Genomic DNA, 57,671 nt, shown 5'->3' with positions numbered 1-57,671 from the left:
TTGAAGGCTCGCGGCGGTTTTGAGGTAGATATGCGTTGGAAAGACGGCCAGTTACAATCGGGTCGCATCCTTTCGCTTCAGGGAGAGCCCTGTAAAGTAAGGACCGCTCATCCCATTCAGGTGAAAGGCGTTTCTGCCAAACCACAACAGGAAAACGGCTATTACCTGCTAACATTCCCAACCCAGAAAGGGAAGAGTTATGAGATTAGTGGTTTGAAGTAGTTATCGTTTGAGAAGTTTGATTCTGCTTGAGAAATCTGGCTTTGTTTGAACATCGTTTGAATGAGTAAGGGGTTTGAAGGTTGGAGTAATCATCCAACCTTCAAACCCTTTCAAGCTTTCTATCCCTTACCAAAGTCTCTTACAAAGAGAACTTTTCAGAAGCTGTCTAAAATTTATAATCAAAGACCTTATTGCGAATCAGGGCTTCTGCAGGCTTGAGGGATAACGGCAGGTGGAACCTGCCTTAGGGTAGGAACGAGATGGAAACTCACACTAGGGGGTAGCAGGCTTATTTCTTCCCTCTATCATCTCGAACGAAGAGAGAGACCTTCTGAGTAATGGGACGGGGCGGGGTTAGTCAAGTTACCGCATAACTCAACCAGCTCGACAAAGGTCATAAGATCCTTCGCTCCGCTCTGAATGACAGACGATTATGATGAGTGTTAATGTCTGCTTCAGGCATGTAATGACCTTACATACTAACCGTGTCCCCGGATTTCATCCGGGGAGGCAACATTCGTAAGGCTCCCTTTCACTCTCAACCACAGATTACACCCTAAACTCTTCCTCTAATCGTCCCCAGAAGTAGATAGAGGCTTACTACTTTTATTGAAACCTTATTTTTCAAACCAGATCAAATAATAGTCAAACCAAATCAACCTGCTCAAACTGTTTTCAAACCTTTCAAACGCCAAAATCCACCCCTGCTGGCTATCTTTTTTTAGGTGTTTTTACGTCATTACAATCACCCCAGAAATTATTAGAAGTTGATGAGAATCTTTTCTTTAGGAACCGCCAGATTTAGTTTTGTCGTTATGGTAAATGGCAAAGAATGTTAGTACGTCATTTCTGAGCCTGCTGAAGTTTTGTTTCCCATGTTTTTAGTACAACTACTACCCTCGCATTGATTCTTTAAAAATTATGACGATTCATGTATTAAATCACACAGTTCGTAAACTGGCCGAGCTGTTTTTCCCAGATAAGCTCACTCATTCTTCAACCAAACATCTCATTGAATCGGCAAAAGCTTATCAGGCAGAATCGCTGGAGGCTTTCATCGCGGATTTAACAGAAAAGGCCTTCACCGTTGATCTGGCTTTAGTAAAGCACGAAAAAACCGAAGACGATTTCTGGAAATGGAAAGAAGAAAGTGAACATCCTTTTGTCTTTTTCGAGAAAACGGAGGATGGTTATCGACCCATCATTGCCGGAAAAGATCTAAAAAAGGGGAAGCCTTACCATTTTTCGATTGAAGAATCGGGCGAACAAACCATTACCGGAGAAGGGATTAACCCCGTCAAAAACAAACATGGTAAAGTAGTCTTTCTCACGGCGTTTCCTATGCACCCGCTCACGAAAGAAGGCGGTAATAACGAAGAGGCCGAACACGTCAACCCCTGGCGACGCACCTTACAGCTCTTCAAAAACGAACGTCGGGATATTTATTACCTCTATCTTTACGCCATTGTTTCGGGTTTAATCGCCCTGAGCTTACCCCTGGGAAGTCAGGCTATTGTAGGTCTGATTCAGGGAGGATTGGTCTTTTCTTCCGTATACCTGCTAGCCGCTCTGGTTATTGTAGGAACCTTAATCACAGGTATCTTACAGATCGTTCAGGTTTCGATTGTGGAGGTTCTTCAGCAACGCATTTTTGCCAAAGCTGCTTTTGAATACGTCTATCGCATTCCCCGCATTAAGATTGAGTCGCTGAGCAAGTATTATGCTCCCGAGTTGATGAACCGCTTTTTCGATATCCTCACGATTCAAAAAGCCCTGCCGAAAGTACTGATTGATATTACAGGAGCCGTCATCCAGATTTCCTTCGGTTTGTTACTGCTCTTTGCGTATCACCCGATGTTCATCGTCTTCGGAGTAATGACCATTATCCTGATCTTCTTTATCTTTCGGGTGAATGCCAGTAAAGGTCTGGAGACCAGCCTTAACGAATCCAAGTACAAGTATAAAGTAGCTCAATGGCTGGAAGACATCGCCCGAACGCTGAATAGCTTTAAAGTGGTGGGAAAAACCAATCTTCCTTTACAGAAAATGGACGATCTGGTGAGTCGCTATCTGCTGTATCGTGAGAAGCACTTCAAAATCCTGCTCCGCATTTTCTACTACATGGTCGCCTTTAAAACGCTGGTCATCGCGGCTCTGCTGATTTTGGGTATCTTCCTGGTCGTAGATCGTCAGATTACGTTAGGACAATTTGTGGCTTCTGACATCATTATCGTCCTGATTGTAAGCTCCGTAGAAAAGTTAATTACCAGTATTGACACGATTTTTGACTTGGTCACAGCAACGGAGAAAATGAGTGCAGTAACGGACTTACCACTAGAAAGAACCGGGGGTATTAACGTTCCCATTCGTGATCAGGAATTTTCGATGCAGACGCACAATCTTTCCTATCGTTACCCCGATGGTAAACGAGCTATTCTCCAGGGCCTCAACCTTTCCATCAAAGCGGGTGAACGCATTGCCGTCACTGGTAAAAACGGCGGTGGGAAAAATACGCTGCTCCGGGTTTTAAGCGGTATTCTGAATGATTACGAAGGCAGTATTTCGGTAAATGGGTTTTCGTTGCGGGACATTCAATTAAATGATTTCCGCAACGCCGTGGCCAAAAACGTTTCCCACGAAGAAATTTTCGACGGTACTATTCTGGAAAACATTACCATGGGCCGGACAAACATTACCATAGAGGATGTTCGCTGGGTTATTGAAAGTCTGAATTTAACGGAAAAAATCAGTCAGTTACCCAATGGTCTGGACACTCAGATGCTGTCTTCGGGACAACGTTTCTCGGAAAGTTTCAACGCTAAGATTACCGTAGCCCGTTGCATCGTGGAGCGGCCTAAGTTGTTGATCTTCTCTGATTTTTACGGATTACTGGATCGGGAAGAAAAAATACAGCTCATCAAGTTTGTGTGCGATCCTTCTCATCCCTGGACATTCATTACCATTTCCCACGACCCTGAAATTCTGTCGGCTTGCGACCGGGTTTTAATTCTGGAAAATGGCAAAATTGTTAGTGACGGACCTTATTGATTTCCTAGCTCCCGTGTAGTTTACAGACCTGTTTGACACAGAAACTACCCACAGTCAATTATTCTATAAAGATGCTGAATATATCTCCCAAGCGAGTCGATCCAGATATGTCTGAGATCGAAATCAATTCACTAAAAACGCTTTCGACCCACCGGACGGGCCGCAAACTGGCCCGCTGGATTATTGGGATTCTACTCATTCTGTTCATTGTTCTGTTTATGCCCTGGCAGCAGAACATTAACGGTACGGGTACAGTGACGGCCCTTACCCCGCAGGATCGGCCTCAGACGGTGCAGAACATTATTGCCGGAAGGATCGAAAGATGGCACGTCCGGGAAGGTCAGGTTGTCCAGAAAGGCGATACCATTCTGACGCTTTCCGAGGTTAAGGATGAATACTTCGACCCGAATCTGCCCGAGCGATTAACGGAACAGGTTGGAGCTAAAGAAACGGCAGTAGACGGTTACGAAAGTAAAATTGACGCGGTTGACAATCAGTTAAGTGCCCTGCGAAATGCCCTGCGACTAAGTTTGGACAAAGCTCGAAACAAAGTATTGCAAGCCCAGGCGAAAGTGCAATCAGACAGCGTAGACGTGTTAAATGAGCAGATTCAGTTCCGAATCGCCGAAGTTCGTTTTGAACGTTTCCAGCAAGGGTACGCTCAGGGGCTTTTCTCGAAAACAGAACTCGAAACCCGTGAATTAAGCTTTCAGGGCTCGCGGGCTAAATTAGTTGCGGCCCAAAATAAACTGGCGATTTCCCGTCAGGATTTGATTAACTCCCGCATCGAATTGAACTCGATTAATGCAGATTATCAGAAAGAAATAGCCAAATCGCTTTCTGACCGTAGTTCGGCAGTTTCTTCCCTGGGCGATGGCCGCAAGGAGCTTTCAGAGTTACGGAATAAAGTAGCGAATGTCGGGGTTCGTCGTAATCAGTACGTATTACGAGCTCCTCAAAATGGTATTGTGGTTAAAACTCTGAAAGCTGGGGTGGGCGAAACCATCAAAGAAGGCGAGCCGATTTGTACGCTGCAACCGCAGAACCCGCAAATGGCAGTAGAACTGTACGTAAAAGCCATGGACGTTCCGCTGATTCAGAAAAACCGGGAAGTGCGGATTCGTTTTGACGGCTGGCCCGCTCTGCAATTCTCGGGTTGGCCCTCGGTCAGCGTGGGTACGTTTGGTGGTCGCGTCGTGGTTATTGACCAGGTGAACTCTCCCAATGGTGAATACCGGATTCTGGTAACACCCAAGCTGGAAGAACGTCGGGATCACCCCTGGCCTAAGCAGTTACGTTTAGGCTCAGGTGTATACGGCTGGGTTATGCTGGATAGCGTTCCGGTATGGTATGAAATCTGGCGTCAGTTGAATGGCTTCCCACCTAGCCTGAAAGAAGAACCGAAAGGAGACTACGAAGGGAAGGGAGGTAAAAAATGATGAATTCAGGCTTCCGTTTTCGGTGTTCAGTGTTCAGTTACTGGAAGTTTTTCCGAAAGCTATTTTTTCTTTTGATCCTGATGGGAAGTTACAGTTTTGCTTCTGCTCAGGATTCGGTTCGGATTTTTACCTTTTCGGATTATGCGGATTTGATCGTTAAAAACCATCCCGTGATCAAACAATCCGAGCTGATTCCGGCGGATGCCCGTACGGAATTGATGCAGGCTCGGGGGATGTTCGATCCTAAACTGGCTTCGGATTTTAGTCGAAAAGAATATAAGGACCGGGAGTATTACAACCACTGGGAAAACTCGCTGAAGATCCCAACCTGGCCGGGTATTGACCTGAAGGCCGGTTTTGATCGAAATACGGGTCCGTACATTAACCCTCAGTATCGCACACCCGACGCGGGTTTAGTATACGCGGGTCTGAGCGTTCCGCTGGCCCAGGGGTTACTGATTGATGCCCGCCGTTCTACCCTTCGACAAGCCCGATTATTACAGGATATTGCCGAAGCTGATCGTCGGAAATTGGTTATCAAGATCATGTACGATGCCGCCAAAACTTACTGGGACTGGTACTTTGCGTATCAGCAATTTCGATTTACTTCGGAAGGGTTAGACCTGGCTCAGGTTCGGTTTACGGCGGTGAAGCAACGCGTAGAAATCGGTGATTTGGCTCCGATTGATTCCGTACAGGCTAAAATTACGGTTCAGGAACGGCAGGCATCCTATCAGGAGGCTCTCATGGAATTTCAGAACACGCGGCTGGGCATTTCCAATAACCTCTGGACAGCAAACGACGAACCCGCCGAGCTACCCGAGAACGCGATTCCGGGCGGTGTTACCTTACCCGAACCAACCGAAGAACAGTTGAATAACTTACTGACCCGGGCCAATCAACAACACCCGGAGCTAATTAAATTCAATTTCAAGTTACAGCAACTGGACATTGAGCGACGGTTTCGGCAGAACCAGTTACTACCTGTCGTTAATGTGAGTTATAACTTCATTCGTGAGCCAGTTAATATGGGTTCGTACGATGCGGGCTGGTGGATGACCAACAATTACAAAGTTGGAGCCGAAGTTAGTTTCCCACTGTTTCTGAGAAAAGAACGCGGGAAACTTCAGCAGGTTCGTATCAAGCAACAGGACCTTCGTTTTGATCAGCAACAAACCCAGCGAACCATTGCTACTACGGTACGTCAGGTCTTTAATCAGGCCCGATCCTATCAGCAACAGGCTGAATTTCAGCGATTGGCTACCGAAAATCAGGCGGTTTTGGTGCGAGCAGAACAGCAGAAATTTACTATTGGGGAGAGTACCCTATTCCTGGTAAACACGCAGGAAACGAAATTGATCGACATGCTAATCAAGACGGAATCGCTACGAACCAAATACGCCAAAGCCTGGGCTAACAGCCTGTATGCCGCCGGTAGTAACCCTCAATAAGCCCATTTTAGTAAAGTTCGAAGCTTAACATCTCCTTAAAACCGGATGGTTTTGAAACTAATTTGCTTATTTTTGGTATTTAATTTCGACGAACACTAAACAACCAAAGGTTTTAGTGTCTAATTTTATAACTAGAACTTATTCACTAAAAACGACCATCATTATGTTTGGAATGGGAGGACCCGAAGTTGCACTTATTGCTGTAGCCTTCGTACTGTTATTTGGAGCCAAGAAAATTCCTGAACTGGCTCGGGGACTAGGAAAAGGAATCCGCGAGTTCAAAGACGCTTCTCGCGAGATCAGAGAGAACATCGAAAATCCAGGGAAAGAGTAATTGCTCTCCTAACCATATAAAAGTCAGCTTCACGATTGGAGCTGACTTTTTTGGTTTTGGTGGATTGCAAATCCACCACAGACGGCTTTCGGATTATAAATCCGAAAGAGCACTTATAGTAACCCATGTAGAGATGCGACTTCATCGCGTCTGGCTGGGAAATGGTAATTTATCACCAGTGGTACAAATCGCCTCCTACCCAAATTGTTCCGAATATGAAATGCCAGACGTCACATCAAAACAGTTTAGGGGGCTAATGACTATTAACTAAAGCACCTGCAAAGCCTAGGACAGGAAAGCAAGTGCTACTCAGCAGGCTTGATACCCCCAGAATTTACAGATGTTTTTTGATAACATCTGTAATAAAAGCTTAATTCTCAAAATTTTTGATAGATAACATATCCTTTATTCACTTTCAATATATATGTCGTAAATATCATCTTCATAATTAAGCCCACTAATATTATGAGCTTCAAGGGCATCTATTAAACGATTTGATATGTATATTTTACTAGTTAAAAATTGAGTGACCCATAAATCCAACTGGTTATTAAAATTTTTATTAAGTATTAAATCATTAACTAATACCGCAGATCCAGTTTCATTGTATATACTAATATAATCTTCGTAATTTTTTATGTCACTTTTTTTGTAATTAGTAAATCCTTTTGAAATTAAATACTTAAAATTATAACTGCATTTCTGGAAATTAACAGTATGTTCTCCTGTTTCAAGATTAAAACATAGCCACTTATAGCCCGATATGATTTCTCCATTTTTATTGAGTGTTATATCAAAATAATTATGATCTGGTAAATTGAAATCATTTAAAATATTTATTACTCTTTCACTCACTATAAGTCCTCTTCTTAAGCCTGCGATATATAAAATATCTGTTTTTCTAGCACTATTGTACAATTGTATATTACGGAGTTGTTGTCCATATTCTTTCCAAGAGGCCCATTTTTTCCATATATCTAGTGGCCATCTGTCATTGTAAATAAATAAGTCTTTGTACAAAGGATGATTGCTATAAAATTCTTCATCTAGGAACCCTTGCCCAGCTCCGTGTTTTACACCTACAATTTTAGGATCAACCTCATTCCTAAGTGTTTTGTATGTATTCATAATTTTGTTTATTCGAAAGATTAATTCTTAAATCATTCCAATTATTAGGCTCTTAATCGTCACTTGAAACGCTGGATAAAAGCAATTTGTAACTGACGTTATTATAAGTGAATAATTTATATTGATTACAAAAAATAAACTAGAATAATCCACAAAGTACTAAAGATAGGGGTTTCTGGATCATGAAAATATTAACTCAGTAGAACTATATCCTAAAAATTCTGATCGTCTTTTGTCTCTTTCGGGTGAAATAGCTTCGTATCCTGTTATCCTATTAGCTTCCATCTTTTTTAAGAGCCTATCAGAAATATAGTTTTTAGACCCTAAAAATTGCATCCCGAATAGGTCTAATTCTTGGTCAAAGTTTTGATTAAAGACTAGTTTTGAAACGCCTACGGCACTACCGGTTTCATAAAACACATTCATGTATTCTTGATAAGTTTGAATATTAACCGCAAAATTTTCACCAAAGTTGCGTTTATGGTAACGCAAATCATATTCGCACTTAGCAAAGTCTACAGTTTGTTCGCCTATGTCCATGTCATAGACAAACCACCAATAGCCATCTACAATTTTTTCTTTTTGTATAAAGGTCGTTTGTAAGAATTTATGATTTTGTGGTAAATGGCTACTCTCTAAGATTTCACGTAGTTGATTATTAACAGCAAAACCTCGCATTGAAAAATCAATATAGTCCGTATGCTTTGCTTTCTTTTCCATGAACACCTTGTATAAAGGTTGAGCATATTTTGTAATTTCTGCCCAAGGTTTCCACCAGTCTTTTCCAGCTAATTCTGTTTCATGAAAAATAGATTTGTACCATTGGTTTCTTTCTAAAAAATCACCAACTTCAATATGTACTTGACCAGCCCCATCTGTAACTCCTACTATTTTAGGGTCTACAGTATTAGTTAAACGATAATATATCATTTAAAAATTATTTAATGTTATATATATACAATAGGGCATTAGTTATTAAAAGTTATAGAAACATTGCGTTCCAATAGCACCGCCTTATATTCAAGAAATAGATAGTCATCTACTAAAATATACCTACAGCTATCGTTATACAAATGTTCCTTATTGTTAGTTATGAACTAACGCTCTTTCGGATTTGTAATCAGAAAGCTATCTGTAAAGGATTTATAATCCAAGATAGAAATAGAGCTTCTAATCAACAATAACGTCAATTAAGCCTAGTTTCCGAGCATAATTTCGTGCAGAACTATACAAGTATTCGTCTGGATGCTCAACAATTCCAGCTCTTACAGGATTATCATGCAGCTAAGTTAGCTTTTGTTGGTAAAATTCAGGGGTAAGAATCTCTTTAGCTTCACTTCCATCCTGACAGAATTTATAAATTTTATTTTTAGGTTCATATTTTCCTGCATATTCAAAGCGATACAATAACCAGTTCCGACGACTCTCCCGTTCCAACTGTACTGCTTCTACTATCTTTTTAGAGGTATACTTCTTAAAATCTCGTAAGATGTCAGACATCGTTATTTCTCTATTTCTTGCAGAAGCCATTAGATGTAAATGATTTGTCATTAATACCCAGCCGTAAATTTCCAATCCTTTCGCTTGCTGACAGTACTTAAGAGCATTTACAATAATGTCCTTATAAACAGGTCTGGTAAATACATCTACCCAATCTACAACTGTCATCGTCATGAAATAGGTATATCCTTCGTGAATTCTGTTCTTTAAACCCATGGGTTGCTCCTTGTGATAAATTTAAATTTGAAAGAGCATCATTTGAGCGAATTTTAAAAACCGTTTGATAATCATTTGTATGTTATGGCTTGCAAATCCATAACAGCATGCGTCAGCTTCAATCGTGGAGCTGACTTTTTTGGTTTTGGTGGATTGTAAATCCACAACAGATGGCTTTCGGATTGTAAATCCGAAAGAGCATCTTAGTTGAATGGATAGTGGTCAAAAGCAGGTTTTCTCCATAGAACTTATGCAAAATAGCATTCGATGGTCGATGATGCTTTGCTACAAACCAACAGTAGTTGTGGATTGCAAATCCACAACAGATGGCTTTCGGATTATAAATCCGAAAGAGCATCTGGACGCGACTTCATCGCGTCTCAACGCAGAAGGGCTGGAATTATAGCGATCTGCCTTGAATTGGTAATCCAACATTATCTCACGCTAGCCAAACCTTTTTGGCCCATAACGCACCACAGTTTGCGGTATCTTCTATTTTTGTGCTTTCTATCTCTGTACGCATGAAATCCACGCTTAGCAAGTTACTCCCTCATTTACTCGCCGTTCTGGTTCTGTTTGTACTGGCTGCTCTCTATGCCTCGCCTAGTCTTCAGGGCAAAGTTCTGGGCATGCACGATATTCAGCAGGCTCAGGCCGGAGCTCAGGAACTCAACGAATTCCACAAAGCCACGGGCCGCTGGGCTCTCTGGACCAACTCCATGTTCAGCGGAATGCCTGCCTACATGGTTGCAGGCGATTACCCGTATACATTCGTCGGTAAAACCGTTTCCATTGCTCTATCCATCATTCCAGAAGCCATTCGGATCATTTTCCTGATGATGCTGGGCATGTACATCTTACTGACTACCATGGGCGTTCGTCGCTGGCTGGCAGTGGTGGGAGCTCTAGCTTTCGCCTTCGGTTCGTACAACATGATCTTCATTAAGGCCGGTCACGTTTCTAAAATGTACGCACTGGCTTACATGCCGGGAATTCTGGCTGGGGTGATGCTGGCCCTTCGTGAACGTTACTGGATTGGTGGAGCCGTTACCGCTCTATTTGTCTGTCTCGAACTAGCCGCTAACCACTTACAAATCACGTATTACTTCGCTCTGGCTCTGGTTCCGTATATCATTATGGAGACCATCGTGCAGATCAAGGAGGGTCGTCTGAAAAATCTCATTACGGCGGGTGTGGTTCTGGCCATTGCTGCCGCTGTGGGCGTAGGCAGTTATGGCGGTCGTTTAATGGTTACGCTGGATTATACGAAGGAAACCACTCGGGGTACCTCTGAGCTTTCACTGCCCAAACCCGCCGCTCCCGGAGCTGCCGCTGCTGCAAATACCCAAAATGGGCTGGATTATAACTATGCTTTTGAATACAGTTACGGGATTGGTGAAACGTTAACGCTGCTAATTCCCCGCGTCTACGGTGGTGCTTCGGCGGAGCCGCTTACCACGGATTCCGAGATTTACAAAATCATGACCCAACGCGGCATGGATCCTGCTCAGGCCAAGCAAATTGTAGAGAATGGATTTTATACCTATTGGGGAGGATTACCCATCAACGGTGGACCCGCCTACGCCGGAGCCGTAGTGCTTTTCCTCTTCGTATTAGGTTTGTTCATCGTCAATACCCGCGTGAAATGGTGGATTGCCGGAGCTACAATTTTAATGCTCTTCATTGCCTGGGGCAGTAATTTTTCTGCCTTTGGTAACTTCATGTTCGATCACTTCCCGCTCTATAATAAGTTCCGGGCGGTTACCATGACGTTAAGTATCGTTCAGTTTTTAGTGGCGTTACTCGCCGTTTTAGCGGTACAAACCCTGATTGACCGTAAACCCACCTTTGCTGAACTCCGTCCTGCTTTGCTTGCCAGTGTGGCCCTGACGGGTGGTTTGGCTTTGTTGGTATGGTTGCTTGGGCCTTCCATCATGGAGTTACGCAAGCCAAACGAAAGCGTACAGTTAGGTCAGATGTTCGGTGATCCTGCTTTCGGTACGGAAGTTCTACGAGCTCTGGTCGAAGATCGGGGTTCTTTATTACGTTCGGATTCCCTCCGCACGCTGATTTTTGTACTGATTGCGGCGGCTCTGGTCTGGTTATACGTAACGAACAAGATCAAGGAAACTATTCTGATCGTTGGTCTGGGCGTGATTGCTTACTTCGATTTGTTCTTCGTTGACAAGCGTTACTTTAATAACAAAGATTTCTCCAGCAAAAGCGAAGCTCAGGCCCGTATTACTCCTACTCCGGTAGACGAGCAAATTCTTCAGGATAAAGGGCTGAGTTACCGGGTACTGGATAATCGGGGTTACTTCATGAGCGATGCGAGTGTATCCTATTTCCATAAATCACTCGGGGGTTACCACGCCGCCAAGCTGAAGCGTTATTCGGAGCTAATGGAGTACGCTTTGCCGAAAAACTTTATGGGTGTGATTAACATGCTCAATGCCAAGTATGTGATTCAACGCGATCCGCAAACGAATCAGGATGTGGTTCAGCAAAACCCGGAAGCGTTGGGGAATGCCTGGTTCGTTCAGAATTACCGACTCGTGCCTAATGCCAACGAAGAAATGAAGGCAATGGAAACGCTTAATCCAAAACAGACAGCGGTCATTGATCAACGTTACGCAGACGACTTGAAAGGATTAACCTCCATCCAGTCGGATTCTACCAATTCGATTAAACTGGTTGCTTACGAACCTGATCGGATGAAATACGAGAGCAAGGCGGGCAGTGAACAACTGGCCGTTTTCTCGGAAATTTTCTATAAAGGTAATACCGACTGGAAATCGTTTATCGATGGTAAAGAAGTTCCTCACATTCGGGTTGATTATCTGTTGCGAGGCTTACGCGTTCCGGCGGGTACCCATACCATTGAGTTCAAATTCGATCCTCCCGTCTGGAAAAAAGGCATGACCATCGACCTGATTTCCAACATTGCCCTGATTTTATTAGTGATTGCGGGCGTGGTCATTGAAGTTCGTAAACGATAATCCATCGAATGTTCGCTTGAAAATGGCTGGTGCATGCATCAGCCATTTTCCATTTAGTTAACCCGTATGCTTATTACCCTGCTCCTCTGGCTATACATGTCCATCCTCTGCCTCGCGGCTGGTGATTTAGTATGGCTAGCCTTCCAACGTTTGGGACGTTCTCCTCAGGAGTTACCACTCCCCGCTCTAGCCTTCATCGGTTGGGCCGGATTAACCAATGTATTAGGTTATTTCTGGCTCTTCAGTGCGATTGGAATGGAGGTTCATGCAGGGCTTTTTATCGCATTAATGGGCTGGTTAATCCATCGACGTTCGTATTGGAGCACTCGAATACAGACGATTACTTTGCCTAAATCACTTTATTTCTGGGGAGCCTTTCTCCTAGGCTTTCTGGTCATTCTTACCCGTACTACGCACCTGCCACGAGTGGCCGATACGGGGGGGTACCATGCTCCGATGATTCGATGGATTTCGGAATATGCCGTCGTCCCCGGACTGGCAAACGTTAATTATCGCTTTGGATTTAATAACGCCTCCTTTCTGACGGAAGCCTTTTTCAGTCTTCGTTTTCTTACCGGAGAATCGTATCACGTGCTGAATGGTTGGCTGATGCTGGTACTTTTCGGGTGGGGATTGAAGTCCCTTCTTCACAAACCCCAGCGAATGAGCGACTGGCTGATACTAGGAATGGGGGTTCTCTTTCTCTGGCATGCTCACTGGCGGCTGGCCTCGCCCAGTCCCGATCATCCCGCTCAGATTCTCGTCGGACTCGTCTTTTATTTGATGACCCGGCAAGTAGAAGGCTCTGGTGCATCGTCCGAACGCCTGTTGATCGTATGGTTAACGCTGCTGGCCTTTACCATAAAAATGAGCACGCTTATGGCCTTGCTGGTTCCGGTCGTCCTATTTGTTGATTGCTTTCGAAAAAGGAGTTACCGTCAGGCTAGCTTACTGGTCGTGGTCGGACTTATTCCGCTTCTCTGGTGGCTGGGAGCCAATCTGATTTTAACGGGCTATATTCTTTTCCCTACCACTTCACCATTAATCGACTGGTTTTCTTTTGACTGGAAAGTCCCAACTTCCGTTATTGAGCAAGGCTTAATTAATCTTTCTGGCGGAACCAAATTGAGTCCGGTCAACGGTTTATTTGATTTTAGCTGGATACCTCACTGGTTCGCTTCGCAGTTACTCCCCGATCAGGTATTACTTATTTTTCTCTTTGGCTGGCCGCTGGCGGCAATGATCCAGTGGAAGCGGATGGTGCAGTTTCTCATGCAATATCCTAACTGGTTCTGGTTATTATTGATGTCTTTTGCGGGAGTAATTTTCTGGTTTATTAATGCTCCAGAATTCCGGTTCGGAATGGGCTTTATCGTTGCCGCCTTGCTGATTGGGTATGCTCCTTTTCGCAGACCCGTTCCCACGCTGTTCAGTTTGGGAGCAGTTGGATTCCTTAGCCTTGCCTTAGTATATGCTTCCTTTAAACGGCAGTCTCCCCCCCTAATAACTCCTGATTCTTACCCAGAGGCTTCCGTAACGGTTTACCCCTTGCCTCCGCTTCAACTATACGTAGCCAACGACGACCCGCGAGTAGTGCATGGCATCAAAGGGTATTGGAGTAACTGTCAGGATGCGGATTTACCCTGTAGTCCTTACTATAATCCGGCGTTGAGTATGAGAGGAGCAACCCTTCAGGATGGGTTTAAAATTCAACCCTAACTCCGTAGAGACTCGACTTCATCGTGGCTGGGTAAATAGTTAATAGTTTTTAGTTGTTGGTTAATAGATTAATATTCCGTGTTTTTCCCTCCCTGGCTGGTGTCTTCACCAACCAGGGAGGAAAGAATTTAAGAGGCTTTGCTACCATTAAATTTCAATGCTTAAGAGGCCATTTTGTTACTATCTAAATTATTCTCATTTCCCGGCCAGACGCGATGAAGTCGCGTCTCTACGTTTCCCTCCCTGGCTGGTGAGGACACTAACCCTAGCGGAGAGGCTAGTGTTTCCACTAGCCTCTATTACTTACTACTTCAATTACCCTACTTCTTGGTCACAATTAATTCTACCCGGCGGTTTTGTCTTCGTTGCTGATCATTAGTTGAGTTTACCAACGGTTTTGTATCGCCAAAACCCTGCGTTTCAATACGGCTGGCTTCAATTCCATTGTTAACTAAATATTGCTTCACCGTTGTGACCCGATCAATCGACAGCTTCATGTTTGCTTTAGAATCTCCAATGGCATCCGTGTGGCCTTCCAAACGTATCTCTACCGTTGGATTTGCTTTCAGCCATTCTACTACCTGCGTTAGCCCTTCAATGGATTCGGGTAACAGGTCCGCTTTTCCGGTTTCAAAAAGAATGTTTTTCAGTTCAACCTTTGCCCCTACTTCAGCCTTCAATTCTTCCGCCGGGGCTTCTTTAGGAGTAGGCTCAACGGGCGGTGGAGTCACTTCAGCCGCTGCGGGTTTAGCCCCCGTGGCTCTTAGGTAAAAATCCTTCTCAACCGCATTTTCCTTGACAGTTACCGTCGCCGTAGCAGGCTCATAACCCGGAGCAATGACGGTTACCTGATACGTAGCGGGCTTCACATTTTTTCGGTAAACGCCTGTGCTACTGATGGTTTTCAACGTATCGTTTTTAGCTCCCGGTTTTTGAAGAACGATCCGTCCGTCGATCACCTCTTTGGTCGTGGCATCGTAGACTTGGCCGCTTATTAAAACGGTTAAAGGAGGAATAGTGGATCCCGCTTCTTTCTTCGCCACTACCGGAGCAGGCGTTTTCTTTGCATTTTTCTTAAGAGCCGGATTTTTTATGTGGATATGGTAGAAGTTCCAGCAGTGCCAGTTATCCATACCATCCCGACATTCAAAGAGATTGAAGTCTTCCAGTCCTGGATCAAGTCGTTCGAAATACACAACAAATGACACCACATCGCCAGGGCGGACGTCACGTTTGGCGGGCCTTACCGGAATACCTTCGGCCTTAATAAACTTGAACGAATAGAGTTTACCCTTACTGTTGACTTGCAGATCACTTTCCGGATCAATGGCAATATTGGATGCCGTCATACTGGGATTCATTCGTCGCAGGTACCGATCTTTTATACTTGGGACGGGATCCTCATACCGCAGGGAGATGATCGTGTATTGGCTAGTCAACTCCACTTTGGTAATCGTCACATCTTCGGACGTTCGACCTTCCACCCGTGGGTTTAGCGTAACCTGAGCCTGAGCGATAGTTGCGAACAAGATGCTGAATAGAGCGATGAATACTTGCTTTTTCATGGTTAAATCAAACAACATACGGGTAGTAACGTAAATTCAGGTTGAATATTTTCAGGCTAAATTTACTCAGGAATGGGCAAAAAAGAAGTCCCGCAGGTAAAGCTTACCTACGGGACTCGTCTTTTTTCTTAAGCGTTACAGAATGGCTTCTGCCAATACGAGGATTTTGTTGTTCAATACCTCTACGACACCGCCATCTACTGTATACGTCTTTTGTCCGTCTTTCGTCTCGACAACCACCGGACCTTTACCGATCGTACTCACTAAAGGAGCGTGGTTATTCAAAATCTGAAACGAACCCTGGGTGCCCGGAAAAGAAGCCGAAACCGCTTCACCAGCAAACACCTTTTTATCGGGAGTAATAATTTCGATGAACATGGTCAGTCTTCTGTTTATAGTTTTCCGTTTTCAGTTGGCTGTTTTCAGTTTACAATCTAATCAAGAACTGTAAACTAAAAACCGAAAACTGTAAACTATTTAGAAGCTTCGGCCAGTAATTTCTCGCCTTTTACTACTGCGTCTTCAATCGTACCTACGAGGTTAAAGGCTGCTTCAGGCAGGTGATCGTAATCACCAGCGATGATTTTGTTAAAGCCTTTAATCGTTTCTTCGATGGAAACGAATACCCCTTTCAGACCCGTAAACTGTTCAGCTACGTGGAAAGGTTGAGACAGGAAGCGTTGTACGCGACGAGCCCGTGATACCGTTTGCTTATCTTCTTCGGATAATTCGTCCAGACCAAGGATGGCGATGATATCCTGCAATTCGTTGTAGCGTTGCAGAATCATTTTCACGGCCATTGCACAGTTATAGTGAGCGTCACCTAGTACTTCGGGGCTCAGGATACGGCTGGTAGAATCCAGAGGATCCACCGCAGGATAGATACCCAGCGAAGAAAGTTTACGGCTCAATACCGTAGTTGCATCCAAGTGAGCGAAAGTCGTCGCTGGAGCGGGGTCAGTTAAGTCATCCGCAGGTACGTAAACGGCCTGTACAGAAGTAATAGAACCACGCTTGGTTGACGTAATACGCTCCTGCATGGCACCCATTTCCGTAGCCAGCGTAGGTTGGTAACCTACCGCTGAAGGCATACGACCTAACAGAGCGGATACCTCAGAACCAGCCTGAGTAAAGCGGAAGATGTTATCGATAAAGAACAGGATATCGCGACCCTGACCTTCACCATCGCCATCACGGAAGTGTTCCGCTACGGTCAGACCTGAAAGGGCTACCCGTGCACGTGCTCCCGGAGGTTCGTTCATCTGTCCGAACACGAGCGTAGCTTTGGAATCTTTCAGAGATTCGTCGTCTACTTTAGACAGATCCCATCCGCCTGCTTCCATGGAATGGTTGAACGCTTCACCATACTTGATTACGCCTGACTCGATGAATTCGCGGAGAAGGTCATTTCCTTCACGCGTACGCTCACCAACACCAGCGAATACGGAAAGACCACCGTATACTTTCGCGATGTTGTTGATCAATTCCTGAATCAATACCGTTTTACCTACCCCGGCACCACCGAAAAGACCAATTTTACCCCCTTTTACGTAAGGAGCTAACAAGTCAATTACTTTAATACCTGTAAATAATACTTCGGTTGAAGTAGCCAGTTCATCGAACTTAGGAGCCGCCCGGTGAATAGAAAGGCTGCCTTCTCCACTGGGCTGTGACATACCGTCAATAGCCTCACCAACGACGTTGAACAGACGGCCACGAATGGCATCGCCTGAGGGCATGACAATGGTTTTACCATGGTGAAGTACCTCAATACCCCGATAGAGACCTTCGGTCGCGTCCATAGCGATCGCACGTACGCGGTCTTCGCCTAAGTGCTGCTGAACTTCCAGAATAACTTTCTGACCGTTGGATTTCGTTACTTCGAGGGCATCAAGGATAGCCGGCAGGGATGAACCTTCTTCTTCGAAACTCACGTCCACAACCGGTCCGATCACTTGGGTAATCTTACCTTTATTGACTGCGTTTGCCATTGAATATGAATAGTTACTGGGAGATTGCAAATTTTCCCGCAAAATTAGATTACGATTCGCGTAATCCCAAAGTCAATATTGGATATTTCCGCGAAAAAAACTGAATAACTATAATAAGGTACGTAGAATTGTATTCAAAGTTATCCTAAGGGCCTTTCTGAACGTATTTTTACCCCATGCAAGAACCTGTTTTTTCTTCTTTCGTTCCGACGACCCTTAACTGCCGGGGTCGATTAGTTTCGATTCAGACGCCCGTAGTGATGGGTATTATCAATATTACCCCCGATTCTTTCCACGCTGGAAATCGATTTGGCGATCCCGAAGGGATTCGACAAAGGGCCGAAAAAATGCTTTCCGAAGGGGCTACTTTTCTGGATATCGGTGGCTATTCTACCCGACCCGGAGCGGATGATGTGCCCGAAGAAGAAGAGATCCGACGGGTGTTACTGGCCGTGGAAACGATTCTCAAACATTTCCCGGATGCCTTGCTTTCCATTGATACGTTCCGGTCGAACGTAGCCCGCCGAGCTATCGAAGCCGGAGCATCCCTGATTAACGACGTTTCGGGTGGTTTGCTCGATGACGCCATGTTTCAGACAGCCGCCGATCTGCAAGTTCCTTACGTGCTGATGCACATGCGAGGCACTCCCCAAAACATGGCCAGCCTGAATCAGTACGAAAATCTGGTAACTGAAGTAATAGATGAGTTACTGGTTCGGGTAACTCTGGCTCGGGAAGCGGGCATTAAGGATCTTATTCTGGATCCTGGTTTCGGCTTCGCGAAAAACGCCGATCAGAATTATGAGTTACTGGCTCAGGCGGAAGCTTTCGGCGTCTTTGGTTTACCCCTATTGATTGGCCTATCACGGAAAAGCATGGTCTGGAAAAAACTGGGAATTCCACCCTCCGAAGCTCTCAATGGAACGACGGTTCTGAATACCATCGCCTTGCAAAAAGGAGCAACTATTTTGCGGGTACACGATGTCCGGGAAGCCATGGAAACAATTCAGATTATGCAATGGCTAAATCGGTATTAATCGTTACTCACAAAACCCTGAAGGGGCTAGTCATGATTGAACCCCGCTGGGGTTTATCAGGCTTCCGTCAGTTTATACACCAAAAGAATTATCTTTAGCCCCAATTATTTTCTTCTTTCATGGCAGCTACTTTTTTCCTTAATGGCGAATTTCTTCCCGAAGAACAAGCCAAGCTTAACATCACGGATTTAGGCCTGTTGCGGGCCTACGGAATCTTCGATTTTTTCCGGTGTATCGACGGGAAACCCATTTTTCAGGAAGATCACCTCGACCGCTTTAATCGTTCGGCGGAGCTAATGGGCTTGAACATTCCAGCCAGTCGCGAGCAGCTACGGGAAATCATTGCCGAGCTGATTCGCCTCAATCCTCATGCCTTATTAGGTCTGAAACTGGTACTGACGGGCGGGTATTCTCCCGATGGTTTTGCCCCCGCCGAGCAATCAAACTTTTTCGTAATTGCCAAGCCCTTTGAGTTTAAAGATCCCGAAAAAGGGCTGCACTTTATGAGCGTAGAACACCAGCGACAACTCGCCGAAGTAAAGTCACTGGATTACCTACTTCCCATTTATTTATTGCGGAAGCAACGCGAAATGGGAGCCGACGACGTATTATACTATGAAAACGGTCTGATTACTGAATCTTCACGTTCCAATGTTTTTGTGGTCAAAGGCGATACCCTGATTACCCCTGCCGAGGGAATGTTACGCGGGATTACCCGGAAGCACATCCTGAATTTTGCTCAGCGTGAACTGAAAGTAGAAGAACGTGAAGTAACGCTCGAAGAGACTCTACAGGCGGATGAATTATTCACCACGGGTTCAACCAAACGCATTGTTCCGGTTACCAAAATTGATAATCGTCCCATTGGTTCAGGCCAGCCCGGTCCCATTACACGTCAGTTGTACGAGCGGTTTTTAACGTACGAAAAAGAAACGAATTGAAGCGATTTATTGGCCTATACCTGATTTGGGGAGCTATTTTTCAAGCCTGCGGGCAAGCTCCCCCAACCTTACCTTCCTGGCAGTCCAGTACCTGCGATAGTTCCCGGCAAGTAACTAGCCTGAGTTTATACGACCTCATTACACCCGTCTATAAAACCGACAGTTTACGCGAGCAGACCCTGGGCGTGAGTCGCGTGCTGGCTTTTGTCAAAGACGAACCCGGCACTTTCCATTTTTTGGGTTCGCATCGTTCCGGCTCACCTACGGACTCTCTGCCTGCCCCTACCTCCCGACTGGATAGTATGCAGCGACACGCCTATTTTACGGCCATCACCGAGGACCCGCTGTATCTGTACAATCGCTGGGCCTGGCTACTGGATACCACCCGCCAGGCTTTTCTGGTTCGTCGCGACTCACTAGTGGATTCACTTCGGCGGCAATTACCGAATTATGAAGTGAAGGTTATTTCTGATTTACGAAGTGCGGAGTTACAAACCAAACTGCTGGGACGAGGCCGCAGTATGGCTCCCATTTCCTTTCATCAGTTAGGGCTGGCGGCAGATTTAGGCTTCTTCCGGCACGGCAGACTCGTTCGTAACGCCGGGCCTTACGAGGCTATTGGTGACCTAACCCCCTATTACCAGTTAATCTGGGGCGGAAATTTCGTGGGCTTTGTTGATCCGCCGCATTTTCAGCTATACCGAAATGCTGCCGCTTTCCTGAAAGACTTCCCTTTGTTACGCTTTGAATTTGAGCCTTTCTATGATCGTTACCTCCAACGCGTTCAGCAAAAAATCGAGGCAAACAAGGAATACGAGGTAGAAGATACCAAAGAGCTATTATCCACCATCAATGAGTATCGAAGTCAGTTTCCCTGTCCCTGCCAGTCCATTGCGGTTATGGATACGACCAGGCTTCAATCGCCAAAAATAGCTACCCTTTCTGCTGATGATCTAGTCATTGTGGGTGATTTAAAGGAACAGCGTTTAAACATCTGGCGAGGAAGCCATTTACTAGTTTCTTACCGCCTTGGAATCTGGCGGTAATATGTTAAGATTTGAAAAATAATACTTAATTTTCCGCAGTTCTGTTTCTGGAATACTATTTTTCAGAAATCAGAACGGTAATAAAAATTCAACCTTAACACAGTAGTATCATGGGATTGATCTCATTCATGAAGGGAGTCGGCGAGAACCTCTTCGGCAGTAAAGAAGAAGAAACGAAAGTAGCTCAGGCAAAGCCCGAAGAAGTAGAACCGCTACGGGCTGGAGCTTTACTACAAAAAGTAAAAAGTCTGGGCTTGACTTACAAAAACTTAACCATCAAAACAGCCGGTTCTACGGTCGTGTTGGAAGGTGAAGTAGACAACCAGGAAGACGCCGAAAAAATTGCTTTGACGGTGGGTAATGTTACCGGAGTAGAGCAGGTAGACAACCGCATCCGGGTAACGGCTCCCAAGCCCGAAGCTCAGTATCACACCGTTGAAAAAGGCGATTCATTGTCAAAAATTGCGGGTAAATTCTACGGCGATGTCATGAAATACCCCATCATTTTTGAAGCAAACAAACCGATGCTGAAAGATCCTGATCTGATCTATCCTGGTCAGGTATTACGGATTCCACCGCTGGAAAGCTAGGATTATAACCTATTCAACAAAACGTCCCGTTTTTCTGAAACGGGACGTTTTGTTTTTAAACATCTTCTCAGATTTTGGGCTTTATTATACGGATTCATCTATTCCCCTACGGCCCATGCGTTCAACCAAACAATACGTTAATCTCAGTCATAATAAAGTTGAAAATCACCTCAAAACCTTACAAAACGAGTTTGAGGAAACGGTTACCCCTACGGATACGGTTACCTATAAACTACGTCAGTTTTTCTGGTCAAACTTCTTTGGCTTTGTATACCATTACTTCAAAAGTCGTTTCGGCAAACGCTATCCTTACCAGTCTTATCCGAAAGACGGCGATTCGGGGGTTTACCAAATCCCGGAAAACACGACCCTGGCTCTGCTTTCCGACTGGGCAACGGATACCGTTGAATCGGATTTGGTGGGACGACTTGCGGCACGCTACAACACCGATTATACCCTGCACCTGGGCGATGTTTATTTTGTAGGAGCACCGAAGGAAATTCGGGCTAATTTCCTGAACCCCGATGCCTCCTGGCCCTGGGGAAAGAACGGAAGTCTGGCCCTGTCAGGTAACCATGAAATGTACTCCAACGGACGGGGTTATTTCGAAGAATTATTACCCCGCATGGGCGTTGATCAGGCGGGCGTACGGGTGAGTCAAAAGGCAGGTTTTTTCTGTCTGGAAAACGCACACTGGCGGATCATTGGACTAGATACGGGTTATACTTCCGTTCGGAATCCGATCATGGAAATCCTCAATCCACCGGATTGCCGCCTGAAAGACGTACAGATCCAGTGGTTAAAAGAACAAGTCAAGCTCGGTGATCCGAACGATCAACGCGGCATTATCTTCTTAAGCCATCATCCCGTTTTCTCCGTATTCAGAAATGCCTTCCCCAAACCCGGCGAACAGCTTCGGAAAATACTGGGCAATGGAGACCGTCCGGTAGCCTGGATTTACGGACACGAACACCGAATGGTAATTTATCACACCCAGAATTTACCGAACAGCCTCACCGTTCACGGTCGTTGCATTGGTCACGGCGGTATGCCCGTGGAACTCAAAGCCCCCGAAACCCACGATCCGATTTACTTCATGGACGACCGCATCCGCGAACGACTCCGCCGTAAAAATGTCAGTTATAACGGCTTCGCCTATCTGGAAATTAAAAGGCCCCAAAGCCTCATGAAATACATCGACATGGAAGACACCATGATTTTCCAAGAAAGCTGGCGAGTGGAAAATGGGGCAGTGATTGTGGAACAGGCTGACGCTACGTAGAGACGCGTCTGATTTCTTGCCTACTTATTAAGGTGATATTCAGGGAAACGCTAGTAAGCTTTTAACCCTCCCTTTGTTGGTGGACGCTTCGCTAAACACCTAACGACGGCGAGAAAAGGCTATCAGAAAAATCTGACAGCTTTTTCTATTTAAACTTACTCTTCTCTATTAATCCTTTATTAGGTGAAAAATTTCACCTAATAAGATGTTTTGGACTTGGATTTGGAAACCAGTCCTTTGTATTTTTGAAGATTATCAGTGTCACTGAACAGTGATATCGGCAACAGGAAATGGTTCTGAAAGACATGTTGCGTATTACATAGAATTACCTTTTCTGCCATGGCATTTAATGAAGATTCGAGGGTAAAAATACCCGCCATCCTGCACTTGTGTAGAATGGGTTATACCTATATCCCTAAACGTCAGCAGAATAGACTAGAGGAGAATAATATCTTCCCTGAAATTTTCAAAAAAAGTATCGCTGCCATTAATGACATTTCCGAACATGAAGCGGAGGTGGAATTACAGGAACTTAGTATCAAGCTGCATTCAGATGACCTCGGACGGGACTTCTATCGTAGGCTGGTTAGCACGTCAGGGAAAAAGCTCATCGACTTTCAGAATTTTCATCGAAATACGTTTCATGTTACAACAGAGCTTACCTATAAAAACGGAGACGAAGAGTTTCGGCCAGACATTACCTTGTTGATCAATGGAATGCCTCTGGTATTTATTGAAGTAAAAAAGCCGAATAACCGGGAGGGGGTACTGGCCGAACGCAGCCGTATCAATACTCGATTTGCCTTAAAGGAGTTTACTACTTTTACGAATATTACCCAGTTGATGCTCTTCTCTAATAACATGGAGTACGAAGATGGCGTAACCGATCCGGTTATGGGAGCCTACTACGGAACACCATCTAAAACTGGGGTGCTTTTCAATTATTTCCGCGAAGAAGAAATTCTGAATTTAACTCATCTGCTGAAACCTGAAGACACAGAACTGGAAAATCTGGTGCTGAAGGATAACAATATAGTAGCAATCAAGCATACCGATGAGTTTAAGACCAATAAGCATTTTGACACCCCTACCAATCGTTTGCTGACTTCTCTCTTGAGTCGGGAGCGACTAGCGTTTTTCCTGCAATTTGGAATTGCCTACGTAGAAGATGATAAAGATGGAAAGCTGGAACTGCAGAAACACATCATGCGGTATCCGCAGTTTTTTGCAACGAAAGCCCTCGCTCAGAAGCTGGATGGTGGTACGAAGCAAGGGATTATCTGGCATACGCAAGGAAGCGGCAAAACCGCTTTGGCATTTTTCAATGTGAAGTTTCTGACCGATTATTTCCAGAAAAAGAATACGATCCCGAAATTTTACTTCATCGTCGATCGGCTGGATTTGGCTAACCAGGCTAAAAATGAGTTTCGTTCCAGAGGGTTATCCGTTCGACTGGTCAACTCACGCGAAGAGTTTATCCGGGATATGAAGCGGGTTGGAGCGGTACAGAACCACTCGGGAGAAATGGAAATTTCGGTGGTAAATATTCAGAAATTTACTGAAGACACGAAAGTGCTGGAAGAGCTGGATTACGACCTGAATATCCAACGGGTGTATTTTATTGACGAAGCCCACCGAAGCTACAATCCAAAAGGCAGTTATCTGGTTAATCTCCTAAAATCTGATACGAAATCCATTCGAATTGCCCTGACTGGAACACCACTACTGAAAGAAGTGGCGAAAGACTACGATTCCAAAGCATTATTCGGCAATTATATCCATACGTATTATTACAACCGATCCATCGCCGATGGATACACGCTTCGACTCATACGGGAAGGCATTGATACGACGTACAAAATGCAAATGAAGGACGTCATTCAACAGATCAACATCCTTCAGGGGGAAATTTCCAAAAGCGAGATTTTTGCCCATCCCCGATTTGTGGAGCCGATGCTGGAGTACATCGTGAATGATCTGAAGACGTTCCGGAAAACAAATAACGATTATACGCTTGGCGGAATGGTCGTTTGCGACAGTGCCGATCAGGCAAAAGAACTCTTTGCCCAGTTTGAAGGTCGTCAGCGTTCCGAAGCGTCTTCCTTGCCAATGGCGGCTGAAGGAATCGAAGTATATGCCAGCAAACATGATTTAAAAGCCAGCCTGATTCTCCACGATGTTAATAGCAAAGACGACCGTGAGAAAGATATTAAGGCATTTAAACGTGGGGATATTGATTTGCTCTTCGTTTATAATATGCTGTTGACGGGTTTCGATGCCAAGCGATTGAAGAAACTGTACCTGGCTCGCGTGGTAAAGAACCATAACCTGTTGCAAACGCTGACTCGGGTCAATCGTCCGTATAAAAATTATCGATTTGGTTACGTAGTCGACTTCGCCGACATTACAAAAGAGTTTAAACTGACCAACCAGAATTATTTCGAAGAATTACAGGGCGAACTAGGGGACGAATTCCAGAACTACTCTAATCTGTTTAAGTCTCCCGAAGAGATTACCAGCGATATCGAAGGTATTCAGGAAAAACTCTTTGACTTTGATACGCACAACGCCGAAAAGTTTCGGTTGCAGATCGACGAAATCAGGGATAAAAAGCAGCTGCTGGAACTGCAAAAAGTACTCACACAAGCAAAGGAACTCCGTAATATCATTCGCCTACAAGGGCAGGATGAGTTACTGAAACTACTTGATTTCAATAAACTGAATCAGTTATTGGGAGAGGTACAGCGACGGCTGGATATTCTGAATCTGGTAGACGACCTGAATCAGCACGAAGAGACGTCAAACCTACTGAACCTGGCTCTGGAAGATATTTTCTTCCAGTTTACCAAAGTTTCGGAAGAGGAAATGATCCTAGCCGATCGTCTGCGTCATCAGCTTCGCAAAACTCGGGAAGAATTGCAACGCAACTTTGATCCTAGAGACCCGGCTTTTATATCTCTGAAAGAAGAACTGGAACGTATTTTCCGGAATAAGAATCTCGATGAAGTTTCGCAGGAGGACATGCGGGAAAATATTGGTTTGCTGAACCGTATCTACGACGAAGTAAAAGAACTCAACCGTCAGAATGCCCTGTTGAAAGCGAAGTACGATGAGGACGAAAAATACGCCCGTGTACATAAACGGCTGATGACCGATTATAAAATTTCGGCTCCTAAAATGCAGGTTTACGATGCTCTGATGAGTACGAAAGCTCAGGTAGACGGCATTTTCCTGAACAATATCAATCTGTTGCACAACGATGCGTATTTCAGGGATGAAGTGATGAGCATTGTGATTGACCAGTTCATTGATACCAAAAAGATTGATCTGGATTATAACACTACGGAATCCATCAATCACCTCATTGTGAAAGAATATTTACACCAATACAAATAGTACAGATGAGCGAAAGTGAATTTAAGAAGAAGACCAAAGTACTCATCGACGACCTGAAGAGTGTTTGTGCCAATTACGGTCTTGGCAATCATGCCAGTGAATTTGACATCATTACGCAGGTGTTTTTGTATAAATACCTGAACGATAAGTTATATACGAAGCCAAACGGATTAATCCAGTACTGGCCGAAGCTGAAAACTTTCAGACCGCTTACGAAGCAATGCCCGAAAGCGAGCGGAAATTTTTGCTGGCTCGTATCGGCAACAAAGCGGCCCGTCTGCAACCCGAGCAACTGATTTCGTACCTGTACAATAATTCGAATCAGCCTGACTTTGCTGAGGCGTATTTCGATGGAACCCTGCGGAGCATCAGTGTGGACAATGTGAATCTGTATTCCGTCAAATCAACGTCGGGAGCGAAGGATAAGATGTTCGATGACATTAGTCTGTACATCAAGGATTCGTCGGAACGGGATGCCTTCTGTCGGGCATTAATTAATAAAGTCGTTGATACGAATTTTGAGCGGATGTTCTCGGAGAAGTACGACTTCTTCGCCGAAATTTTTGAGTACCTCATTAAAGATTACAACAGTGACAGCGGCGGAAAATACGCCGAATATTACACGCCCCACGCGGTGGCCCGTATCATGGCGGCCATTCTGGTGAACGAAACCGACGTTCATGGGGTGAAAGTGTATGATCCCAGTGCAGGGTCGGGTACGTTGCTGATGAACATTGCCCATGCCATTGGTGAAAAAAACTGTAGTATCTACTCGGAAGATATTTCGCAAAAGTCAGCTGGTATGCTCCGACTGAACCTGATTCTGAATAGTTTGTCGCATTCCATTCCGAATATTATCAAGGGGAATACCATTCTTCAGCCTTCGTATAGTCAGGAACGATTCGACTACATCGTATCGAATCCGCCCTTCAAGCTCGACTTCTCCGATTACCGCGAAGACCTGACCAAAGACAGTTTCAAAGACCGGTTCTTTGCGGGTATCCCCAACGTACCCAAGGCGAAGAAAGAGAGCATGGCCATCTACCTGCTCTTTATTCAGCACATCATGTACAGCCTTTCTGAAAAAGGGAAAGCGGCAGTGGTGGTTCCGACGGGTTTCATCACGGCCCAGAGTGGCATTGAGCGAAGCATACGCGAAGCACTGGTGCAACGCGGCTGGCTGCGGGGCGTGGTGAGTATGCCGAGCAATATTTTTGCCAGTACGGGCACGAACGTATCCATTGTGTTTATGGATAAAAATGCCGACAAAAATCAGGTGGTGCTGGTGGATGCTTCTAAACTGGGTGAGACGGTAAAAGAAGGCAAAAACCAGCGAACCATATTGACCCGAACGGAAGAAAACCAGATCATCGACGCCATGAACCAGAAACGGGCCATGGAAGATTTCTCGGTAGTGGTAAATGCGGAGCAAATTGAAGAAAAAAATTACAGTTTATCCGCCGGGCAATATTTTGATGTAAAGATTGAGTACGTTGAGATCACAGCGGATGAATTTGCGGAGAAAATGAGTGGGTTTGAAACCAGTTTGTCGTCTTTGTTTGCCGAAGGAGAGATCTTAGATAAAGAAATAAAAAAGCAGTTAGGAGGGTTAGTTTATGAAAGAAATTAAATTAAAAAACTATATTGAAGAAATATCGATGGGACCTTTTGGTTCTGACATTAAAGTTGATAACTTTATTTCTTTCGGAATTCCTGTACTAAATGGCTCTAACTTGACTAGTCATAAGTTAGTTGAAAATAGCTTTAAGTTCATTTCTAAAGAAAAAGCGGACACTTTAGGCAGAGCGAATGCTTCAAGAGGTGATGTAGTAATAACCCATCGAGGAACTTTAGGGCAAGTTTCTTATATACCTAATAACTCGAAATATAGTAGATACGTAATTTCGCAAAGTCAATTTAGAGTAAGATTTAAGGATAAATTAAATCCTGTATATTTCACCTATTTGATGCTGAGTAAATATGGACAGAAAAAATTATTGTCTTTCAAAAATCACGTAGGGGTTCCTGCACTAGCACAAGCAACTTCAAATTTCAAAGAGTTAGAGTTGAATATTCATGAATTAGAAGAACAACAGAAAATAGCCGCTGTACTCTCCGCATTAGATGATAAAATAGAGCTAAACAACCGTATCAATACCGAACTAGAACAAATGGCGAAAACGCTGTATGATTACTGGTTCATACAGTTTGATTTTCCTAATGAAGAAGGAAAACCCTATCGGGCTTCTGGTGGTGAAATGGTTTATAATGAAGTACTAAAAAGAGAAATTCCGGCGAGTTGGGAAGTTGGAACTTTTAATAATTGGATTAAAGCAACTAAATCTGGGGATTGGGGAAAAGAGTTTGAAGAGGGTAATTACACAGAAAGAGTATTCTGCATAAGAGGAGCTGATATTAATGGGATCAATGGAAAAGGAGAAATAAAATCTCCAGTGCGATTTATTTTAAAGAATAATGCTACAAAGGTATTGAAGACTCATGATTTCATTGTTGAAATCTCTGGTGGGAGTCCAACTCAATCGACAGGTAGACTAGCATTATTGACTGAACAAGTATTTCAAAGATTTAATGCTCCTGTAATTTGTTCTAATTTTTGCAGAGCGGGATCTTTAAAAGATGAAATGTATATTTTCAACTTTCAGCAAGAATGGAAACGCTTGTATGATGGAGGTATACTATTCGGATTTGAAGGAAAAACTAGTGGAATTAAAAACTTTCTATTCGATTCATTTATTAACTCTTATAATGTAGTATTACCTGAAAAGAGTATCGTCGAAAAGTTTTATGATTTCGCAAATTCATTAGAGAAAAAAAACAAACTAATCTTCTTCAAAATCAACAACTCGCTAGTCTACGCGACTGGTTATTACCCATGTTAATGAACGGTCAAGTTACTGTTGGAGAATAAGCATGGCAAAAGAATTAAAAGTATTTAGAGAAGTACCTTATCCCTTGGGTACCCTAATTAGACAAATAGAATTAGGCATCATTGGCTTACCCGATTTACAGCGTCCTTTCGTATGGCCTGATACTAAAGTTCGTGATCTTTTTGATAGCCTGTATAAAGGGTATCCGGTAGGCTATTTTCTGTTCTGGGCCAACGCCAATGTGGGTGGACACAAGGGTATCGGTACGGATCACAAACAGAAACACCCCGATCTGCTGATTGTCGATGGGCAACAACGGTTAACGTCGCTGTATGCCGTGATGAAAGGACAGGAAGTCATCCGGGAGAATTACGACAAAGCTACCATACGGATTGCCTTCAATCCCCTAGAGGAGAAATTTGAAGTTCCTGACGCTTCCATTCAGAAAAACCCGCGGTACATCCAGAACATCTCGGTGCTCTGGCAGCCGGATACGTATCTGGACGAAGTGATGGATGAATACATTGAGCGATTAAAGAGTAGCGTAGAACTCAGTCGCGATGATATCCGGAGAATCAAACGCATCATCAATGATCTGAAAAACCTGGAAAACTACACGTTCTCGGCACTGGAACTTTCGCATACGATTTCGGAAGAGCAAGTCGCGGACGTGTTTGTTCGTATCAATTCACAGGGAAAGAAACTCAATCAGGCCGACTTTATTCTCACGCTCATGAGCGTATTCTGGGAAGACGGCGACGCGAGTTGGAAGAATTTTGCCGACAGTGCCGACTGCCCAGTAGAAACACACCCTCCCCGTATAACTACCTCATTGAGCCCGATCCGGATCAGCTGTTACGGGTATCCATTGGCCTAGCCTTTCACCGGGCCGCTCTGAGGCATGTATACAGCATTTTACGAGGCAAAGATCTTGACTCGGGTGATTTCAGCACGGAGCGTCGGGACGGCCAGTTTGAAAAGCTAAAAATCGCTCAAGCGAAAGCCCTTGATCTGCAACACTGGCACGAGTTCATCAAAGCCATTAAACAGGCCGGGTTCGCCCATGCCAACTACATCAGTTCGGCTAACAATCTGCTGTATGCGTACGTACTTTTCCTGATTGGTCGGGAAGAGTACCGCATGGAACTCTACGAGCTCAAGCGACTCATGGCCCGCTGGTTTTTCATGTCATCTCTGACCGGACGGTATACGGGTTCGCCAGAATCCATGATGGAAGGAGACCTGACCCGCTTGCGTAGCATCACCGATGCGGAAGGTTTCCGGATGGCATTGGATGAAATCATCGATAGTAAACTGACGAACGATTTCTGGGATAAAACCCTGCCGCTGGATTTGGCTACCTCGTCTTCTCAAAGTCCATCATTATACGCCTATTATGCGTCCCTCTACATCTTGGATGCGTATGGCTTATTCTCAAAACTCAAGGTTTCTGACCTGTTACAGGAAGGGCTGAAAAGTAAAAAATCAGCCTTGGAACGGCATCACCTCTTTCCCAAAGCCTGGTTGCAGCGGAATGGTGTCACAGAAAAGCGGGATACGAACCAGATAGCCAATTATGCATTGGTTGAATGGAGTGATAACATCTCCATTGCGGATACGCATCCAGCCGGATATTTACCTGCATACATAAGTCGACTCACTACGCAGGAACAGGAAAAAATGGCTTATTGGCACGCCTTACCCGAAAATTGGGAAACGCTTTCGTATACTGATTTTCTAATGCTTCGCCGACAAAAAATTGCTCTGGTCATTAAAGATGCGTTTTTGATGTTAAAAAGTTGATTAACGACAAAGAGCTGCCTCTTGTCTTGAAGTAGCTCTTTGTCATTGAATGATCTAATACTCGTCAATCCATTTGATTTAAGCAGGTTGTCAGCAACTGGGATAGTAATTTAGATTAATCCCTATGCTATAATTTTAAATTCATAAATTAGGGAATTCGATCTTTACTTATTGAATAAGAAGTACCAAGGTTTAGAATTTAAATGAGGAACCTCCCAAAAGCGTTTTTCTTACTTCGCCAATTCCTCTTCCAAATCAATCTCCGTATAATCTTTCACGCATTTACGAACACTGGTAAAGGTTTCGAATTCTTCGGCTTTGTGCGTGGTGGTCAGGATGATGGCTTCCATACCCGCGTTGAAGGCCGTGCGGGCTCCCGTGGGAGAATCTTCGAATACCAGACAGGCTTCCGGCTCCACGCCCAGCGTCTGAGCTACCTGAAAAAATACGCTCGGGTCAGGCTTGCCTTTCTTGACATCGCGGTCGCAAACGATGGCTTTGAAGTAGTGCCGGATGTTGAGGTTATCGAGCACATAATCCACGTTTTCGTAGCGGGCCGCCGTGCCAATGCCCATTGGAATATTCAGCTCTGCGGCTTTCGCCAGTAACTCGGGTAAGCCGTCAATGAGGAGAAGCTGCTCCAGGAATATCTCCCGATACCGGGCTTCTTTCTCCGCTGAAATACGATCTCTTTCTTCAAACGTATACTGATCACCGAAAATCCGTACCAGAATATCATCGTTCATGCCGTGGCAGGTAGCAATGACCTCCTCCAGGGTCAACTCCTTCCCTACCTCGGCCAGTTTCGACTGCCAGGCGTGGTGGTGAACCATCATATTATCCACCATCGTCCCATCCATATCGAAGATTAAAGCTTTCTTTTTCATGAGGCAAAGGTAGTTTTCAGTTGGCTGTTTACCGTTTTCTGTGGACGTTAATAATGAAATCTTAATCCTGTACATGGCCTACCGTACTTAACCACAGAGTTCCTCAGAGTTATGCACAGTGTTACTCTGTGTTATAACTCTGAGGAACTCTGTAGTTAATTTTAACTAACTGAAAACGGTAAACCAACAATTGACAACTAATAGAAGACTCCGTAAATTGTCAGAATCAGGCCTGTGATGGTTAGGGCTCCGATCAGGAAGGGCGTGGATACCTTGAACCAGTTGGATTCCACCATAAAGGCTTTGGGGTTGTCTTTGCCTTTGGATTCGAATAAGCTAATCGCTACGTGAACGACTACGCAAATCCAGAATACGGTACCCATGCGGTTCAGGAAAGGCATATCAGGAGCCTGGTATTTGAACAGCGTGGACAAAGGAATACTCAACAGGGCCGATACTAGAGCTCCATTGGTAGTCGCTTTTTTCCAGAAGAAACCTAATAGGAAAATCGCCAGAATACCCGGAGAAATGAAGCCAGTATACTCCTGAATGTACTCAAAACCCTGACCGAAATTCCGCAGCAAAGGACTCAGGATTAACGCGATACCAAAAGCAACCACAATAGAAACCCGACCCAGCCAAACGGTTTGCTTCTCATCCAGATTAGTATTGAAGAATTTCTTGTGAATGTCCAGTACGTAAATGGTGGAGATACTGTTTGCCTTTCCCGCCAGCGAGGCTACAATAGCCGCCGTCAGAGCCGCGAACGCCAGTCCTTTCAGACCTGCGGGTAATAAGTTTAGTAATACGGGGTACGAGTTATCAGGCTTCACAATTCCCCCCTCGGTAATTCCCTGAACGATGGACGGATCGGCGTTTTCCTGAAACAATACGTAAGCCGCCAGACCGGGTAATACCACAATAAAAGGCATCATTACTTTCAGAAACGAAGCAAAAAGCAAACCATTACGGGCCGTACTCAGATCCGCACCCAGAGCTCGCTGGGTAATGTACTGGTTACAGCCAAAGTAGTTGAAGTTCACAATCCACTGACCGCCGATGATGAACATCATCATACCGGGTAACTGGTTATAGGCATCAATAAACCCGCCGCGACCGTCGTGTACGCTATACTGCCCCGGTGAAAACACCATGTGCATGTGGCTGTCAGCCTTTTCTTTCAGCAGGCTTAATCCCTCCAGCACACCGGAACCCGTACCTACGCGATCCGAAAGTAAATCCAGAGCCAGATACGTAGTGGCTAAACCACCCACTACCAGACAAACCACCTGAATAACGTCGGTATAACCGATTACTTTCATCCCACCCAAGGTAATAAATACGGCAAAGACCGTCAGGAAGATGGCGGAGGGCATGAAGCCAAAACCCGTCATTTTTTCGAGACTAATTGCTCCCAGGTAAATGATGGAAGTCAGGTTAACGAGAATGTACAGTAACAGCCAGAACACCGCCATGATCGTTGCTAGTCGCCCGTCGTACCGAATCTGGAGAAACTGCGGCATGGTGTATATCTTGTTTTTGATATACATGGGCAGGAAGTAAATGGCGATGATAATCAGCGAGAAAGCTCCGGCTAACTCGTACACTGAAATAGCCAGCCCTAATTGAAAGGCCTGCCCGCTCATGCCAATGAACTGTTCTGCTGAAATGTTGGAAGCGATAATAGATGAGCCAATGGCCCACCACGTAAGTGACCCTTCAGCCAAAAAGAAGTCCTTGGAATCGGCGGTTTGTTTGCCTTTATTTTTGAAGACCCAGTAACCGTAAACGGCCACTATCACGAAATAAATGAGGAAGATCGCGTAGTCAATGGATTCAAGTCCCAGCGTTATCATGCAGGCTTAGAGGATTTGTTAGGATAGAGATAAGTGCTTTTTAACTAACAGCCTTGACCATAATAGGCATCTTTGCCATGCTTACGGAAAAAGTGCTTGTCAATCAGGGTTTGTTTCAGTCGGGGAACGTCTGGGCGAAGCGTGCAGGACAGATAGGCCATTTGAGCAACGGCTTCGAGAACACCGGCGTTGTAAACCGCTTTTTCTGCCGTTTTTCCCCAGGTAAAGGGAGCGTGATTACCGAGAAGGATCATCTCTACTTCTTCATACGAAAGCTGACGACGCTCAAACTCATTCAACACCTGAAAACCCGTTTCGTATTCGTAGTTACCCTTAATCATCTCGTCTTCCATGGGCGGAGCACAGGGAATGTCCGTGGTGAGGTGGTCGGCGTGGGTAGTTCCGAGGATGGGAATATCAAGCTGAGCCTGAGCCCAGGCGGTAGCGTACATGCTGTGCGTGTGCACGATGCCGCCAATGTTCTCCCAGTGTTTGAAAAGCACGGCGTGGGTTTTGGTATCGGAAGAAGGACGCTTGGTTCCTTCCACCACCTGAGCTTCATAATCACAGATGACGATGTCTTCAGGTTTCAGAAATTCGTAGGGGACACCGGAGGGCTTGATGGCAAACACACCTTTTTCCCGATCCACCACCGAGGCATTACCGAAGGTAAAAACCACGAGATTCAGTTTGGGAAGCATCATGTTTGCTTCGTAACACTCCTCTTTTAGACTTTTATAACTCATACCAATGGGGAGTTTTAAATGTTATTGCTGAATATTTTGATCAGTCCTTCGGCTTAGGAATGCCGCTGCCAGCCTTTTCGCTGGCAGCCCACCCCTTTCTTCTTCATAACTTTATTACTTCAAGTAATGCTGCCAGCAAAAGCTGGCTGGATACTACTTATAGCTTACATCATTCCAGCGAAGTTCATTCTTCAGCTGACGCAGATTGGTATCTTTATCGATTACCACCAGTTCGGTACCAAACATATCGGCGAAGTCCTCGATGTATTCGGTCGTCAGGTTTTGGCTGTACACCGTGTGGTGAGCTCCACCGGCCAAAATCCAGGCCGCACAGCCCGTTTGCATATCCGGCTGGGGTTTCCAGAGTACACGGGCTACGGGTAACTTAGGTAATTCCTCCTGAGCTGCCACGGCTTCTACCTCGTTTACCAGAATCCGGAAACGGTTTCCTACGTCGATAACAGACACGTTCAGAGCGGGGCCACCGGCTGCGTTAAATACCAGACGTACAGGATCAGCCTTGCCACCAATGCCCAGCGGGTGAATCTCACAGGAAGCCTGACCATCCGCGATAGAAGGACAGATTTCCAGCATGTGTGAGCCCAACACGAGGTTGTTACCAGGACTGAAGTGATAGGTATAATCTTCCATAAAGGAGTTACCCCCTTTCAAGCCACTTGCCATCGTTTTCATGGTACGAACCATGGCCGCCGTTTTCCAGTCGCCTTCGCCACCAAACCCGTAACCCGCCGCCATCAGACGTTGCGAGGCAATGCCGGGCAACTGAGCCATGCCGTGCAAATCTTCGAAGGTATCCGTATAGGCTTTGTAGTTTCCATCTTCCAGGAAGGCCTTCATGCCTAACTCAATACGAGCAGCTTCGCGAAGGGACTGACGGAATTCTCCATCCTGACGTAACGAAGCAGCTACTTTATATTCGTCTTCGTACTCCGAAATCAAACGATCAATTTCAGCGTCGGAGATTTGATTAACGACTTGAACCAGATCACCAATCCCGTGGGTATTCACCGAATACCCAAAGGTCATTTCAGCGGATACTTTGTTACCCTCCGTTACGGCTACATATCGCATGTTGTCGCCAAAACGAACGACTTTCATGCCTTGCATTTCGTAACGAGCTACCGATACCCGAGCCCAAACGCTGATTTTTTGAATCACGTCTTCCTGCTGCCAGTGTCCCACTACTACTTTACGATTCATCCGCATCCGCGACATGATGAAACCGAATTCGCGGTCGCCGTGAGCAGACTGGTTCAGGTTCATGAAGTCCATGTCGATACTACTCCAGGGGATATCGCGGTTGAACTGCGTGTGCAGGTGCAACATGGGTTTCTGAAGAGCTTTCAGACCCAGAATCCACATTTTTGCTGGAGAAAAGGTGTGCATCCAGGTAATAATGCCCGCACAATTAGGAGCTACGTTGGCATCCTGAACGATGCGGTAGATTTCTTCGGTAGTTTTAACAACGGGCTTGAAAACGACCCGCACCGGAAGAGAAGCATTTAAATGTTCGGCAATGGTTTTGGAATGTTCATCTACCTGACGGAGTGTTTCTTCTCCGTATAAATGCTGGCTACCCGTTACGAACCAGACCTCAAACTGTTTTAAATCGAGCATGATCTTGATTACTGAAAATCAGTTTATTAATTAAGTAAATCGTTGCAATTTTTATGCTGTTTCGGAGTTACAAATCCCTGACAGATGGCTTTCGGATTGCAAATCCGAAAGAGCTTCTTCCGCGACTGCGTCGCTGGAAAAAGGCGTTTTCAATGCCCAGCGTCACAGACGTTTTTCTCAGGAATCCGCGTTTTATTGGCAATCCTCCTAAACGCCTTTTAAGCGTGTCCCAATAAGGCGGGTTCTTCTTTCCCAAACTCCACAAAGTGACCTAAATCCAGGAATTTCTGATAGAGCTTTTTATAGACTTCTACCTTTTCAGGTTGCGGTTCATAAATCGCATCAAAGCCAGAAGACATCGCCGCCTGGGCTTCGCCTACGTTTGCATGAACACCTGCCGCTACGGAAGCAAACATGGCTGCTCCCAACGCACAAGCCTGATCAGACTTGGCAATTTTGATCGGCATATCCAGGACGTTCGCCAGCGTTTGCATCGCAAAAGCAGACTTCCGGGCCACACCACCAATGGCAATGACCTGTTTGATGGGGACGCCTTCATTCACAAAACGATCCACGATATTTTTCGAACCGTAAGCCGTCGCTTCTACCAGAGCTTTAAATACCCGAGCAGTATCACTGCCCAGATTCAGACCCATGATGGCTCCTTTCAGCGTGTGATTGGCATCCGGCGTGCGACGACCATTGAACCAATCAATAGCCACGGGATCATTTTCAGTCAAGGGTAACTGAATCGCTTTTTCCGATAAATGCGGGATTAATTGCTTGCGGATGGTTTCAGCGGCTTCCTCGCCGAGTAATTCCCGCACGGGTTGCAGCACCAGACGTTGTAACCAGGCATAGATGTCACCATAGGCTGACATCCCAGCTTCCATGCCCAACATGCCGGGAATAACAGAACCATCCACCTGTCCGCAAATGCCGCGAACGAGCAGATTGCCTATTTCTTCGGTTGGTGCTACGAGCATATCGCAAGTAGACGTTCCGATCACTTTACAAAGCGAATACGCTTCAATGGTTCCCCCCACGGCACCCATGTGAGCATCGAACGCTCCTACGCCGATGATCGCCTGATCGGAAATGCCCAGTTTTTCAGCCCATTCCTTAGAGATTTGGCCCATGGCTTCATCTGAAGTATAAGTATCCTGGAATAACCGATCCCGAAGGCCACTTAGTAAGGGATCGAGCTTCGTCAGGAATTCTTCGGAAGGCAGGCCATCGAAGTCTTCGTGCCAGAGAGCTTTATGGCCCGCCGCACAACGACTGCGTTTTAGGGTTAAGGGGTTGGTGTTACCCGTCAAAACGGCGGATACCCAGTCACAATGTTCAATCCAGGAAAAGGCTTTTTCTCTTACTTGCTCATCGACCCGCAGCGTTCGCAGAATTTTTGACCAGAACCATTCGGAAGAATAAATGCCACCAACGTATTTAGTGAAGTCAGGGTCCCAGGAGTGAGCTAAATCGTTGATTTCCTGGGCTTCTTTATTCGCCGTATGATCTTTCCAGAGAATAAACATTCCGTTTGGATTCTCTGCAAATTCGGGTAATAAAGCCAGTGGAGTTCCATTTTCATCGACCGGGCCGGGCGTTGAGCCTGTAGTATCTACGGAGATTCCTACGACGTTCTGACGCACTTCTTCGGAAGCTCCTTTCAAGGCTTCCTTGATGGTATATTCCAGCCCTTCGAGGTAGTCGAGCGGATGCTGGCGGAACTGCGAATGCGGGGCATCGCAGTACAGACCCTGTTTCCAGCGAGGGTACTCATAAACGGCGGTTCCGATTTCTTCTCCCGTTTGAGCATTCAACACGAGTGATCGTACTGAATCGGTCCCATAATCAACGCCAATCACGTATTTTGCTGCCATTATTCATTTAAAGTGTTAAGCTGACACATTCTAAGTATTTCATTAGTCAAAGACTACATTTATTTCAAATGACCTTAAAAGTCAGAGATAAAATTCAGGAACGCATTGAATTGCCGCTGATACCGCTCCTGATCCAGCCGATACAGAATGGCTTTTTTAGTAGCCCCCTGCTCGTTCTTCTCTCCGGTATCCAGTAAAAGCTTGGTAGACAAAATTTTACGACTAAAATTCCGTCGGTCGAACGTGTTACTGTAGATGGCTTCGTATAGACGCTGGAGCTGGGGAATGGTGAATTTTTCGGGTAATAATTCAAAGCCAATCGGGTGTAAGGCGGCTTTGTAACGAAGCCGTTGCAAGGCCATCGTTACCATTCGATCATGGTCGAAAATGAGTGAAGGTTTTTTATCCAGACTTACCCAGTAGGCATTGTTTGCACGGGCTAGCTCGGTATCGTGGTCATGAATATTAATGAGGGCGTAAAAACTCACAGAGACTGTCCTTTCTACCGGATCACGCTTCACTTCTCCAAAAGCCTGCAATTGCTCCATGTAGACGTTCTCCAACCCTGTTAATTCGTGCAGAATACGCTTTGCTCCTACTTCAAGATCCTCGTTCTCATTCAGAAAACCTCCCATTAACGACCACTTGCCTTTCTCGGGCTCAAAATTTCGTTTGATGAGCAAGACTTTTAAATCTTCTCCATCAAAGCCAAAGATGATACAATCGGTGGCGACCAATACGCGGTTATCATGAGGATACTGTTGAAGCATGGATTCAATACAACATAGAGGAATAATCGTGTCGAAATAACACATTAATTTTGAAATAAACCATAATTTAATTTAAAAATTCCATTAAATTATTTGTTTTCCGTAAGTACGGGCCAGCCCTTTTTATAGGATAGGAATAAGCGTTTTTGCTTCGATTTGCCGTTATCCTCCGCATCGTAGTAATGAATCGATACCTGTTTCTTCTCCTTCAGTAAACCCACGTGACCCGGACCAATATATCGCCCCAACGTACGAAGAACCAGGGTGCCCCCACCTTTGGTTAAATCCTTTCCTTCCGCATCCAGAAAAGGCCCCAAAGGATGTTCCGAACGTCCCACCACAATGTAATACGTGCTGTTTACCCCTTTGCAACATTGGCCGTTATTCACAAAAAGATAATAATAGTTTCCTTCCCTGATCAGACAGGCAGCTTCCCAATCGGAGGCATTTCCTCCGGCTACTCTCGTGACGCTGGCTCCGTCTTTTATCTTTCCCGTTGAAGCGTCCAGCTCTACCGTTCCAATCCCCCCAAAAAAGGAACCATAGGTCAGATATACCCGTCCATCAGTATCCTGCAAAAGGCTGGGATCAATGGCATTAAAACCCTTCCGATCTTTGGATTCGATTACCATTCCTTCGTCTTGCCACTGGTAATCCGGTGATTTTTGATCGAGGGTTACGTTGGTCGCTAACCCTATGGCGGAGGTAGAAGAACCGAAGGTTGAGCAGGAATAATAGAGGTAATACTTCTCATTCATTTTCAGGACATCGGGAGCCCAGAAGTGTCCTTTAAAGCCCGGAACGCTGGTATTCACCCACTCTGGCCAGCTTCCCTTTTTGAAGACGGACTCGGCTTGCTGCCAGTTTTTCAGATCGGCGGAAGTTTGAACCGTAATGCCGTGACCCGTTGAGAAAAAGTAATACTTGCCTGCGTCATTAATGATTGTGCTGGGGTCGTGCGAGGCGGGGTCCTGAGCGAACATTTTTAACGGCAATACCAGTAATAAGAGGCTACGTAACATGAGTTTTTAGATGTAGAGGTTGTTCAAAATGGCATTTTTATATAAAAGAGGAAGGTCGCTTATACCCTAAGATTATCATCCATAACGAAGCTAGGGACCTTGTTACCTTTACGAATTACCTGAGGATGAGATTTACATTACGCCTCTGCTAAGCTCCTTCGCTTTACTCGGAATGACAGGCTGGGTTATAAGGGCAGGTGGGAATCTGCCTCAGAGTAGGAACGAGATGGAATCTCGCACCAGTAATACCCATGCACTCATATTCTTCTGCTTTATCCCGTTATGAATCGCTCACAATCGTATGGCCATGCTTCTAATGAAATCAATAAATTTCACTAGAATTTTTACGAACATATTATCATTTAACAATATATTAGCTTACTATTCAACTAGTAATTACCTTCTAAAACACCAGGTAGTATCGATCTATCTTACTACTAATCATCTTCAATCATGGGAAAATTTGTAATTAAAAACCGCAAGAATGGTGAGCTCCAGTTTGATCTTAAAGCAGGTAATGGGCAGACTATTTTAACAAGCGAAGGGTATACTACGAAAACTGCTTGCTTAAATGGTATTGAGTCAGTAAAGAAAAACGCTCCTGACGACAGTAAATATGAACGGAAAACGTCGTCTAACGGAAAGTCTTATTTTAATTTAAAAGCGGGGAATGGCCAGATTATCGGTTCCAGCGAAATGTATGAAAGCGAAGCAGGTCGCGAGAATGGCATCGAATCGGTAAAGAAAAATGCTCCTGATGCTTCCGTTGAGGAGGATTTGGGTGCATAAGATAGCCATCAAGGATGCAGCCACTGGTATCAGATTCCAATCCTGTACGAGTATTGCTCTGTTTTATCCCTATTTATTTTCATCAAAAACGAAGGCCGGGATTACCAAACCCGGCCTTTTCACTTAACCAACCTAACCAACTACTATTTCACTACTTTTACCCGAATCACGGAGAAGGATTGAGGAGCCAGGGTCAGGGTTAGTTTGGTACCTTTCACGGCTAATTCTTCTTCGGTAGGACTTACCTGTTTCGGATTTTCAAAACTATTTTCAGAATCTAACTCCGCTCCTTTCATCGTCCATCGTTTGGCCTTGCTGTCCAGTTTCTTCACTCCTTCCAGGTTAATTGTTTCGGTCTGAGCCTGATCGGACGTATTAACCAACTTCAGAATGATTTCCTTCGTAGGTTCATCCCAGGTGGCCGAAGCGTAGAGCTTATTTTTACCCGATACCCACTCGTTATTAGCGGTAATGGGCAATACTTTCGTTCCTTTATTAGTCGAGTATAATTTCTGAACGTAATAATTAGGCGTTCCGTAGGATTGCAGGTTATTCATCCAGATCAGGTCGGGCGTCCATTGCCAACCATCGGCATGAGCGAACAAGGGAGCATAGGAAGCCATATGAACCATATCCGCATTCCGTTCCAGACCAGTCATGAAAGCTGCTTCTGACAAGGCACATAACCAAGTGTTTTTGTTATTCTGGCTGGCAATATCTTTGCTTTGAGAAGCATATTCACCCGCAAAGATTTTAGGACCCTTCCGGTCATAATCATCGTAGCGATTGGCGTTTTCCATGAACCACTGAGGGCTGCGGTAGTAATGCTCATCCACAATGTCCGCCTTCAACTCACGTAATTTTCCGCTCAGAAAACCGAAGACTTCGCCATCGGGATTAGGTCCAGCACTGGAAATCAGACGTACATTAGGGTATTTTGACTTGATCGCTTTTTCAAAAACCACGTAACGATCAATGTATTGAGGGCCCCACTGCTCGTTACCAATGCCTAATAATTTCAGGTTAAAAGGCTTGGGATGGCCCATTTCAGCTCGTAGTTTTCCCCATTTTGTATCCGTTGAACCGTTTGCAAATTCAATCAGATCCAGAGCGTCCTGCACATAAGGATCGAGTTCATCGACAGGAACTACCTCACCCGAGTTATACTGACAGGCCATACCGCAGTTCAGGATGGGCAAAGGTTCGGCACCGATGTCTTCCGAAAGCTGAAAATATTCAAAGAAACCCAGGCCAAACGTTTGGAAGTAATCGGGAGTCAGGCGGTGTTTGAATTCAGTATTCCAGCGGTTAATTTCCCCTTTACGGGCTTCAATCGGCCCTACCGTATTTTTCCACTGATACCGCCGATCCAGGTCATAGCCTTCCACGATACATCCACCGGGGAAACGCAGAAAGCCAGGTTTCATATCGGCCAGTAACTGTACTAAATCGGCCCGTAAGCCGCCCGGACGGTTCTTCCAGGTGTCTTTCGGAAATAGGGAAATCATATCCAGATCAGCCGTTCCTTTTCCTTCAAACCAGATATTCAGCTTCGCTTTAGGTTCAGTCTTGCTGGCCGTAAAGCTAACCGAATGTTTCTTCCAGTCATTACTCGTCAAAGGCAGCGATGCTGTGCCTAACACCTGACCTTCCCCGTTCACCAGTTCCAGTTTCAGCGTCAGGTTTCCTTCTACATTTTTAGATAGAATCGAGAAGTCATAACCGACACCCTGTTTGATGCCCATTCCCCGGAAGCCTTCGTTAATCAGGCCGTATTTCTCCCCGTCGGTTTTTACCCGAAGGAATCGGGGATTAGCGGGCTGATCTGCCCGATTAATCACCAATACACTACCGGTACTTTTTGTACTTCTACTTTCCCGCCAGCCCATTAAGGGTGTCGTAAATTCAAACGAACGGTTTTTGACTAATTCCGCATAGAGCCCGCCATCGGCTCCCATGTTAATGTCTTCAAAAAACAGCCCCCACATGGTAGGTTGAACATCCGCTTTGGGCTTATTCACTTGTACCACCAGAGGGGTCTGGGCTGCTACCTGCCCTGCGAGTCCCAGGGCTATTAATGTTTTATACAGTTTAGGTAATTGCATTGGATTTTTGTTAATGATCTTACTTCAATTCCAGCACTACGACAGAAGCGGGGGGAAGTTTCACTTTCAACTGGGCTCCCGAAAGGCTGGCACCTTTGAAATCGGCGGGTTGTATTTTTGTAGGATTCTCGAAGGTATTATAATCCTGTAATTTTGCCGAAGTCAGCACACGACCCGTCACCGTTTTCAGATTCAATCCTCTTAAATCAATGGTTATATCCTGTGCTTTTTTCGGGTCAATATTCACCAGTGAAACGTGCGTCAAGCCATTTTTATCTTTAGAAGCGGAAGCTGATACGGCCTTCAGCTTATCCGCCTCAAAGGAATAATCATTACTTTTTAGCTCCACTGGTAGCAAGGTAGCATCCTGATGCACATTGTACATTTCCATGACGTGATAGGTCGGCGTAAGTAACATCTTTTCGTCCTTCGTTAAAATCACGGACTGCAATACATTCACTACCTGAGCCAGATTCGCCATGCGAATACGGTCGGCGTGGTTATTGAAAATGTTCAGCGTTACCCCGGCAATCATTGCATCACGAATGGTATTTTGCTGGTACAGAAAACCGGGATTTGTGCCGGGTTCTACTTCATACCAGCCGCCCCATTCATCCACCACCAGGGCTACTTTCTTCTTGGGATCGTACTTATCCATGATAGCACTGTGCTTCTGCACGAGTTCTTCCATGAACAAAGCCTGCTTCATGGTACCGAAATATTGCTTCTCATCAAATTCGGTAGATGGGCCTTTATGCTGCCAGTTCGTTACGGAATAATGGTGCAAAGCTACCCCCGAAAGCATTTCGTGAGGAATATCCCGCATGAGTACTTCCGTCCAGTGATAATCCGCCGAGTTAGCTCCCGAAGCAATTCTGAACAGTTTCCCGGTATTATTCCAATCCGACATAAAGGTGGCGTATTTCCGGTATTCGTTGGCGTAATATTCCGCTTTCATGTTCCCACCGCAACCCCAGGCTTCGTTCCCTACGCCCCAGAATTTGACATTCCAACTCTTTTCCCGGCCATTTTCTTTCCGAAGACTAGACATCGGACTTTTTCCGTCGAAGTTTACGTATTGCACCCAATCGGTTAACTCCTGAACCGTGCCGCTGCCCACATTTCCTGCCAGATAAGGTTCTGTGCCCAGACGCTCGCAGAGATCGAGGAAATCGTGCGTTCCGAAGCTATTATCTTCCGTCACGCCGCCCCACCAGGTGTTTACTATGGAAGGTCGTTTTGCTTTGGGGCCAATGCCGTCTTTCCAGTGATAGGTATCCGCAAAACAACCACCGGGCCAACGAAGGTTTGGAATTTTCAGCTTCTTCAAGGCCTCGACTACATCATTCCGTACCCCTTTCTGGTTAGGAATTTTGGCGTCTTCACCCACGTAGATCCCGCCATAAATGCAGCGGCCCAGGTGTTCGGCAAAATGGCCGTAAATATGTTTATTAATGGTAACGTTCTCAGAAGAATTACTGATCGTCAACTGATTTTGAGCAAAAGTCAGGCTCGAAGCCAGAGCTAAAGCCAGAGTAGTAACTATTTTTTTCATGCAGCAGTAAAAAGGAAGAGGCAAGTGGTTTATTAAAAAGACATTTCGATCATGTCATAATCACTCCTCCAAAGTTAGACAAATAACGAGGGCATGACTCCCTATGATTTACCTTTAAATTCCTTTATTTTGACATTAATATTGATTAATACATTATTTACTGTCAAAATAGTAGTTAGAACCGCTTTAAACAAAACTTCCCGAAAGCAATTACTTTCGGGAAGTAAGAAAAACCTGAACTACTAAACTACCACTTGATTTCCTGAACGGGCGAATACAGCATCTCCCCTACACCCGCCGTTTTGACTCCAATCCGACCGTAGGCGTAAGCTTTACCCAGATTATTGGGGACGTTTAGCGTGAGGGTCAGATTTTTACTTAAGTCAGCCAGAGCAGTTCCGGTTAAGTCTACACGGGCGGCGTTGTTGTTAATGTCCACAAACTGCGTGGCTCCCAGATAAAAGGTTACCCGCTCAATGGCTTGACTAGCCACTACCTGATTGATTTTCGTTGTAGCCGTAATGGTATTTCCATTTTTCGTGTAAGTAGCCGATCCGACCGTGTAATAAGGCGTTACGGGCACGTTAACGGACATGTTCCCCCGCAGGTTTACCTGAATGGTATCACTGTTAGCCACCCAGGGACCGTTACCTCTCAGTAACACCAGCTTATAATCACCATCAAATAGGGTCGCCGAAAACGAACCGTCCTGATCGACATAGACGGGGACTTTCGTGAACGCAGCGTAGCCATGTTGCCATAACTCCAACTGCACACCGTTACTCCTTACCCCCACGGGCAGGTTATTGTACACCACCTGCCCCGTGAGGTTGGATTGTGGAGCATCAAAATTATCTTTTACGCAGCCCGCCAACCCAACTAAAGCCAGCAAACTACCCAGAATTAACTTCTTCATATTAATGGAAAGGATTGCGTACGATTTTGGGATTATTGTTAATAACGGACTGATCGATTGACGAATAATAATTGCCTAACTGAAACAGACGCGGAGCCCGATACCGGGGTGCCGCCAATTTCTCGAAAATGTATTTTCCATCTTTCGGGTCACCCGGACGCACGACGCGATAGGGATACAGGGCAAACGCCATGGCGTCGGGGTTACTCGTACTGCCATTCCAGATTTCATGGGCAATCCGCCAGCGTTTCAAATCCCAGACGCGGTGATCTTCGAAAGCCAGCTCCACGCGACGCTCGTTCTGAATTTTCTGAATATTCAGCGTTTTCAAACTATTCGCCGGGAAACCCGCCCGCTGACGAAGGGTATTCACATACTGAAGAGCATCGGCGGTTTGTCCGAGCTCAAGAGCGGCTTCGGCAGCGTTCAGATACATTTCGCCCAGCCGGAAACGCACCCACCACATATCGCTCCGAACGCCGCGGGTGCTCGCCATCGGGGCAGGGTCAATGTATTTACGCAGATAAAAACCAGTGTTAGATACTTCCGTTTGTGAACGCTGAGGGCCTGAGGTTCCCGTTAGCAATTTCCCATCCGTATAGTTTGCTCCCAGGGTGTTGGATTCTACGTTCTGATAGGCACTCCCATTCCAGACTTTTACCCCCGCCTGAATCTGTACTTCCTGTCCGCGAAAGCTGGTTCCCGGATAGATAATCGTTCCGTACAAACGAGCGTCCTTATTGGCAAAAATGTCCTGTGGGCGGTCGTAATAGATGTAATCGCCGTTATCAGCCGTACGATTTTTCAGTTCACCAGAGCTTCCATCCAGGTATTCATAATCCTCTACCAGATTTAGCGTAGGCGTTACCGCCGACGAACCGAGGTTATCCTCCCGAACCCCACGAGCGATGTTATCGTAGGTAAATCCGTGGCGTTTATCCTTAGCCGTCAGGAAGTCCTGAGCCATGATTACTTCGCGGTTATTTACTTTTTTAGTAATCGCCTCAAAGAAATTTTCACCCAGGTTCGGATTTGACTGATACAGCGTGTACGCTCCTGAATTGATGATTTCCTTCGCTGCCGCCAGAGCTTTCGTGTAATAGTCCGTCGCCCGATTGGCCGGAATGCCTACTTCCCCGTTGGGTAAAGTAATGGGAGCGGGCATCTGGTTATTGTACTTGGCAATAGATCCCGCGTACAGCATCGCCCGGCTTTTCAGAGCCAGAGCGGTATACTTGTTAGCCCGGGTGTTACTACCTGAGTTACCCAACTGATCCTTAACGGCATCCAGTTCAGAAGCAATGAAATCATACACTTCGGCTTCCTTATTGCGAGGCTGTTGCAAAGGCGTTGGATCGCCGCTGAAATCGTAGATCAGTTGTTTGGTTACCAGCGGAACACCCCCCATACGTTTCACTAACTCGAAGTACTGATAGGCCCGCAAGAAACGTAATTCCGCCGAAAACTGAGTCTTCTGGGCAGCAGTGAGGGTATTTCCGTATCGTTCAATACTTTCCAGAGCCAGGTTAATGTCCCGAATCAGGCTATAATCCCACAGCCGCCAACGTTCAAAACCATAGGAAATGATGTTATTTCGTCCATCATCGTTACCCGACCACATAGCCTCATCATAAGATGCGAATTCGGCCCACCCGTTATCAAGCTGAGTGTGTGCAGGTAAACGGTTGTAATAGTTAGCCAGCAGGCTGGTTATCATTTTTGCGTCATTCCAAACCTGTTCTTCGGTAATCAGCGTGGGTGACTGTCGCTCCAGCCAATCCCCTTCCTTACAACTGGAAACCAGTAGTACTAAAGCGGCCAGAATGAGTTGTTTATAGTTCAGTTTCATGGAAATATCAATTAAAGATTTAAACTAAAGCCTGCATTTACCAGCCGCTGCTGCGGATAAACCAGACCATTTCCTGAAGAAATTTCGGGGTCAATGCCAAACTTCTTGACGTTATCAATCGAGAAGAGGTTTGTCCCATTGATGTACACTCGTAGACCCGAAAGTTTGATTTTCCTCAGCACTTCAGTCGGGATATTATAAGCCAATTCCAGATTCCGAAGGCGGATGTAACTTACGTTCGTTAACCAGAAATCACTTTTGCGGAAATTCACGTGACTAGGGTTATCCTTGCGGATAGCAGGATAGGTTCCGGGGACCCAGGGACTGTCGGGGTTGAAGGGATCTTCGCGGTGCCAGCGATCTTCCAGCATGTAATCGGGCGAATTACCGTTGTTCTGGAAAGGAATTTTCAATTCCCAGTCCCGCTGGAAAGTCTGCATGGTGGCTCCGGCAAAATCAAACTGTAACGTAAAGTTTTTCCAGGAAACGCTACTGTTGATACCAAAACTCACATACGGGTTGGCTCCCTCGGCAAAACCAATGGGGCGTTCGTCTAGTCCATTAATGATTCCATCACCGTTTACGTCTTTATAGATGAAGTCTCCGGGTAACTGGGTACGGTTGCCCTGGCCATCGTTGTTTACCCCGTAGTTATCAATTTCCGCCTGCGACTGGAAGCGACCAATCACCTGGTACCCCCAGTTGATGTTAGCCCAGCGTTGATTCCAGGAGTTACGATACTCATCCCAGGAGTTACCAAAACGGGGTTTGTAAATCCCCTGCACATCCCAGCGACGAGCTACTGTTCCGTTGACGCTGAAGGAATACTGCACATCATTCCACTTGTTCCGATAGGTTAAAATGCCCTCAAAACCCCGATGAGAATCAGAATTCAGGTTTTCATTAGGAAGGGAATACCCCACTTCACTGGGTAACAGAACATCGTAACGAGCCGCAGGCAAACCCTGACGAAGACGTTCGAAGGCATCAAACGTACCCGAGAATTTTCCGTCGAAGAACGAGAAATCAATCCCGATGTTCCGGTTGGTATTGGTTACCCATGACAGGTTAGTAATAGGTAATCCGCGAGGCTGTAATCCTGTAATCAGGTTGCCATCAAATACCGCCGTTCCGCTGTTCCAGTTATACCCTGGAGAGTAGCTGTAGGGAGCCACAATAAAACCGTCGTTAATCAGATCGCTACCCGTTTTACCATACGAAACCCGAAGTTTCAGATCATCCAGAAAATGGGCAGTATGATCTTTCAGGAATGGTTCCTGCGATAGCCGCCAGCCCAAAGACACACCAGGGAAGAAACCATAACGCTTGCCGGGGGCAAAGAGAAAGGAACCATCATAACGCCCTACGATCTCGGCCAGATACTTCTGTTTGTAGTTGTAATTAAATCGACCAATGTAACCTGCCCGGGCCTGTACGTTCCACTCGTCCGCCAGATAATCCTGGTTGGCGAAATACTGAATGGGGATGTAGTTATTGGGCGGCACGGTATGCACAACCATGTATTTATTATCCTGATCGTACCGCTCATACGCAGCTACTGCTGACAGGCTATGGTCACCCAGTTGCTTGTTATAACTCAACTGAATCTGAGCAAATCGGTCGATAATATTACGTTTCCGACGTTCTCTCCAGGGATTCTGATTACCGCCCCCCGGTACCAAGTTATAGGTATCCGTCGGCTCATCATAACGATAAGCATTATACGTATATTCAAATCCATCAAAATCGAAATTAGTAAAAGCATACGAATACGTTCCTTTTACGGACAGCCCGAAATCAAAATCGTACTGAGCGTAGAAGTTTCCTTTTCCGTTCATCCATACTTCATCGACATAACCCGTCACATCTTTTTTATACGTAGCAGGGTTTACGTTTACGTTGTGAGTCTGATTGATGTAGTTAGGGTTATCGTTTGCATACGGACGCTCCGTAGGCCACATGGTGAAGATGCTCAGGAACGGATTGAAGTAGTCGTCCAACCCCGGAACCCCCACCTGACTACGTAACTCCCGACGGGCACTAAGCTGGGTACCAATTTTGAAACGCTTCGCCAGAGCCACTTCTACGTTGGTTTGCAGGTTGGTCCGGTTGAATTTATAGTCTGGGATTAAAGCCTGCTGATCCAGGTGTCCGATTGACACATAATAGTTTACCGTTTCATTGGCACCTGAGGCATTGGCATTCAAAGAATACTGCGGTACGTTAGGTCGCATGACCATATCATAATAATCGAAGCTCCGATACCCTTTTTCAGTACCTGCTTTCCACTTAGCTAGTTCTTCGGGAGTCCACGAAGTGGTAATTCGCTGATTCTGATCTGATTCGATCAATCCACGAACGTATTGATAGGCATTTGCAGGTCTGGGATAACGGGTAAAATTCTGAACGCCATAATACCCATTGATGTTGATTACTGGCTTAGAGCCCGCTTTTCCACGCTTGGTTGTTACCAGTACTACCCCATTGGAGGCCCTCAATCCGTAGACTGCGGCAGAAGCATCTTTCAGGATAGAAATGTTATCAATATCATTCTGCCCGAGGTTATTGAAATTACCTGCATCTGAAGGAACGCCATCAATGATAAACAGAGGCGTCCCCATGTTCCGAATCTGAATGCTCGTGCTGGCACCCGGACGGGCATCTGCCTGACGAGCCGTAATCCCCTGAATTTTACCCACTAAAGCTCCAGAAGTAGTGACTGCTGGCGTACGAAGCAGGTCGGATGACTTCAAGGTTCCAACCGCACCCGTTACCGTTGCCCGCGACTGGGTGGTGTATCCTACCACCACTACTTCGGTCAGGTTTTTGGTATCCTGCTGTAACGTAATGGTCATTTGCGTCAGCGACCCTACCGCCATTTCCTGTGGGGTATAACCCACAAAGCTGAAAATCAGTGTAGCATCACTGTCCGGTACGTTGATCCTGAATTTTCCTTCTACATCCGTAACTACTCCACGGGTTGTTCCTTTTAATAAGACACTTACGCCCACCAGGGGCTCACCACTGGTATTAATCACGGTTCCCGAAACGGGGACATCTGCCGCCTGCACTACGGCCAGATGAAGACTGAAGAAGAGGAATACAAGTAACCAGCGAAAGGGGTCACTCCTCCGTAAAAGTCGACGCATAGAAATAAGGTTTATAGAGTAATTGTAAGCAATAGGATTCCACTCACTCCACCTGGCGAAGTGTGAAAAGAGGTAATTAGGCGTGAAGTTCAAGAAGAGAAAAACGTTAGTTTTTCCAGGTTCTTGGAAAACAGGTTTTAAGTCATAGTGGAAAGGTTAAAATCCTGGGCAGGTCCTTTTGAGGTGTAGACGTCTTCTTATAATATTCACTATCTAAGAAAATTGTGAACTTATCTACTATGCAAATATATTATCCCACGCTAACTCTAACTCCCTGAAATTTGCTATCCACTGACTGTATTTTGATTATTTATATAATAATTACTATATTTTTTGCACATAAATTTACTTATGACACTAAAAAACCACCTTTGCAGGTGGTTTCAAACACTTCATGAAAGATTTGTTACTCTACTGTAACTGATTTTGCCAGGTTACGCGGCTGGTCTACGTTACAACCTCGCATGACAGCGATATAGTAAGACAATAATTGCAGAGGAATTACTGATAATAGCGGCGTCAGAATCTCGTGCGTGATCGGAATTTCAATGACGTGGTCTGCCATGGTTGGAATTAGCTTGTCGCCTTCCGTTACTACCGCAATTACCTTCTTTCCGGGCCTTTACTTCCTGAATATTCGAGACAATTTTTTCGTAAGACTGGTCCTTTGTCGCAATGAAAACGACGGGCATATCCTCATCAATCAAAGCAATCGGACCGTGTTTCATTTCAGCCGCCGGATAACCTTCGGCGTGGATATAACTGATTTCTTTCAGTTTTAAAGCACCTTCCAGAGCAACCGGGAAATTGAGTCCGCGACCGAGGTAAATAAAGTTACGGGCGTTGCTGAACAAGGCTGAAATCTGCTCGACTTTTTCGGCATTCTTTAGCACTTTCTCAATTTTCTCGGGAATGCGTTCCAGTTCGAACAGGAATCGGCGGAAGGTATCTTCGTGCAGACTGCCTTTCCGACGAGCTACCGCAATGGCCATCTGGGTTAATACCGACACCTGAGCGGTAAATGCTTTGGTAGAAGCAACGCCAATTTCAGGTCCGGCGTGGGTATAAGCACCCGCGTGAGAAATGCGGGGTATGGAAGCTCCGACCACATTACAAATACCCAGAATGATGGCTCCTTTTGACTTAGCCAGCTCTAAGGCGGCCAGTGTATCCATTGTTTCACCAGATTGTGAAATGGCAATGACCACGTCCCCCTCTTGGATGATCGGGTTTCGATACCTGAATTCAGAGGCATACTCTACTTCAACGGGAATCCGGGCCAGCTCTTCAAATATATACTCGGCTACCAGCCCAGCATGCCAGGAAGTTCCACAGGCTACAATGACTATTCGCTGAGATTTGGCAATGTCATCCAAATATTCGCGAAGTCCACCCAAAACCAAGTGGCCTTCATCAGCATTCACCCGCCCTCGTAAACAATCTTTCACCGAACGCGGCTGCTCAAAAATTTCCTTGAGCATGAAATGTTCGTAACCGCCTTTCTCAATCGCCTCCAGTTCCATTTCAATATGCTGGATGTAAGGCGACTGAATAATATTTTCGATATTCTTGACGGTTAACTCGCCATTGCGAACCACCGCAATCTGAAAGTCATCCAGGTAAATAACGTTGTTCGTATACTCAATAATCGGTGTAGCGTCGGAAGCAAAAAAATACTCTTGCTCTCCTACGCCAATTACCAGTGGGGAGCCTTTGCGAGCTGCGATGAGCTGATCGGGATGCTCTTTGCTCATTACTACAATGGCATAAGCTCCAACCACTTCCTGCATGGCTAACCGGATGGCTTCTTCAATCGAACTATACGTTTCTTTCTGAATGTCTTCAATAAAATTTACGAAAACCTCTGAATCAGTGTCCGAACGAAACTCGTAGCCTTTGTTCTGTAAATTCAGCTTAATAGCTCCGTAATTTTCAATAATGCCATTGTGAATAATGGCCAGGTTTCCCGAGTGAGAATAGTGGGGATGGGAGTTCCGGTCGCTAGGTTCGCCGTGGGTAGCCCAGCGAGTATGCCCGATACCGACGTTACTTTTCAGATTTTCATCGGTTAGCGAAGCCTCCAGATCACTTACTTTTCCCTTCTTTTTATATACCTGTAGACCGTCTCCGGTATTTAAAGCGACCCCTGCGGAATCATAGCCTCGATATTCTAAGCGTTTTAATCCCTTAATAATGAGCGGATAGGCATCCCGGTGTCCCACATAAGCTACAATTCCACACATACGTTTAATTTTTGACTCTTCTTGGTTAATAAAAACGGGGCTGGATAGTAAGAAAAGAACTCATATTATCATTAGATATTCTTAATTACTAATTCGTTGCTTCAAAAGAACGACATCCCGTTTATATTCAAAAACAAAAAGCCAATAATTTTACTTAAATACCTTAAAATCAAACAATTAATTAATTATTTTAAATTTATATCTTGGAATAATAAAAAAATTTAAATAGAATAAATTGCTTTATTTTCAACGCTTATGTATCAGATTATCAATAAAAAAGGCGATTCCATTATTGGAATCGCCTTCTATTTTTAAGACAAAATGCCTATGAATCTACTAGTCTAGTTTAGCGTGCAGATCGCGGTATTTTTTCACCGCATCATGCGAATCTTTCAGCTTAGCTTTCTGAGTGCTAATTAACTGACGGATATCTGTCGACATGTTTGCGTCTGATTCGAGAGCCGTTTGATAGGCTTCCTGAGCGGCATCTTCACCGAACTCGCAGTTTTCCAGAATCGCTTTACGGTCTTTGCCAGTAAACGCTGCTTTCACGTCCATCCATACCCGGTAGAATTTACCTGAAGTAGTCGTTTCGTCGGTTGGCGTACCACCCAGATTTACGATTTCGCGGCTCAGTTCATCGCGGTAGGTACGGCTTTCATCCGCAAAGCGGTTAAAAAGAGCCTTCAGATCTACGTCTTCGAGTTCTGTTTCGTTTACTGCTTTTTCGTATCCTGAAATCCGGTCGTTATTAATACGTACCAGATCATTTAAAACATCTACTAATTTTTCGTTGGTTACTGTAGTTTCCATGACTTATAAGTTTTATGTGGTTGATAGTCACAATACTAAGGGTTAAAAAAGCAGACCCATTTCATTAATCCCTGAAAATCAAACACTTAATTATATATAAGTTATAAAAATTTGTAGAAAACAGTTCCCGAACGAGTAGAAGTGGGCAATTGACTTCTGTCAATCTACCCGTTATTTAGCCGCCAGCATTTCTGCTTTTTGCAGCGTAATTTTTTCTACTTCCTTTACCATATTCGTTGATCCAATGCATAAAGCACTTCGCTGATGTAAATTCTTAATTTTTACCTCCATTAATCGCTGTTTACCGTCAGTAGCTAAACCGCCCGCCTGTTCAATGATAAAAGCTAACGGATAGCATTCATACAATAAGCGTAGTTTTCCGTTAGGGGTTTTAGCCGTTGGAGGATAGAAATATATCCCTCCTTTCAGAAGATTCCGGTGGAAATCTCCTACCAATGAACCGATGTACCGGGAAGAATAACGACGGGTACGGCAGGTGTCCAGGTAATCGGAAATAGGCTCTGGAAAGTCCAGAGCGTTGCCATCATTAATGGAATAAATGGACCCATCTTCGGGAATTTTGATGGTTGGATACGACAGAAAAAATTCACCGAGCGAGGATTCGTAAGTGAATCCATTCACACCGTGTCCAGTAGTGTATACCAGCACGGTTGAGGAACCGTATAATACGTAGCCCGCCGCTACCTGAGCATCGCCACCCTGTAGAAAATCATCCAGGGGTACCTTCGTTCCCACAGGGCTCAGGCGACGATAAATGGAAAAAATGGTTCCGATTGAAACATTTACATCAATGTTGGAAGAGCCATCGAGCGGATCAATTGCCACCACATAGCGGGCATCGTCGTTCCCCGTCATTACGATATTTTCTTCTTCTTCAGATACAATTCCTGCCACTTCTCCTCCATTACGTAAAGCCCGCATAAAGCGAATATGAGCGATCATATCCAGTTTCTGCTGCATTTCACCCTGAACATTAGACGTTCCGATGGCACCGGTCACATCCACTAATCCAGCTTTGTTGATTTCACGATTGACAATTTTGGCGGCGATGGCAATGTCACGTAATAACTGCGACAATTCCCCAGTAGCAAAGGGAAAAGCATCCTGGTTACGTTTGATAAAGCGATCCAGAGTAACGCCTACGGGAAGAGCGATGGTTTCATCCAGAAAAGTCATAGGTTATGCTCGTCTTTGGGTGGTTATAAATAGTTTATAGAGATATGGATTTTACTCAGCACTATGATTTCACGAGCAGAGCTTCGAAAAGCCCAGACCCAATCGATTTCTGCGAACAGAAATAACCCTGATCGATTTATTAAAAAAATTAAATAATATACTGTAGGAAAGAGGCTAGTAACTGCTGATTATAAGACGTTTAATTAATTACCATACCCTTGCTTTTTCTAAGAAAAATCTAATGCTTTTTTACAGAAACTGATACTAATAAGCATGACAGCATGTATCAGGAAAGCTTTCCATCTGTTTTTTTCTTCCAGGCTATCAGTACGCCCCCACTAATAATCAAAGTAATGCCTAAACTCATGACGAAGGAAGGAAGGGGGTCGCCCAGAATGATTCCGAAAAGTAGAGAAAATACAATATTAGAGTACCCTACCGCTGAAACGCGACCCGCTTTATCCATACTCAGTGAACGGGTCATGCATAATTGAGCAAGTAAAGCGGCCAGTCCCATCATTAACAGTATTGCCCATTCCCAACCCTGAGGCCAGACGAAGCGACCAATCAGCCAGTGATTAACGTCAGGGAACAAACTTCCCGTTAGCATAGAGAGAGCCGGGAGAATCAGCCCTGATAACATAAAGGAAAGAACAATGGCCCGCGTATCATAATACCGATTCAGGCTGCGAATGGATAGGTACGAAACGGCAGTTAATATCGCACAACTCAGCCCGATCAAATGCCAGCGGAGGGGCATGGTAACGTCCGGTCGGAAAATGAGTAGAATTCCCAGAAAACCCAGCCCGATAGCCAACCATTCCCGACGATTTAGTTTCTCGCCGAAGAATAAAAAGGAAAGAATGCTTAAAAAAATGGGATAGGTGTATTGATAAGCCGAGGCCGTTCCCAGACTCAGGGTCCGAACGGAATAGAAAAGCATATACAAAGAGGCCGTTCCCACTACACCCCGAAAGATTAACAACAGTGGCTTTCCGCCCGGCTGCTGCATGGGTTTCTGTCTTAAGCTGATCAGGATGGAAATAACTCCCACGAGGTTTCGGAAAAATACCAGTTCAACGGCCTCAAATCGGGAACTCAGTTGCTTGGCTATCAAGGTCATTCCAGCAAACAGAAACGAAGCCAGTAACATTAATGCAATGGCTGAGGACGCATAGCGTTGGTAAAAAGTCTTTTTCGCAGGAGTAACAGTTTCGATCATGAACTAGGGAGAAAAGGTATTGGCTCAACTCATTTTCTCCCCTGCTCGTTCCCAAAAACGCATCCAACGCGGAAACATTGACTGTCTGGCATCTTCGGGCTGGTCGTCTCCAATCAATATACCCCAGGGTTCGAGGCCTTCTACCCGATCAAAAACTACCTTCATTAAAGCAATAGCCGGAATGGAAAGGAACATTCCTGAAACACCCGCCAGAGCACCTCCCACCAAAACCCCCACGATAGAAACCAGAGCATTCACTTTGACTTTTGAACCCACAATCATGGGAACCAGAATGTTATTGTCAATGAACTGTACCACTAGAAAAACACCCACAACTCCCAGTAACACGCCAGGATCGGGGTTATTAACGAAGGCTATTAATACGGCCAGAATGGTGGCAACAATGCCGCCAATGTAAGGAATCAGGTTGAGGATGGCGGCGATAGCACTGAGCATAATAGCGTATTCAACCTTTAAAGCCAGTAACCCTACTGCATTTAAAATCGCTACACAGAGCGTTTCCAGCAATAAGCCAACTACGTAACTTTGAATCACGGTCTTCACCTGCCCAATGATTTCCCAGACTTTTTCCGCCGCTTCTTCTGCGAATAAGGATACAATGAATTTGAGTAACATGGCCCGATAATAGAGTAACAGAAAGATGTAAATGGGTAATAAGGCCAGCGTTCCTAATGGACCGGAGATGGCTGAAATAGCTCCGTCACTCTGCAAGCTCTCCAGCGTTTTTTCCTGCACCTGTTTTACGTACTGGGCCTGCTTGCCGTAACTTACCCGGTATTCACTGCGAATCCAGCGGCGGGCATCGCGGTAAAAGTCATTGATATGGGCCTGAAGCTTGGGAATATCGTCCGAAAAATCCGCGATTTGCACGGAAATAAAGAAACCAACGGCGATTAGAAAAGACATGGCCAGAAAGAGGGTCATACAAATGGCAATGACTTTATGAAAACCCCGCTTCATGAACCAGGCTTCGACGGGGCGTAACAGGATGGCCAATAAACCCGCCAGTGCCAGCGGAACAATTATTTCTTGACCAATGTAGATTCCGTACGTCAAAAGGGTAAGAATGATCAACACGTGCGACATACGGTGATACAAAGGACGACTGGACGAAGGCATGGCGTTGCAGTAAAATGTGGAACCGAATACTAAGGTTAGGTAATATAGACACCCCAAAGGCGTTTTTTACGAACCTGACCTGTTTTAAATTTTAACAAAAACTCAATTCTAATTAGAAAGTTTTAAGGAATCAATCTCGTCGAGTTTATCCGAAGAACTTCGAGGATTTTTATATCTTGCCTCCTTAATTACTTGTTTCGAGACCAATGAAAAAGCAGATTATTTTTACCCCTAATGCTCCCGCACCCATCGGCCCTTATTCCCAAGCCATAAAAATTGACGGTAGAGTATATGTTTCAGGCCAGATTGCAGCCGATTTAGCCTCTAGTGGAGCCGGCGTAGCCGCCGAAGCTCGTCAGGTTATGATTAGCATCGGAGAAATCCTACAGGCGGCTGGTATGAATTACCATAACATTGTTAAAACCAGCATTTTCTTAAAGGACATGAATGACTTTACCGTAATCAATGGTATTTACGGTGAATTTTTCTCCGGCGATTATCCCGCTCGTGAAACCGTTCAGGTATCTCGCCTGCCCAAAGATGTATCGGTAGAAATTTCAGTAATTGCCATGGAAGACTAAGTTCTTCTTTCGCTGGCAGTTGATTTGAGGTAGTATAGGCGGCCTGTGGAATCCACAGGCCGCTTTTTTATTTTATGGATAAAGCCGTGATTTCATTGCGTCTGTTTAGGAAACAGAAATCATTTGAATTGTAATAAAAGCCGCCTCTTACCCAGACGCGATGAAGTCGCTTCTCTGCCTGAAATGCTTGATTGCTATGCTTTTGTCGGATTGGCAATCATCCACCGAGGTTGGTGTCCTCACCAACCACTAGGCTTTTTTTATCATTGGCTGGTGAGGACACCAGCCAGGGCGGGAGGAATTCGTAAGTGCGTTAACCTACCCACCCGTCCCCCGGATTGTCATCCGGGGCTATCCAGATTCAACCCCTCCGGGGTTAAGGTCTCCATTTTCAAACCTCTTCCCTACCTTTCCGCCCTAGTTGGTGAGAACACCAACTACTATGCTTTTTGGCTGGTGAAGACACCAGCCATAGCGGGATACCCAAAACCCCGGATTATCATCCGGGGCTATTGATAATTAAACCCCGCTGGGGTTATAACTCCCATTTTCAAACCTCTCCCCTACCTTTATGGGTTTTTATCTCTCCAAACTCCAAACTCCAAACTCCAAACTCCAAACTCCAAACTCCAAACTCCAAACTCCAAACTCCAAACTCCAACTCCAAACTCCAAACTCCAAACTCCAAACTCCAAACTCCAAACCGTAGCGACGG

The 57,671-nt window shown here is 45.2% G+C and carries 42 protein-coding genes and 1 pseudogene (1 of these 43 running past the window's edge); 20 read left to right on the top strand and 23 right to left on the bottom strand.

The features are described 5' to 3' along the window. The 5 genes from BWI96_RS23220 to BWI96_RS08325 all read left to right on the top strand — a co-directional run. Positions 1-222 carry the 3' end of a glycoside hydrolase family 95-like protein gene (locus BWI96_RS23220; protein ID WP_369804113.1) on the top strand. It extends 450 nt beyond the left edge of the window, so 222 of the gene's 672 nt are visible here — the last part of the coding sequence; the start codon falls outside the window, past its left edge; the stop codon is at positions 220-222. Positions 223-1,143: 921 nt separating this feature from the next. Continuing rightward, a complete protein-coding gene (locus BWI96_RS08340; RefSeq protein WP_106636201.1) occupies positions 1,144-3,270 on the top strand; it encodes a peptidase domain-containing ABC transporter in 2,127 nt (708 codons plus the stop codon). Positions 3,271-3,341: 71 nt separating this feature from the next. Next, the gene (locus BWI96_RS08335) at positions 3,342-4,709 is read left to right on the top strand and encodes an HlyD family secretion protein (RefSeq protein WP_106636200.1); all 1,368 of its coding nucleotides are present in this window, start codon (positions 3,342-3,344) and stop codon (positions 4,707-4,709) included. 80 nt (positions 4,710-4,789) lie between these two features. Further along, positions 4,790-6,160 (top strand): TolC family protein, encoded by a 1,371-nt coding sequence (locus BWI96_RS08330; RefSeq protein ID WP_198555197.1) that lies wholly within the window; start codon positions 4,790-4,792, stop codon positions 6,158-6,160. 163 nt (positions 6,161-6,323) lie between these two features. Then, positions 6,324-6,494: a twin-arginine translocase TatA/TatE family subunit gene (locus tag BWI96_RS08325; RefSeq protein WP_106636198.1), complete on the top strand. Its 171-nt coding sequence runs from the start codon at positions 6,324-6,326 to the stop codon at positions 6,492-6,494. A 405-nt stretch (positions 6,495-6,899) separates the two neighbouring features. On the opposite strand, the gene BWI96_RS08320 is transcribed toward BWI96_RS08325, so the two are convergent. The 3 genes from BWI96_RS08320 to BWI96_RS08310 form a co-directional block, all read right to left on the bottom strand. Further along, positions 6,900-7,622, bottom strand: a complete 723-nt coding sequence (locus tag BWI96_RS08320) for a hypothetical protein (protein WP_106636197.1) — start codon at positions 7,620-7,622, stop codon at positions 6,900-6,902. A 180-nt stretch (positions 7,623-7,802) separates the two neighbouring features. Then, a complete protein-coding gene (locus tag BWI96_RS08315) occupies positions 7,803-8,552 on the bottom strand; it encodes an imm11 family protein (protein ID WP_106636196.1) in 750 nt (249 codons plus the stop codon). Between the two features lie 354 nt (positions 8,553-8,906). Continuing rightward, the gene (locus BWI96_RS08310) at positions 8,907-9,338 is read right to left on the bottom strand and encodes a transposase (protein ID WP_232793644.1); all 432 of its coding nucleotides are present in this window, start codon (positions 9,336-9,338) and stop codon (positions 8,907-8,909) included. 521 nt (positions 9,339-9,859) lie between these two features. Between BWI96_RS08310 and BWI96_RS08305 the strand changes: the two genes are divergently transcribed. Next, the gene (locus tag BWI96_RS08305) at positions 9,860-12,337 is read left to right on the top strand and encodes a hypothetical protein (protein ID WP_157830273.1); all 2,478 of its coding nucleotides are present in this window, start codon (positions 9,860-9,862) and stop codon (positions 12,335-12,337) included. A gap of 66 nt (positions 12,338-12,403) precedes the next feature. Further along, entirely contained in the window at positions 12,404-14,056 is a 1,653-nt protein-coding gene (locus tag BWI96_RS08300; RefSeq protein ID WP_157830272.1) for a hypothetical protein, read from the top strand. A gap of 320 nt (positions 14,057-14,376) precedes the next feature. On the opposite strand, the gene BWI96_RS08295 is transcribed toward BWI96_RS08300, so the two are convergent. The 3 genes from BWI96_RS08295 to atpD all read right to left on the bottom strand — a co-directional run bounded on the left by BWI96_RS08295 (position 14,377) and on the right by atpD (position 17,612). Next, the gene (locus BWI96_RS08295; RefSeq protein WP_198555196.1) at positions 14,377-15,621 is read right to left on the bottom strand and encodes an OmpA family protein; all 1,245 of its coding nucleotides are present in this window, start codon (positions 15,619-15,621) and stop codon (positions 14,377-14,379) included. 135 nt (positions 15,622-15,756) lie between these two features. Beyond that, the gene (atpC, locus tag BWI96_RS08290; protein WP_106636192.1) at positions 15,757-15,999 is read right to left on the bottom strand and encodes an ATP synthase F1 subunit epsilon; all 243 of its coding nucleotides are present in this window, start codon (positions 15,997-15,999) and stop codon (positions 15,757-15,759) included. 95 nt (positions 16,000-16,094) lie between these two features. Then, positions 16,095-17,612, bottom strand: a complete 1,518-nt coding sequence (atpD, locus tag BWI96_RS08285) for a F0F1 ATP synthase subunit beta (RefSeq protein ID WP_106636191.1) — start codon at positions 17,610-17,612, stop codon at positions 16,095-16,097. Positions 17,613-17,788: 176 nt separating this feature from the next. On the opposite strand from atpD, the gene folP reads away from it, so the two are divergent. From folP to BWI96_RS21860, 11 genes are all read left to right on the top strand, one after another. Further along, entirely contained in the window at positions 17,789-18,649 is an 861-nt protein-coding gene (folP, locus tag BWI96_RS08280; RefSeq protein ID WP_106636190.1) for a dihydropteroate synthase, read from the top strand. Positions 18,650-18,768: 119 nt separating this feature from the next. Beyond that, positions 18,769-19,590, top strand: a complete 822-nt coding sequence (locus BWI96_RS08275) for an aminotransferase class IV (RefSeq protein WP_106636189.1) — start codon at positions 18,769-18,771, stop codon at positions 19,588-19,590. Beyond that, positions 19,587-20,636, top strand: coding sequence for a M15 family metallopeptidase (locus BWI96_RS08270; protein ID WP_157830271.1), 1,050 nt, complete (start codon positions 19,587-19,589; stop codon positions 20,634-20,636). The genes BWI96_RS08275 and BWI96_RS08270 overlap by 4 nt, the downstream gene beginning before the upstream one ends. 110 nt (positions 20,637-20,746) lie before the next feature. After that, positions 20,747-21,226: a peptidoglycan-binding protein LysM gene (gene lysM / locus BWI96_RS08265; protein ID WP_106636188.1), complete on the top strand. Its 480-nt coding sequence runs from the start codon at positions 20,747-20,749 to the stop codon at positions 21,224-21,226. Positions 21,227-21,341: 115 nt separating this feature from the next. After that, complete coding sequence (locus BWI96_RS08260; protein WP_106636379.1) at positions 21,342-22,508, top strand: metallophosphoesterase; 1,167 nt, start codon at positions 21,342-21,344, stop codon at positions 22,506-22,508. Between the two features lie 339 nt (positions 22,509-22,847). After that, complete coding sequence (locus BWI96_RS08255; RefSeq protein ID WP_106636187.1) at positions 22,848-25,904, top strand: type I restriction endonuclease subunit R; 3,057 nt, start codon at positions 22,848-22,850, stop codon at positions 25,902-25,904. A 5-nt stretch (positions 25,905-25,909) separates the two neighbouring features. Next, a complete protein-coding gene (locus BWI96_RS22310; protein ID WP_232793643.1) occupies positions 25,910-26,200 on the top strand; it encodes a hypothetical protein in 291 nt (96 codons plus the stop codon). Next, complete coding sequence (locus tag BWI96_RS08250) at positions 26,125-27,534, top strand: class I SAM-dependent DNA methyltransferase (RefSeq protein ID WP_232793642.1); 1,410 nt, start codon at positions 26,125-26,127, stop codon at positions 27,532-27,534. Before BWI96_RS22310 ends, BWI96_RS08250 begins: the two co-directional genes overlap by 76 nt. Further along, positions 27,521-28,804: a restriction endonuclease subunit S gene (locus BWI96_RS21870; protein ID WP_198555195.1), complete on the top strand. Its 1,284-nt coding sequence runs from the start codon at positions 27,521-27,523 to the stop codon at positions 28,802-28,804. The genes BWI96_RS08250 and BWI96_RS21870 overlap by 14 nt, the downstream gene beginning before the upstream one ends. Positions 28,805-28,835: 31 nt before the next feature. Next, positions 28,836-29,669: a DUF262 domain-containing protein gene (locus tag BWI96_RS21865; RefSeq protein ID WP_198555194.1), complete on the top strand. Its 834-nt coding sequence runs from the start codon at positions 28,836-28,838 to the stop codon at positions 29,667-29,669. Further along, positions 29,558-30,595, top strand: coding sequence for a hypothetical protein (locus BWI96_RS21860; RefSeq protein ID WP_198555193.1), 1,038 nt, complete (start codon positions 29,558-29,560; stop codon positions 30,593-30,595). The genes BWI96_RS21865 and BWI96_RS21860 overlap by 112 nt, the downstream gene beginning before the upstream one ends. A 230-nt stretch (positions 30,596-30,825) precedes the next feature. Here the strand turns inward: BWI96_RS21860 and BWI96_RS08235 are convergent, their stop codons facing one another. The 7 genes from BWI96_RS08235 to BWI96_RS08205 form a co-directional block, all read right to left on the bottom strand. Next, positions 30,826-31,482: an HAD family phosphatase gene (locus BWI96_RS08235; protein WP_106636186.1), complete on the bottom strand. Its 657-nt coding sequence runs from the start codon at positions 31,480-31,482 to the stop codon at positions 30,826-30,828. Between the two features lie 197 nt (positions 31,483-31,679). After that, on the bottom strand, positions 31,680-33,338 hold the full coding sequence (locus BWI96_RS08230) for a sodium/sugar symporter (protein ID WP_232793641.1): 1,659 nt from the start codon (positions 33,336-33,338) through the stop codon (positions 31,680-31,682). 44 nt (positions 33,339-33,382) lie between these two features. Then, positions 33,383-34,084 carry an L-ribulose-5-phosphate 4-epimerase gene (locus BWI96_RS08225; RefSeq protein ID WP_106636185.1) on the bottom strand — a complete coding sequence of 234 codons (702 nt, stop codon included), beginning with the start codon at positions 34,082-34,084 and terminating at the stop codon, positions 33,383-33,385. Positions 34,085-34,237: 153 nt separating this feature from the next. Beyond that, positions 34,238-35,722: an L-arabinose isomerase gene (gene araA / locus BWI96_RS08220; protein WP_106636184.1), complete on the bottom strand. Its 1,485-nt coding sequence runs from the start codon at positions 35,720-35,722 to the stop codon at positions 34,238-34,240. Positions 35,723-35,940: 218 nt separating this feature from the next. Next, positions 35,941-37,605, bottom strand: coding sequence for a ribulokinase (locus BWI96_RS08215; protein WP_106636183.1), 1,665 nt, complete (start codon positions 37,603-37,605; stop codon positions 35,941-35,943). A 74-nt stretch (positions 37,606-37,679) separates the two neighbouring features. After that, positions 37,680-38,375, bottom strand: coding sequence for an NUDIX domain-containing protein (locus BWI96_RS08210; RefSeq protein WP_106636182.1), 696 nt, complete (start codon positions 38,373-38,375; stop codon positions 37,680-37,682). 89 nt (positions 38,376-38,464) lie between these two features. Further along, the gene (locus BWI96_RS08205; protein ID WP_106636181.1) at positions 38,465-39,397 is read right to left on the bottom strand and encodes an arabinan endo-1,5-alpha-L-arabinosidase; all 933 of its coding nucleotides are present in this window, start codon (positions 39,395-39,397) and stop codon (positions 38,465-38,467) included. Between the two features lie 453 nt (positions 39,398-39,850). Here BWI96_RS08205 and BWI96_RS08200 point away from each other — a divergent pair, with 453 nt between their 5' ends. After that, a complete protein-coding gene (locus tag BWI96_RS08200) occupies positions 39,851-40,186 on the top strand; it encodes a YegP family protein (protein ID WP_106636180.1) in 336 nt (111 codons plus the stop codon). A 143-nt stretch (positions 40,187-40,329) separates the two neighbouring features. Here BWI96_RS08200 and BWI96_RS08195 read toward each other — a convergent pair whose 3' ends face one another. From BWI96_RS08195 to BWI96_RS08150, 10 genes and pseudogenes are all read right to left on the bottom strand, one after another. Continuing rightward, on the bottom strand, positions 40,330-42,291 hold the full coding sequence (locus BWI96_RS08195; RefSeq protein ID WP_106636179.1) for an alpha-L-arabinofuranosidase C-terminal domain-containing protein: 1,962 nt from the start codon (positions 42,289-42,291) through the stop codon (positions 40,330-40,332). 19 nt (positions 42,292-42,310) lie between these two features. Further along, complete coding sequence (locus BWI96_RS08190) at positions 42,311-43,846, bottom strand: alpha-N-arabinofuranosidase (RefSeq protein ID WP_106636178.1); 1,536 nt, start codon at positions 43,844-43,846, stop codon at positions 42,311-42,313. Between the two features lie 247 nt (positions 43,847-44,093). Next, positions 44,094-44,762 carry a DUF3823 domain-containing protein gene (locus BWI96_RS08185; RefSeq protein WP_106636177.1) on the bottom strand — a complete coding sequence of 223 codons (669 nt, stop codon included), beginning with the start codon at positions 44,760-44,762 and terminating at the stop codon, positions 44,094-44,096. A 1-nt stretch (position 44,763) separates the two neighbouring features. Then, on the bottom strand, positions 44,764-46,611 hold the full coding sequence (locus tag BWI96_RS08180) for a RagB/SusD family nutrient uptake outer membrane protein (protein ID WP_106636176.1): 1,848 nt from the start codon (positions 46,609-46,611) through the stop codon (positions 44,764-44,766). Between the two features lie 11 nt (positions 46,612-46,622). After that, the gene (locus BWI96_RS08175; RefSeq protein WP_106636175.1) at positions 46,623-49,760 is read right to left on the bottom strand and encodes a TonB-dependent receptor; all 3,138 of its coding nucleotides are present in this window, start codon (positions 49,758-49,760) and stop codon (positions 46,623-46,625) included. 406 nt (positions 49,761-50,166) lie between these two features. Continuing rightward, a pseudogene (gene glmS, locus BWI96_RS08170) lies at positions 50,167-52,003 on the bottom strand (glutamine--fructose-6-phosphate transaminase (isomerizing)). A 336-nt stretch (positions 52,004-52,339) separates the two neighbouring features. Continuing rightward, positions 52,340-52,816, bottom strand: a complete 477-nt coding sequence (locus BWI96_RS08165; protein WP_106636174.1) for a PA2169 family four-helix-bundle protein — start codon at positions 52,814-52,816, stop codon at positions 52,340-52,342. A gap of 171 nt (positions 52,817-52,987) precedes the next feature. Next, the gene (gene fbp / locus BWI96_RS08160; RefSeq protein WP_106636173.1) at positions 52,988-54,013 is read right to left on the bottom strand and encodes a class 1 fructose-bisphosphatase; all 1,026 of its coding nucleotides are present in this window, start codon (positions 54,011-54,013) and stop codon (positions 52,988-52,990) included. A gap of 286 nt (positions 54,014-54,299) precedes the next feature. Further along, positions 54,300-55,235 carry a DMT family transporter gene (locus tag BWI96_RS08155; RefSeq protein WP_232793640.1) on the bottom strand — a complete coding sequence of 312 codons (936 nt, stop codon included), beginning with the start codon at positions 55,233-55,235 and terminating at the stop codon, positions 54,300-54,302. A gap of 24 nt (positions 55,236-55,259) precedes the next feature. After that, positions 55,260-56,375 (bottom strand): AI-2E family transporter, encoded by a 1,116-nt coding sequence (locus BWI96_RS08150; RefSeq protein ID WP_106636172.1) that lies wholly within the window; start codon positions 56,373-56,375, stop codon positions 55,260-55,262. Positions 56,376-56,581: 206 nt separating this feature from the next. Between BWI96_RS08150 and BWI96_RS08145 the strand changes: the two genes are divergently transcribed. Continuing rightward, a complete protein-coding gene (locus tag BWI96_RS08145; RefSeq protein WP_106636171.1) occupies positions 56,582-56,956 on the top strand; it encodes a Rid family detoxifying hydrolase in 375 nt (124 codons plus the stop codon). Positions 56,957-57,671 lie beyond the last annotated feature (715 nt).

The sequence above is a fragment of the Siphonobacter sp. SORGH_AS_0500 genome, from assembly GCF_002838835.1.
Classification (GTDB): Bacteria; Bacteroidota; Bacteroidia; order Cytophagales; family Spirosomataceae; genus Siphonobacter.
This window is presented reverse-complemented; position numbering and strand designations above follow the sequence as displayed.

Coding starts and splice junctions, on each gene's coding strand:
- BWI96_RS08340 (WP_106636201.1), top strand. CDS start 1,144: ATGACGATTCATGTATTAAATCACACAGTTCGTAAACTGGCCGAGCTG.
- BWI96_RS08335 (WP_106636200.1), top strand. CDS start 3,342: ATGCTGAATATATCTCCCAAGCGAGTCGATCCAGATATGTCTGAGATC.
- BWI96_RS08330 (WP_198555197.1), top strand. CDS start 4,790: ATGGGAAGTTACAGTTTTGCTTCTGCTCAGGATTCGGTTCGGATTTTT.
- BWI96_RS08325 (WP_106636198.1), top strand. CDS start 6,324: ATGTTTGGAATGGGAGGACCCGAAGTTGCACTTATTGCTGTAGCCTTC.
- BWI96_RS08320 (WP_106636197.1), bottom strand. CDS start 7,622: ATGAATACATACAAAACACTTAGGAATGAGGTTGATCCTAAAATTGTA.
- BWI96_RS08315 (WP_106636196.1), bottom strand. CDS start 8,552: ATGATATATTATCGTTTAACTAATACTGTAGACCCTAAAATAGTAGGA.
- BWI96_RS08310 (WP_232793644.1), bottom strand. CDS start 9,338: ATGGGTTTAAAGAACAGAATTCACGAAGGATATACCTATTTCATGACG.
- BWI96_RS08305 (WP_157830273.1), top strand. CDS start 9,860: ATGAAATCCACGCTTAGCAAGTTACTCCCTCATTTACTCGCCGTTCTG.
- BWI96_RS08300 (WP_157830272.1), top strand. CDS start 12,404: ATGCTTATTACCCTGCTCCTCTGGCTATACATGTCCATCCTCTGCCTC.
- BWI96_RS08295 (WP_198555196.1), bottom strand. CDS start 15,621: ATGAAAAAGCAAGTATTCATCGCTCTATTCAGCATCTTGTTCGCAACT.
- atpC (WP_106636192.1), bottom strand. CDS start 15,999: ATGTTCATCGAAATTATTACTCCCGATAAAAAGGTGTTTGCTGGTGAA.
- atpD (WP_106636191.1), bottom strand. CDS start 17,612: ATGGCAAACGCAGTCAATAAAGGTAAGATTACCCAAGTGATCGGACCG.
- folP (WP_106636190.1), top strand. CDS start 17,789: ATGCAAGAACCTGTTTTTTCTTCTTTCGTTCCGACGACCCTTAACTGC.
- BWI96_RS08275 (WP_106636189.1), top strand. CDS start 18,769: ATGGCAGCTACTTTTTTCCTTAATGGCGAATTTCTTCCCGAAGAACAA.
- lysM (WP_106636188.1), top strand. CDS start 20,747: ATGGGATTGATCTCATTCATGAAGGGAGTCGGCGAGAACCTCTTCGGC.
- BWI96_RS08260 (WP_106636379.1), top strand. CDS start 21,342: ATGCGTTCAACCAAACAATACGTTAATCTCAGTCATAATAAAGTTGAA.
- BWI96_RS08255 (WP_106636187.1), top strand. CDS start 22,848: ATGGCATTTAATGAAGATTCGAGGGTAAAAATACCCGCCATCCTGCAC.
- BWI96_RS22310 (WP_232793643.1), top strand. CDS start 25,910: ATGAGCGAAAGTGAATTTAAGAAGAAGACCAAAGTACTCATCGACGAC.
- BWI96_RS08250 (WP_232793642.1), top strand. CDS start 26,125: ATGCCCGAAAGCGAGCGGAAATTTTTGCTGGCTCGTATCGGCAACAAA.
- BWI96_RS21870 (WP_198555195.1), top strand. CDS start 27,521: ATGAAAGAAATTAAATTAAAAAACTATATTGAAGAAATATCGATGGGA.
- BWI96_RS21865 (WP_198555194.1), top strand. CDS start 28,836: ATGGCAAAAGAATTAAAAGTATTTAGAGAAGTACCTTATCCCTTGGGT.
- BWI96_RS08235 (WP_106636186.1), bottom strand. CDS start 31,482: ATGAAAAAGAAAGCTTTAATCTTCGATATGGATGGGACGATGGTGGAT.
- BWI96_RS08230 (WP_232793641.1), bottom strand. CDS start 33,338: ATGATAACGCTGGGACTTGAATCCATTGACTACGCGATCTTCCTCATT.
- BWI96_RS08225 (WP_106636185.1), bottom strand. CDS start 34,084: ATGAGTTATAAAAGTCTAAAAGAGGAGTGTTACGAAGCAAACATGATG.
- araA (WP_106636184.1), bottom strand. CDS start 35,722: ATGCTCGATTTAAAACAGTTTGAGGTCTGGTTCGTAACGGGTAGCCAG.
- BWI96_RS08215 (WP_106636183.1), bottom strand. CDS start 37,605: ATGGCAGCAAAATACGTGATTGGCGTTGATTATGGGACCGATTCAGTA.
- BWI96_RS08210 (WP_106636182.1), bottom strand. CDS start 38,375: ATGCTTCAACAGTATCCTCATGATAACCGCGTATTGGTCGCCACCGAT.
- BWI96_RS08205 (WP_106636181.1), bottom strand. CDS start 39,397: ATGTTACGTAGCCTCTTATTACTGGTATTGCCGTTAAAAATGTTCGCT.
- BWI96_RS08200 (WP_106636180.1), top strand. CDS start 39,851: ATGGGAAAATTTGTAATTAAAAACCGCAAGAATGGTGAGCTCCAGTTT.
- BWI96_RS08195 (WP_106636179.1), bottom strand. CDS start 42,291: ATGCAATTACCTAAACTGTATAAAACATTAATAGCCCTGGGACTCGCA.
- BWI96_RS08190 (WP_106636178.1), bottom strand. CDS start 43,846: ATGAAAAAAATAGTTACTACTCTGGCTTTAGCTCTGGCTTCGAGCCTG.
- BWI96_RS08185 (WP_106636177.1), bottom strand. CDS start 44,762: ATGAAGAAGTTAATTCTGGGTAGTTTGCTGGCTTTAGTTGGGTTGGCG.
- BWI96_RS08180 (WP_106636176.1), bottom strand. CDS start 46,611: ATGAAACTGAACTATAAACAACTCATTCTGGCCGCTTTAGTACTACTG.
- BWI96_RS08175 (WP_106636175.1), bottom strand. CDS start 49,760: ATGCGTCGACTTTTACGGAGGAGTGACCCCTTTCGCTGGTTACTTGTA.
- BWI96_RS08165 (WP_106636174.1), bottom strand. CDS start 52,816: ATGGAAACTACAGTAACCAACGAAAAATTAGTAGATGTTTTAAATGAT.
- fbp (WP_106636173.1), bottom strand. CDS start 54,013: ATGACTTTTCTGGATGAAACCATCGCTCTTCCCGTAGGCGTTACTCTG.
- BWI96_RS08155 (WP_232793640.1), bottom strand. CDS start 55,235: ATGATCGAAACTGTTACTCCTGCGAAAAAGACTTTTTACCAACGCTAT.
- BWI96_RS08150 (WP_106636172.1), bottom strand. CDS start 56,375: ATGCCTTCGTCCAGTCGTCCTTTGTATCACCGTATGTCGCACGTGTTG.
- BWI96_RS08145 (WP_106636171.1), top strand. CDS start 56,582: ATGAAAAAGCAGATTATTTTTACCCCTAATGCTCCCGCACCCATCGGC.